General features: G+C 44.4%; 54 protein-coding genes, 4 tRNA genes, 1 pseudogene and 1 riboswitch (1 of these 60 cut by a window edge). Of the genes and pseudogenes, 32 read left to right on the plus strand and 27 right to left on the minus strand.

Annotation, left to right across the window (positions count from 1 at the left end; all coding sequences use genetic code 11):
• Window positions 1-231 precede the first annotated feature (231 nt).
• The 3 genes from L5L97_RS04195 to L5L97_RS04205 are packed head-to-tail and all read left to right on the plus strand — an operon-like array spanning window position 232 to window position 3,556.
• Window positions 232-876 carry a 4Fe-4S dicluster domain-containing protein gene (locus L5L97_RS04195; protein WP_105251824.1) on the plus strand — a complete coding sequence of 215 codons (645 nt, stop codon included), beginning with the start codon at window positions 232-234 and terminating at the stop codon, window positions 874-876.
• 16 nt (window positions 877-892) lie between these two features.
• The gene (locus tag L5L97_RS04200) at window positions 893-3,016 is read left to right on the plus strand and encodes an aldehyde ferredoxin oxidoreductase (RefSeq protein ID WP_105251825.1); all 2,124 of its coding nucleotides are present in this window, start codon (window positions 893-895) and stop codon (window positions 3,014-3,016) included.
• Between the two features lie 18 nt (window positions 3,017-3,034).
• Window positions 3,035-3,556 carry a hypothetical protein gene (locus L5L97_RS04205; RefSeq protein WP_028761343.1) on the plus strand — a complete coding sequence of 174 codons (522 nt, stop codon included), beginning with the start codon at window positions 3,035-3,037 and terminating at the stop codon, window positions 3,554-3,556.
• 80 nt (window positions 3,557-3,636) lie between these two features.
• Here L5L97_RS04205 and L5L97_RS04210 read toward each other — a convergent pair whose 3' ends face one another.
• The 3 genes from L5L97_RS04210 to L5L97_RS04220 form a co-directional block, all read right to left on the minus strand.
• The gene (locus tag L5L97_RS04210; RefSeq protein ID WP_263181237.1) at window positions 3,637-4,389 is read right to left on the minus strand and encodes a substrate-binding periplasmic protein; all 753 of its coding nucleotides are present in this window, start codon (window positions 4,387-4,389) and stop codon (window positions 3,637-3,639) included.
• 145 nt (window positions 4,390-4,534) lie between these two features.
• On the minus strand, window positions 4,535-5,170 hold the full coding sequence (locus L5L97_RS04215; protein WP_263178127.1) for a DUF2913 family protein: 636 nt from the start codon (window positions 5,168-5,170) through the stop codon (window positions 4,535-4,537).
• A gap of 99 nt (window positions 5,171-5,269) precedes the next feature.
• Window positions 5,270-5,908, minus strand: a complete 639-nt coding sequence (locus tag L5L97_RS04220; protein WP_263181310.1) for a peroxiredoxin-like family protein — start codon at window positions 5,906-5,908, stop codon at window positions 5,270-5,272.
• Between the two features lie 322 nt (window positions 5,909-6,230).
• On the opposite strand from L5L97_RS04220, the gene L5L97_RS04225 reads away from it, so the two are divergent.
• Together L5L97_RS04225 and L5L97_RS04230 are read left to right on the plus strand one after the other, a co-directional pair.
• Entirely contained in the window at window positions 6,231-6,554 is a 324-nt protein-coding gene (locus tag L5L97_RS04225) for an ankyrin repeat domain-containing protein (RefSeq protein WP_263181238.1), read from the plus strand.
• A gap of 54 nt (window positions 6,555-6,608) precedes the next feature.
• Window positions 6,609-7,499, plus strand: a complete 891-nt coding sequence (locus L5L97_RS04230) for a hypothetical protein (protein ID WP_263181239.1) — start codon at window positions 6,609-6,611, stop codon at window positions 7,497-7,499.
• A 117-nt stretch (window positions 7,500-7,616) separates the two neighbouring features.
• Here L5L97_RS04230 and L5L97_RS04235 read toward each other — a convergent pair whose 3' ends face one another.
• Window positions 7,617-8,918, minus strand: coding sequence for a DEAD/DEAH box helicase (locus tag L5L97_RS04235; RefSeq protein WP_028761337.1), 1,302 nt, complete (start codon window positions 8,916-8,918; stop codon window positions 7,617-7,619).
• A gap of 361 nt (window positions 8,919-9,279) precedes the next feature.
• Window positions 9,280-10,848, minus strand: a complete 1,569-nt coding sequence (locus tag L5L97_RS04240) for a methyl-accepting chemotaxis protein (RefSeq protein ID WP_173497556.1) — start codon at window positions 10,846-10,848, stop codon at window positions 9,280-9,282.
• Window positions 10,849-11,379: 531 nt separating this feature from the next.
• Between L5L97_RS04240 and L5L97_RS04245 the strand changes: the two genes are divergently transcribed.
• On the plus strand, window positions 11,380-12,645 hold the full coding sequence (locus tag L5L97_RS04245) for an HD-GYP domain-containing protein (protein ID WP_263181240.1): 1,266 nt from the start codon (window positions 11,380-11,382) through the stop codon (window positions 12,643-12,645).
• Window positions 12,646-12,818: 173 nt separating this feature from the next.
• Here the strand turns inward: L5L97_RS04245 and L5L97_RS04250 are convergent, their stop codons facing one another.
• The gene (locus L5L97_RS04250; RefSeq protein WP_263181241.1) at window positions 12,819-14,606 is read right to left on the minus strand and encodes an aminopeptidase P family protein; all 1,788 of its coding nucleotides are present in this window, start codon (window positions 14,604-14,606) and stop codon (window positions 12,819-12,821) included.
• A 704-nt stretch (window positions 14,607-15,310) separates the two neighbouring features.
• Between L5L97_RS04250 and L5L97_RS04255 the strand changes: the two genes are divergently transcribed.
• Window positions 15,311-16,096: an ROK family protein gene (locus L5L97_RS04255; RefSeq protein ID WP_212600785.1), complete on the plus strand. Its 786-nt coding sequence runs from the start codon at window positions 15,311-15,313 to the stop codon at window positions 16,094-16,096.
• A gap of 374 nt (window positions 16,097-16,470) precedes the next feature.
• A riboswitch (cyclic di-GMP riboswitch) is annotated at window positions 16,471-16,559 on the plus strand.
• Window positions 16,560-16,672: 113 nt separating this feature from the next.
• Window positions 16,673-19,279, plus strand: a complete 2,607-nt coding sequence (locus L5L97_RS04260) for a glycosyl hydrolase family 18 protein (RefSeq protein ID WP_263181242.1) — start codon at window positions 16,673-16,675, stop codon at window positions 19,277-19,279.
• A 132-nt stretch (window positions 19,280-19,411) separates the two neighbouring features.
• Here L5L97_RS04260 and L5L97_RS04265 read toward each other — a convergent pair whose 3' ends face one another.
• From L5L97_RS04265 to L5L97_RS04275, 3 genes are all read right to left on the minus strand, one after another.
• Window positions 19,412-19,651, minus strand: coding sequence for an FKBP-type peptidyl-prolyl cis-trans isomerase (locus tag L5L97_RS04265; RefSeq protein ID WP_372832297.1), 240 nt, complete (start codon window positions 19,649-19,651; stop codon window positions 19,412-19,414).
• Between the two features lie 48 nt (window positions 19,652-19,699).
• Complete coding sequence (locus L5L97_RS04270) at window positions 19,700-20,731, minus strand: DUF4062 domain-containing protein (protein WP_263181243.1); 1,032 nt, start codon at window positions 20,729-20,731, stop codon at window positions 19,700-19,702.
• A gap of 216 nt (window positions 20,732-20,947) precedes the next feature.
• A complete protein-coding gene (locus L5L97_RS04275; protein WP_263181244.1) occupies window positions 20,948-21,418 on the minus strand; it encodes an FKBP-type peptidyl-prolyl cis-trans isomerase in 471 nt (156 codons plus the stop codon).
• Between the two features lie 250 nt (window positions 21,419-21,668).
• Between L5L97_RS04275 and L5L97_RS04280 the strand changes: the two are divergent.
• Window positions 21,669-23,023 (plus strand): annotated as a pseudogene (locus tag L5L97_RS04280) (short-chain fatty acid transporter).
• Window positions 23,024-23,104: 81 nt separating this feature from the next.
• Here the strand turns inward: L5L97_RS04280 and L5L97_RS04285 are convergent.
• Window positions 23,105-23,584 carry an HPP family protein gene (locus L5L97_RS04285; protein ID WP_263181245.1) on the minus strand — a complete coding sequence of 160 codons (480 nt, stop codon included), beginning with the start codon at window positions 23,582-23,584 and terminating at the stop codon, window positions 23,105-23,107.
• Between the two features lie 277 nt (window positions 23,585-23,861).
• Between L5L97_RS04285 and L5L97_RS04290 the strand changes: the two genes are divergently transcribed.
• Window positions 23,862-24,476 (plus strand): TetR/AcrR family transcriptional regulator, encoded by a 615-nt coding sequence (locus L5L97_RS04290; RefSeq protein ID WP_173497561.1) that lies wholly within the window; start codon window positions 23,862-23,864, stop codon window positions 24,474-24,476.
• Window positions 24,477-24,569: 93 nt separating this feature from the next.
• Here L5L97_RS04290 and L5L97_RS04295 read toward each other — a convergent pair whose 3' ends face one another.
• The 4 genes from L5L97_RS04295 to L5L97_RS04310 form a co-directional block, all read right to left on the minus strand.
• Complete coding sequence (locus L5L97_RS04295) at window positions 24,570-25,076, minus strand: DUF1294 domain-containing protein (RefSeq protein ID WP_263181247.1); 507 nt, start codon at window positions 25,074-25,076, stop codon at window positions 24,570-24,572.
• A 29-nt stretch (window positions 25,077-25,105) separates the two neighbouring features.
• Window positions 25,106-26,311 carry a DUF418 domain-containing protein gene (locus L5L97_RS04300; protein ID WP_263181249.1) on the minus strand — a complete coding sequence of 402 codons (1,206 nt, stop codon included), beginning with the start codon at window positions 26,309-26,311 and terminating at the stop codon, window positions 25,106-25,108.
• A gap of 199 nt (window positions 26,312-26,510) precedes the next feature.
• Window positions 26,511-26,948 (minus strand): nucleoside deaminase, encoded by a 438-nt coding sequence (locus tag L5L97_RS04305; protein WP_028761325.1) that lies wholly within the window; start codon window positions 26,946-26,948, stop codon window positions 26,511-26,513.
• 65 nt (window positions 26,949-27,013) lie between these two features.
• On the minus strand, window positions 27,014-27,931 hold the full coding sequence (locus L5L97_RS04310; protein ID WP_173497563.1) for a LysR family transcriptional regulator: 918 nt from the start codon (window positions 27,929-27,931) through the stop codon (window positions 27,014-27,016).
• A 135-nt stretch (window positions 27,932-28,066) separates the two neighbouring features.
• Here L5L97_RS04310 and xapA point away from each other — a divergent pair, with 135 nt between their 5' ends.
• A complete protein-coding gene (gene xapA / locus L5L97_RS04315) occupies window positions 28,067-28,894 on the plus strand; it encodes a xanthosine phosphorylase (RefSeq protein ID WP_173497564.1) in 828 nt (275 codons plus the stop codon).
• Window positions 28,895-29,105: 211 nt separating this feature from the next.
• Here the strand turns inward: xapA and L5L97_RS04320 are convergent, their stop codons facing one another.
• Window positions 29,106-29,606: a hotdog fold domain-containing protein gene (locus L5L97_RS04320; protein WP_173497565.1), complete on the minus strand. Its 501-nt coding sequence runs from the start codon at window positions 29,604-29,606 to the stop codon at window positions 29,106-29,108.
• 224 nt (window positions 29,607-29,830) lie between these two features.
• Between L5L97_RS04320 and L5L97_RS04325 the strand changes: the two genes are divergently transcribed.
• Both L5L97_RS04325 and L5L97_RS04330 read left to right on the plus strand, forming a co-directional pair.
• Complete coding sequence (locus L5L97_RS04325; protein WP_168823005.1) at window positions 29,831-30,745, plus strand: DUF368 domain-containing protein; 915 nt, start codon at window positions 29,831-29,833, stop codon at window positions 30,743-30,745.
• Between the two features lie 227 nt (window positions 30,746-30,972).
• Window positions 30,973-32,547, plus strand: coding sequence for a hypothetical protein (locus L5L97_RS04330; RefSeq protein WP_263181250.1), 1,575 nt, complete (start codon window positions 30,973-30,975; stop codon window positions 32,545-32,547).
• A 92-nt stretch (window positions 32,548-32,639) separates the two neighbouring features.
• Here the strand turns inward: L5L97_RS04330 and L5L97_RS04335 are convergent, their stop codons facing one another.
• From L5L97_RS04335 to L5L97_RS04345, 3 genes are read right to left on the minus strand one after another with little or no spacing between them, the layout of a single operon-like run.
• A complete protein-coding gene (locus tag L5L97_RS04335; protein WP_113939392.1) occupies window positions 32,640-33,299 on the minus strand; it encodes a transcriptional regulator in 660 nt (219 codons plus the stop codon).
• A 50-nt stretch (window positions 33,300-33,349) separates the two neighbouring features.
• The gene (locus tag L5L97_RS04340) at window positions 33,350-34,624 is read right to left on the minus strand and encodes a serine dehydratase subunit alpha family protein (RefSeq protein ID WP_263181251.1); all 1,275 of its coding nucleotides are present in this window, start codon (window positions 34,622-34,624) and stop codon (window positions 33,350-33,352) included.
• Between the two features lie 24 nt (window positions 34,625-34,648).
• Window positions 34,649-35,032, minus strand: coding sequence for a RidA family protein (locus tag L5L97_RS04345; protein WP_168823011.1), 384 nt, complete (start codon window positions 35,030-35,032; stop codon window positions 34,649-34,651).
• A gap of 256 nt (window positions 35,033-35,288) precedes the next feature.
• Here L5L97_RS04345 and L5L97_RS04350 point away from each other — a divergent pair, with 256 nt between their 5' ends.
• On the plus strand, window positions 35,289-36,560 hold the full coding sequence (locus L5L97_RS04350; RefSeq protein ID WP_028761316.1) for an amino acid permease: 1,272 nt from the start codon (window positions 35,289-35,291) through the stop codon (window positions 36,558-36,560).
• A 113-nt stretch (window positions 36,561-36,673) separates the two neighbouring features.
• Here the strand turns inward: L5L97_RS04350 and L5L97_RS04355 are convergent, their stop codons facing one another.
• The 3 genes from L5L97_RS04355 to L5L97_RS04365 are packed head-to-tail and all read right to left on the minus strand — an operon-like array spanning window position 36,674 to window position 39,834.
• A complete protein-coding gene (locus tag L5L97_RS04355; protein WP_263181253.1) occupies window positions 36,674-38,293 on the minus strand; it encodes a methyl-accepting chemotaxis protein in 1,620 nt (539 codons plus the stop codon).
• A 44-nt stretch (window positions 38,294-38,337) separates the two neighbouring features.
• Window positions 38,338-38,748 carry a phosphate ABC transporter substrate-binding protein gene (locus tag L5L97_RS04360; protein WP_105251847.1) on the minus strand — a complete coding sequence of 137 codons (411 nt, stop codon included), beginning with the start codon at window positions 38,746-38,748 and terminating at the stop codon, window positions 38,338-38,340.
• 9 nt (window positions 38,749-38,757) lie between these two features.
• Window positions 38,758-39,834, minus strand: a complete 1,077-nt coding sequence (locus L5L97_RS04365; RefSeq protein ID WP_263181254.1) for a porin — start codon at window positions 39,832-39,834, stop codon at window positions 38,758-38,760.
• A gap of 692 nt (window positions 39,835-40,526) precedes the next feature.
• Here L5L97_RS04365 and L5L97_RS04370 point away from each other — a divergent pair.
• The 3 genes from L5L97_RS04370 to L5L97_RS04380 are packed head-to-tail and all read left to right on the plus strand — an operon-like array spanning window position 40,527 to window position 42,284.
• On the plus strand, window positions 40,527-41,669 hold the full coding sequence (locus L5L97_RS04370) for a transglutaminase-like domain-containing protein (protein WP_263181255.1): 1,143 nt from the start codon (window positions 40,527-40,529) through the stop codon (window positions 41,667-41,669).
• Between the two features lie 16 nt (window positions 41,670-41,685).
• Window positions 41,686-42,003 (plus strand): hypothetical protein, encoded by a 318-nt coding sequence (locus tag L5L97_RS04375; RefSeq protein WP_317629524.1) that lies wholly within the window; start codon window positions 41,686-41,688, stop codon window positions 42,001-42,003.
• A complete protein-coding gene (locus L5L97_RS04380) occupies window positions 42,000-42,284 on the plus strand; it encodes a heavy-metal-associated domain-containing protein (protein WP_028761311.1) in 285 nt (94 codons plus the stop codon). The genes L5L97_RS04375 and L5L97_RS04380 overlap by 4 nt, the downstream gene beginning before the upstream one ends.
• 153 nt (window positions 42,285-42,437) lie before the next feature.
• On the opposite strand, the gene L5L97_RS04385 is transcribed toward L5L97_RS04380, so the two are convergent.
• Complete coding sequence (locus L5L97_RS04385) at window positions 42,438-42,962, minus strand: hypothetical protein (protein ID WP_263181259.1); 525 nt, start codon at window positions 42,960-42,962, stop codon at window positions 42,438-42,440.
• A 273-nt stretch (window positions 42,963-43,235) separates the two neighbouring features.
• On the opposite strand from L5L97_RS04385, the gene L5L97_RS04390 reads away from it, so the two are divergent.
• The 12 genes from L5L97_RS04390 (at window position 43,236) to L5L97_RS04445 (ending at window position 53,754) form a co-directional block, all read left to right on the plus strand.
• Window positions 43,236-44,189 (plus strand): YbgA family protein, encoded by a 954-nt coding sequence (locus L5L97_RS04390; protein WP_263181261.1) that lies wholly within the window; start codon window positions 43,236-43,238, stop codon window positions 44,187-44,189.
• Window positions 44,190-44,249: 60 nt separating this feature from the next.
• Complete coding sequence (locus L5L97_RS04395) at window positions 44,250-45,281, plus strand: MerR family transcriptional regulator (protein WP_263181262.1); 1,032 nt, start codon at window positions 44,250-44,252, stop codon at window positions 45,279-45,281.
• On the plus strand, window positions 45,268-46,770 hold the full coding sequence (gene phrB, locus L5L97_RS04400; RefSeq protein WP_263181263.1) for a deoxyribodipyrimidine photo-lyase: 1,503 nt from the start codon (window positions 45,268-45,270) through the stop codon (window positions 46,768-46,770). The genes L5L97_RS04395 and phrB overlap by 14 nt, the downstream gene beginning before the upstream one ends.
• 23 nt (window positions 46,771-46,793) lie before the next feature.
• Complete coding sequence (locus L5L97_RS04405; RefSeq protein WP_263181266.1) at window positions 46,794-47,240, plus strand: nuclear transport factor 2 family protein; 447 nt, start codon at window positions 46,794-46,796, stop codon at window positions 47,238-47,240.
• Complete coding sequence (locus L5L97_RS04410; protein ID WP_263181267.1) at window positions 47,240-48,040, plus strand: SDR family NAD(P)-dependent oxidoreductase; 801 nt, start codon at window positions 47,240-47,242, stop codon at window positions 48,038-48,040. The genes L5L97_RS04405 and L5L97_RS04410 overlap by 1 nt, the downstream gene beginning before the upstream one ends.
• Window positions 48,037-49,287, plus strand: a complete 1,251-nt coding sequence (locus L5L97_RS04415; protein ID WP_113939406.1) for an NAD(P)/FAD-dependent oxidoreductase — start codon at window positions 48,037-48,039, stop codon at window positions 49,285-49,287. The genes L5L97_RS04410 and L5L97_RS04415 overlap by 4 nt, the downstream gene beginning before the upstream one ends.
• Complete coding sequence (locus tag L5L97_RS04420) at window positions 49,284-50,078, plus strand: DUF1365 domain-containing protein (RefSeq protein ID WP_173243610.1); 795 nt, start codon at window positions 49,284-49,286, stop codon at window positions 50,076-50,078. The genes L5L97_RS04415 and L5L97_RS04420 overlap by 4 nt, the downstream gene beginning before the upstream one ends.
• A 1-nt stretch (window position 50,079) precedes the next feature.
• A complete protein-coding gene (locus L5L97_RS04425) occupies window positions 50,080-51,354 on the plus strand; it encodes an SAM-dependent methyltransferase (protein ID WP_263181268.1) in 1,275 nt (424 codons plus the stop codon).
• A gap of 91 nt (window positions 51,355-51,445) precedes the next feature.
• Entirely contained in the window at window positions 51,446-52,027 is a 582-nt protein-coding gene (locus L5L97_RS04430) for a DUF2878 domain-containing protein (RefSeq protein ID WP_263181269.1), read from the plus strand.
• Between the two features lie 94 nt (window positions 52,028-52,121).
• A complete protein-coding gene (locus tag L5L97_RS04435; protein ID WP_263181271.1) occupies window positions 52,122-52,736 on the plus strand; it encodes a chalcone isomerase family protein in 615 nt (204 codons plus the stop codon).
• Window positions 52,724-53,269, plus strand: a complete 546-nt coding sequence (locus tag L5L97_RS04440; protein WP_105251860.1) for a DUF3833 domain-containing protein — start codon at window positions 52,724-52,726, stop codon at window positions 53,267-53,269. Before L5L97_RS04435 ends, L5L97_RS04440 begins: the two co-directional genes overlap by 13 nt.
• A 257-nt stretch (window positions 53,270-53,526) precedes the next feature.
• Window positions 53,527-53,754 carry a hypothetical protein gene (locus L5L97_RS04445; protein ID WP_105251861.1) on the plus strand — a complete coding sequence of 76 codons (228 nt, stop codon included), beginning with the start codon at window positions 53,527-53,529 and terminating at the stop codon, window positions 53,752-53,754.
• Window positions 53,755-53,837: 83 nt separating this feature from the next.
• Here L5L97_RS04445 and L5L97_RS04450 read toward each other — a convergent pair whose 3' ends face one another.
• On the minus strand, window positions 53,838-54,182 hold the full coding sequence (locus tag L5L97_RS04450; protein ID WP_105251862.1) for a DUF3634 family protein: 345 nt from the start codon (window positions 54,180-54,182) through the stop codon (window positions 53,838-53,840).
• Between the two features lie 153 nt (window positions 54,183-54,335).
• On the opposite strand from L5L97_RS04450, the gene L5L97_RS04455 reads away from it, so the two are divergent.
• Window positions 54,336-54,521, plus strand: coding sequence for a hypothetical protein (locus tag L5L97_RS04455; RefSeq protein ID WP_105251863.1), 186 nt, complete (start codon window positions 54,336-54,338; stop codon window positions 54,519-54,521).
• 437 nt (window positions 54,522-54,958) lie between these two features.
• Here L5L97_RS04455 and L5L97_RS04460 read toward each other — a convergent pair.
• The 4 genes from L5L97_RS04460 to L5L97_RS04475 all read right to left on the minus strand — a co-directional run bounded on the left by L5L97_RS04460 (window position 54,959) and on the right by L5L97_RS04475 (window position 55,898).
• A tRNA-Thr gene (locus L5L97_RS04460) sits at window positions 54,959-55,034 on the minus strand.
• Window positions 55,035-55,078: 44 nt separating this feature from the next.
• A tRNA-Phe gene (locus L5L97_RS04465) sits at window positions 55,079-55,154 on the minus strand.
• Between the two features lie 558 nt (window positions 55,155-55,712).
• A tRNA-Thr gene (locus L5L97_RS04470) sits at window positions 55,713-55,788 on the minus strand.
• A 34-nt stretch (window positions 55,789-55,822) separates the two neighbouring features.
• Window positions 55,823-55,898: transfer RNA gene (locus L5L97_RS04475), tRNA-Phe, on the minus strand.
• 389 nt (window positions 55,899-56,287) lie between these two features.
• On the opposite strand from L5L97_RS04475, the gene L5L97_RS04480 reads away from it, so the two are divergent.
• Both L5L97_RS04480 and L5L97_RS04485 read left to right on the plus strand, forming a co-directional pair.
• Entirely contained in the window at window positions 56,288-56,839 is a 552-nt protein-coding gene (locus L5L97_RS04480; RefSeq protein WP_263181272.1) for a cytochrome b, read from the plus strand.
• Between the two features lie 4 nt (window positions 56,840-56,843).
• On the plus strand, window positions 56,844-56,918 hold the beginning of the coding sequence (locus L5L97_RS04485; protein ID WP_263181274.1) for a YceI family protein. 501 nt of this gene lie beyond the right edge of the window; 75 of the gene's 576 nt are visible here — the first part of the coding sequence; its start codon is at window positions 56,844-56,846; the stop codon falls past the right edge of the window.

Below are 56,918 nucleotides of genomic sequence, written 5' to 3' on the forward strand. Positions count from 1 at the left end.
TATTAAGGTAATTTGAAGTGAGGCATTATTTAAATTTGCTAGATGTTTAATTGTTAATTCTTGAAAGCGTTACTCTGATGCATGTCGTGTAACTTGATCTAATAATGCCCCAATATGGGTAATTGTGACGCAGGTTAAAAATCAAAGACATAATTACTTTAGCATAAATTGTCGGGAATCAAAGTGTATGCATATTTTAATTATATTGCTTTGACTAATAAAGGATCAAATATGATTACCAGAAGAGGAATGCTTAAAGGCGGTATGGGCGTTGCTGTCGGTACAGTTTATAGCGGAACATTAATAAGTTTTCTGACCGGTTGTGGCAGTGACAGTAATAGCCAAGAGATAGTAGAAGTCATGCCTGGTGGACTCATGGTGGTGAACCCTACGGTTTGTGTTAGCTGCAGACGCTGTGAAATTGCCTGTGGTTGGAACCATGAAGGGGATAGCAGTCCGACACTTGCCCGCGTCAAAGTAGAAAGAAATATGAACTATGGCCCACATGGTGTGCAATTTGACTATGAAATACAACGAGGAGAATGCGGCGATAAAACCGTTGTTCCTTCCACTTGTCGCCACTGCGAAGTTTGCACTGAAGTTTGTCCACAGCAAGCTATTTCAACGAACGAACAAACTGGCGCCAAAGTGATTGATGAAGAACGTTGTGTCGGATGTGGTTATTGTGCAGATAAGTGTCCTCAGCAAGTCATTAAAGTTGTTCGCAGTAAAATGAAAGCCGTCAAATGTGATTTATGTAACGGTAAACCTGCCTGCGCGCAAGTTTGTCCTACAGGTGCAATTAAATTTTATAACTGGGAAGAGGCTGAAGCTGCATTAGAACAATACGAAAAATATACCGGCTTAGTTTCTTAAATTCAGGAGAAATAATATGAGTGATAAAATAGGTGGTTGGGCGGGTAAAGTCCTCAGAGTTAATTTAACAACTAATCATATATGGTATGAGCCAATCAATAAATATTATGACTATATCGGTGGTATGGGGATTGGTTATAAAATATTGTGGGATGATCATAAGGATAATATTACTGCAATCGACCCAGATAATATTATTGTCTTTTCTGCGGGGCCATTAACGGGTTCAGGCGTTATTTGTACTGGACGAACAACCATTACTTCCCGTAGTCCCGTCATTGAAAAACATCTGATTGCCGATGGTCACTTTGGTGGGCATTTTTCACCCGCAATGAAATTTGCGGGTTTCGATGCTATTGCGATAGAAGGCAAAGCAAGCAGCCCTGTGTGGCTTAAAATTGTGGATGATAAGGTCACGATTGAACCTGCTGACGCCCTATGGGGTAAAGGTATATTTGATACCCACGCTATGATCGCGCAAATGATGGGACCCAATGCACAAGTCGCTGCGATTGGCCAAGCGGGTGAAAACCAAGTGCCTCTTTCTGTCATTATGACTCAGGGCGGGCACTCAGCAGGTGGTCATGGCTCGGTAATGGGGTCAAAAAATTGTAAAGGGATCGGCATTATCGGCACTGGCGCCGTTAAAATCGCCGCCAATAATGAAAAGATGCGTGCCTTAGATGACCATATTTTAGGTATTATCGGTGCCAACAATAATGGTGTCGTTCCTTCAACGCCGCAATCTTGGGCTGAGTACTCAGCACCCATCAGCCGCTGGAAATCTCGGCCCGGTTTGAAGTGGGGCGCTGCCGATCAAGAAATTGATTTAGGCGAAGTGCCATGGAATGAACGCAATCGTATTGGGTTTCGAACTTCAATGGCAGAAAGCTACATAGGTGTGGAATACGCCAATAAGTGGATGAAGCGTACGGGAGGCTGTCATTCATGCCCAATACGTTGCTTCTGCGAGCTAAAAGTCCCTGAATTGAAAAGCAAATACGGTCGTAAAACCGAACATATATCTAACGTCTGTATGGGATTCCTCGTACCACAGTATTTAATGGGCACCAAAAATGGTACAGAAGCACATGCGATGGCGGGCGCTTTAGGGGCTCATATTCTCGATGACTATGGTATTTGGTGTAACTATGGCTCCATTTCTCATCTATTTAAATTCCTAAAAACAAAGGATATGTTTAAGCATTTATTACCTGAAGATGAATTTAACAGTATTCCTTGGGCGCTCTGGGATAACCAAGATCCCGCTTTCTTACTTGATTTTTATCGCCGAGTGGCGTTTAAAGAAGGTGAAATCTCCCATATGGCCGACGGTTTATATGATTTGATCAAGCGCTGGGGTTTAGATGGAACCAATCCCAAGTTAGGTAATTGGGATATTCATAAAGAAAGTGCCACTAAGGTATTCAACAAGAAAACCAATGCTGCCGTGCACCATGCTAGTGAAACCGCGGGTCAGGTGGGTACGTTAATCAACGTCGTCTTTAACCGTGATGCTCAGTGCCATTCCCACATCAACATAGTTAACAGTGGTTTGCCACACGATATGACAGTGGCGATTGCCGAGAAAAAATGGGGTGAAGGCGCATTCGATAAGGTGAATTGGTATACCCCAATCAATGCGGCTAAGATCCGTTTTGCAAAATGGTCGCTGGTGAAAAACGTATTACATGACTCTCTGACACTGTGTAATTGGATGTTCCCACTGCTGGCATCACCGGATAAAAATCGCAACTATGAAGGCGATAGCACCATTGAATCGCAGATGTTCAGTTTAGTGACTGGGATTGAAACCACAGAAACGGAATTGGACTTTAAGGCGGAAAGAGTGCTGCATTTACACCGTGCCTTAACCGTATTGCAAATGAATGAAAGCAATATGCGCGAAGAGCATGATGTGCTCAGTGACTGGGTTTATGATTTGAATCCAGATAAAAACTTCGGTCAAGAGGGCACCATCAAGATGGACCGCGCTGACATGCAAACGGCGCTGGACATGTTCTATGAAGCCTTTGGTTGGGATATTCAAACCGGTGCGCCAACTCGGGCCACGCTCGACAAGTTTAGCCTAGGTTTTGTTGCCGATAGATTGGCGGCGCGAGGCCTGTTACCCAGTTGAACACTATAGTTGGACACTATGATTGAACTTGTCGGTTATATCAGGGTATTTAGCCAACACGGACGCTTAGTCACGGCGGAGCAAATCGCCGCCGTGGCAGGGCTCGAGTGGGATAGTGAGCAAACGGTTAACAGTTATATTCGCCTGATCCTCAATGAGGCTTACAAGGATGTGCAGATGCGTTTGTCGGATAAGCGGTATTTCTTCTATTCCGACAGAAGCATAGTTGAACGTTACGCTGAGCAATGGTTAGCATTGGAGCGGGGTGAAGCGTTTGAGGCGATTATTGCCCAGATCCGTCGCAATAGTTGCCGCCATACTGAGGTCTATCTGGAGAGTGTACTGACGTTTGCCCCCTATCTTTATGATGAGCCTACATTAGCCAATGTGCGTGAGCAATTACCACAACAGCTAGGGGCCGAGGATATCCATTATGCAGTGGACAATCAGGGGAAAGGTTATTACTACTCTACTCTGGGGTTGAGTCACAGCTATGCGGCCGTCCTCGCTAATTATGATCCTTGTGAATGGTCAAACTGAGATTCTGCTACCTTATTGATATTGATTAAGCGCCTTCGGGCGCTTTTTTATCGCAAATATCTCATATAGCTAGCGTGAAATTAGCTTGCCAGCGTTTGAGTGTACTTTTTGATGATTTCGTCAATTTTACCATTGGCCTTCAGTGTCGCTATGGCTTGATTGATGGCAGGAAGCAAATCGGCATGTTCTTTTCGTAACCTAAACACTAAGTCACCATCAGAATGCACTGCCGCCAGTGCGACAGGGATCCGCAACTGAGTCGACCAATACAAGGCTGGGTAATTACCAGCAATAACGGCATTGACTCTGTGTTTATCTAAGGCTTTGATCAGCTCCTGCTCTGAGGTAAAGTCTGCGCGGATAAAATCTTTATCGTCGTGATATAAATAACCGCGCACTGTACCTATTTCTTGGCCTTTTATCTGGCTGATATCTTTATATTTACTGACATTCTCTGGTAATGTGACCACATATTCAGTGATTTGCATTATGGGGGCCGATTTGACAAACAGCGGCCCTAAATCCTGCTTTTCAAACCAACTCGGGCTGACGATATCAAAGTCGAGTTGACCGGTTTCTAGTGCATTATTGGTGCGCTTTGGCGGCAGGGCGAGGATTTCACCTTGGATTGCAGCCATAGATAAAATCATCGGAATAAGCTCAGTGATCATCCCCGGCGCCTCAGCTTGATCACCGATAAAATACGGATACCAAGAATAGGAGCCAGTGATATTGTATTTGAGCTGTTCCGCAAAGGCGTGCTGTTGAGTCAAGCAAAGGGTGAACAAGGCAAATCGAACTAAGTGTTTATACTGCAAACATCGCTTAACCATATTGCTTTTATCCTTGTTATCTCTGCTTTAGCCAAGACCTATCCGATGGTCATTCTATCTAAACTGTGTGAATGAATTGTTTATTGGATCACAATCAGTCACATCCACCATATTTAAGCTATTTTCAACTTTTCGCTATTACACCTTAAGCCAATAGCTGACACAAAGCTGGTTGCTGATTATTAGGGAAAATTTGATAGGTTTTATGGTGCTTAATCAAGCTAGTTTTCTTGTTGCCTTGGCTGAGCAATAACCCATGGGACAGGGCGATACGCGTTAGTGTCTGTTCATCGGCGCGGACATATAAGTTGATTGGCTTGATCAGCTGATTGTCTTTAATATGTTGATTAAATTCTTTGGCATCAATCACTAAGCTAGATTGACCATCACCATCGAGTTTCAGCTTGGCACTGATTTCAGTGTCAGTAAAGACTAACCATTCGGCTTGCTTTAAGGTTGCTATCATGGCATTTAATGCCGTGCCTAAAGCGGGCTCTGATGTCTCAACTGATTGATATTGATACACTATCCTTTCTAGCAAACGCTTGAGTTCGGCGCCCGCACCTTGGCTGCGAGCCAAACGTATCCAAGCCGTCAGATCGTCGGCTACCAGTTTAGAAAAGCGTTTTTCCTTTAAGGACTCGACCATCCAATTACACAAAAAATGACTTTCCTGCGCAGAAGTGCGCTGGGCTTTCTTGGTCTGTGCTGAAGCGGTTAAATCGGCAAGACCCGCAAGGGCGAGTTCGAGCACAGCTTGGTTATAGGTTTGAGAATTCATTATGACTCCGCCGCGGGCTGAAGTGATGTTATCTATTTGAACTTGGACGATATTGATTGCGGCGGAGCTAGTTTAGCAAAGCGGTCGTTAAACCGATATTTATTCTTGCGATCCCACCAAACTCGCGGCGGTTAAAATCAGCTTTGGCGCGGGCCTTACTTTGTAGTTTGGGTTGATATATTGAAAATGAATCAATCCCTTGTCGTCGCTGATATAAATGGCGGGTACAGGTAAGACTAAACGTTTGGCACCTTCAGGGGTGATCCATAAAGGATTCTCGAGCTTAAGGCGTGCGGTATAGGTTTCAGTCACTTTTTCGCTAGTGTAAAAAGCTAAACCAAAGGCTTGGGATGCCAGCATTTTTTCATCGGAAAGCAGCAGATATTTAAGTTCATTTTTTGCCGCCGAAGCCTTAAGTTGAGCTGGCGTATCGGGTGAAATCCCCACTAACTGAAAGCCCATTTTTAATAACTCAGGCTCAATCGCTTTTAGTTGCCCCATTTGATTGTTACAAAATGGGCACCAGCCACCACGGTAAAAGAAGAAAATGGTTGGTTTTTTCTGGGTTAATTCTGCTAAATCGACCGTTTTGTCATTGATATCTTGCAAGTTTACCTTAGGGATTTGCTGACCATTAAGTAGCGGACTGATGGAAAACTCATCCTTAGCAATGGGTTGCGCCATAGCCGTTAGACTTGTTAGTAGTAAGATGGTTGTGCAGTAAAACCTGTTTAACATCGAAGCGGTTTGCATATAAAGTCCTTAATTTGGTTTTGTTTTCTTCGTTTTTTAAGTCGTTGTTGTTAATATTTCCCTCGTTTTAGACAAAGAGATATTGCGTAAATCTGTATTTTTTATGTCTTACTCGCTTAAGAGTGGTTCGAGTTAGCACTAAACGGGTATGAGCATTAAAAGAGCGGCAATTGCCGAACATTCTTACAAGCCAATGCAGATGATTGCACCAATGTGATACCGATGGGGTTGGTTGGTGAGATATTTATAACGGTAACCATTTGGATTTTATCGCGATTACAGCGTAGTGTTGGAGTGGTTAAAACGAGTGAACGACAAGCTGATGGGGCAAGCCTTAATTGATGCAGTGGTAAAACACGATATCATTACCGTAAAACAGTTGATCAAACTGGGTGTTGATGTCGAATATATCGACTCACAAAATATGACGGCTTTATTGCATTGCTGCCAACTGCAATTACTCGATATTCTCATGTTACTGGTTGAAGCTGGGGCCGATGTCCATCATGCCAATAACTTAGGTCACCTTCCTGTTGAGCTGGCCCATTGGCATGGCGAGTTTCATATAGGGAGTTATACCGCCACGAGTCAAAAAATGGTGAAGTATTTGGAGCGCTATGGTGGCGTTTAACGTGGTCATCGATAAATTGTATTGTACTTCAATATTCAATCACGGGAGCTGTAAATGGATAAGGGATTATTTAAAATATTAAAGAAAATCTATTTTAAAAAGTCTTATATCAAAGACGAAAATGGATATATGCAAAGAATAGATAATGGGGACCAGTTTGATTGTGAGTCTGGGACTACACACTATTCTAATGACGGTTTATCTAATGCAGAAATACTAACACTTGAACAAAGTGGTTATCCTGTCAATCAGATAATCAAATATAGTCATGATGAATGTATTAATGCTTATAAAATGTTGCTTGAGCATCCTCACTTATCGATTGAGAATTTGATTTCGGCATATATATGTGGCTTTTCAAGTTTTCCAAGAGGAAGACAACCCATATTAAGTTATTTGTTCGCTCAAGCGGTTCCCGAACATAAAATGGTCAGCGAAGGAGATGTTTGTCCCGTTTGCTCTATAAGAAGAAATGTTTGGATAGAAAAAGGACATAAAATATTCAGTTGCTATGCCGGGAGTGTATGGAATGAAAGGTGGTGTGGTAATCTTGTTGAATTAGAAGAATTTACTGCCATTGCACCTTGTACTCCTACACCAGAGGATATCAGTATATTGATATCGTTAATCAATATGATCCGTCAAGCTCCTCAAGATGAAACACCCGGAAAATTAGAACAGCGCATCAAGAAAGCTAAAATTATTCCTAACTATGAGAAATATAGTTTTCGCGGACAATTAATGGTATTGGCTGAATTGGGGATTATGCCAAATCCTTATGTAAAACCTTTATATGATGGATTCACCCATTTTACCGATATCTGTAGTGTGAAGTACCCAGGAAGTACTCGATCGGATATTATACTTCCTCTCGCGGGGTGGCGAGGCGAAAATAGTATAAATGAAACAAGGCTTCAAGCGTTATTGGGTAACATAATACGGTGAGATAAAGGTTACCAAGGTTATTATTGAGTGAGTATAAAAAAGCGTCCGGTTATGGACGCTTTAAAATCGCTTTTTTATCAATATTGGCAAACACTGATAATATCAATTAACGGATAATTACTTAAGTTTTTTTGCCTTGCTCGGTGCTTGACCAACTTTCATTTTTACGCGGCGGCCCTGCATGTTTTTCTCAGCAGCAACTTGAGCGCCGACGTTGTCGGTTCTTTGTTGCTTTTTGGCAAAACTGCGGCGGGTTTGCAATTGCTTTAATAGCAATTCGCGGCTGCCAACTTCATAACCTGGCACAGTGACGCGGCGAATCTGTTGGCCAATCAATTTTTCGATATCGGCTAACGTGCGCTCTTCTTCGCGGCTCACAAATGAAATGGCTACGCCTGTTTTTCCTGCACGGCCTGTACGACCGATACGGTGTACATAATCTTCTGCGAGGAAAGGTAAGTCATAGTTGACTACGTATTCAAGGCTTGGGATATCCAGACCTCGGGCGGCGACTTCGGTGGCAACCAGCACCCGAACATCACCCGCCACAAACTCACGCAGTGCGCGGCGACGACTGCCTTGGCCTTTTTCACCGTGGACCACTTCAGATGGGATACCATCTAAGTTTAATTCTTTGACTAGCGTATCGGCGGCTTCACGGGTCGCAGTAAATACCAATACCTGTTGCCAGTTTTTCTTGCCGATAAGCTCAGAAAGCAGTTCGCGTTTACGGCGTTGTTCAACCGGATAAACTACTTGGCTAACGGTGTCGGCTGTAGTGTTTTGTTTATCAACGCTGATCACTTGCGGTTTAACCATCATGTCGTTGGCAAGTTTTTTCACCGCACTTGAGAAAGTGGCCGAGAATAACAAGTTTTGACGTTTCTTATTTACCGCTTGAAGGATTTTTTGGATATCGGCGCTAAAGCCCATGTCGAGCATGCGATCGGCTTCGTCTAGCACTAAAAAGTCGACGTTCGACAGGCTTAAGTTACAGGCGGTAAGGTGCTCAAGTAAGCGACCTGGGGTGGCAACAATCACATCGGCGCCGCGTTTCAGCTTTTGCGCTTGAGTCTCAATCTTTACGCCGCCGTAAATGGTTAAGACGCTGAAGTTTAAGTATTTGCAGTAAGCCGTAACGTTGTCAGCCACTTGAGCTGCAAGCTCACGGGTCGGCGTAAGGATCAATACGCGGGCATTTGACTTTAGCGTTTCGCTTGGCTTTTCAACCATCTTTTGCAGGATCGGCAGCGCGAAAGCGGCGGTTTTACCCGTACCGGTTTGGGCGCTGGCTAAGACATCTTGGCCGCGGCGGATAGCAGGTATCGCTTGCTGCTGAATAGGCGTCATTTGTTGATAACCGCAATCTGAGATAGCGCGCAAAATCTCGGGGGAAAAACTAAAAGATTCAAATCTCATTTTGGATTCCTATCGTTCACTTATTCAAACATTCAAGCGCCGCTAGCCTCTTTATCACTTGTCTAAAGGAGAGAGGTGTATCGGCTGGCTCATTCTTCCACACAGATTTTATAAGAAAAATGGCGGGCGCGGAGTATAGCAAAAATTTCGGTTAAAACCTGTACTTTTTAGTGTTTTGGCATTTTATCTGCATCATTTCATCAGGAGGGGATAAAAGGCTTAGTACTGGTTCAGGTGGGCAAGGTCTTATTGATCTATACAAGGGTTGAGTAAAATATGGACTCAACAATACGGATTAAAGCTCGCTATATTAGAAAATACCGCAACCTAGGCTGCGGTATTTTGGATCTTGTATTTATGTTTAACCGAAGGTGCGCCTCAGGCCAAGGGCTTTTTCGGCATTGTGTTTAAGAAGATGGGCTGCATCACCAATCAGATGGGTTGCGGCTAAGTTCTCGGCGCTGGCATGGGTGATGGAGTGAATATTACTGGCGATCTCATTGACCACTTGACGCTGTTGATCGGCTGCCACTGCATTTTGTTGGGCAAAGGTGTGGATATCACTCACTTCTTGGTAAATGGTGTTTACATTGTCGGCGGACAGTTGAATATCGCTGGCACAACGCTCCGCATGTTGACGGCTTTGTTCCATTTCTTTGGCCCATGCGTTGAGCATAGTGAACATCTTATCGACACTCTTAGAAATACTGTTAGTCGATAGCTGGGTTCTGCTCGATAGAGCGCGTACTTCATCGGCGACCACGGCAAACCCACGGCCTTGTTCACCCGCACGGGCAGCTTCAATCGCGGCATTGAGGGCGAGGAGATTAGTTTGCTCGGCAATAGAGTCAATTTCGCCCATCGCATTAGCGACTTGCTCGGCTTCTTTATTTAATTGATGGGCATTGTTGGTTGCATCGGCAACAGACTTTGCCAGTTGCTCCATTTTTTGAGTGTTGGCCTTCATGTTGGCACTGCTTTTAAGGCAGAGATCATAGGCGGTATTGATGCTGGTAGAGGTGAGATGGGTATTCTGCGCCACTTCTGTGATGGTTGAACTCATTTCTTCCATCGCGCCAGAGAGCTGTTCTAGCTGACTTTTCTCTTGATCTAGGCTGACATAGGTTTGCTCGGTCGCGACCACTAATTGATCGGCAATGGCATGTAATTGATTGGCTTGATCTTGGGTACGCCCAAGTACGCCATTCATTTTGGCCTGTAGCATGATGAGCTGGAAATCGAGGATAGAAGAGGTATCTGCACCCGAGTAAATGTAACGACTGATAGAGTCATATTTGGTTTGCATTTCAATCAGTTTAGCGGGAATACGAAAAGCCTCATCGTAGAAAATGGCGAGGTTTAAACTCATCAGAATCGCCCCTGCGATAATTACGCCCCAGCCCCAAAAGTAGCCAGCGATCAGTAAACCTGTGGAGGCTACAACCGCAGATACGATACGTTTTTGCATTAAACTTAAGGGTTTAGGAATGGATTTGTCTAATTTGAGTCTTTGGTAAATCTCATTAGCTTTCGTGACGTAGGCGGCTTGAGGCTGAATGCGCACCGATTGGTAACCGATAATAGTGCCGTTTTCAAACAAGGGCGAAACAAAGGCATCAACCCAATAGAAGCCACCATTTTTACAGCGGTTCTTGACTATGCCGCGCCAAGATTGGCCCGACTTAAGTTTTCCCCACATTTCTTTAAAGGCGGCGCTCGGCATATCCGGATGGCGCACCATATTGTGTGCACTGCCAATCAATTCTTGATCGCTATAGCCTGAGACTTCGGCAAAACGGGCGTTAACGTAAGTGATGATACCGCGAGTATCAGTGGTGGAAATGAGTTCATCTTGTGGTGTTAAGCGGATTTCTTGATCTGATCTCTGTGTATTAACTATTTTATTCGCTGAGGCGTTACTCTGGCTCATTTAGTGTGTCCATTCAGGGCCGATGTGGTTCATTAGGGTTCAGGACGCGGTGTTAGGCGCGAATTTTATTGTGCTGACTCTCATCGGAGTAAGCTTGTTATGTGATAAGAGTATCATTTTTGTGTGGGTATAGGAGAGCGGTTTCTCATGGTTGACTGGTGAAAATCAATCGTTCGTCGTATTTATAAGCTATTGCAATATATAAAGTTTTTAAGTAGCGAGAATGTGGAGTTAAACGAGCGTTTATCCTGTTAAATCGTTAATTCTAGTATTTTGTATAGGGTTATTCTTTTATGTCTTGAGTGGGTATTTGTCATTCATCTTAAATATAAATTATGTTCGATGATATTGGGCTAATGTCGTTGATTCGGCTTGATATCGCAGTATTCATGGAGCGCTTTATTGGCCTTAGTCTATTCTTTAATGGGCAACAAAAGATGGCTTATTTTTCCTTGCTTCAGCGGTGTATCTTGATTTTGCTCTTCTACTTCATTAGCTCACAGCGGGAATGCTACATAAGAGGAACTTCCCATGGCGATATCACTTAGGCGTGGTGTAACTAAATTAGCCACAGCGTCCTTGGGAACAGCGGCGGCACTGCCACATTGGCGACGTTTGAACTTTGAACGTTTATTTGGCTTTCTAGCGATTCTCTGCGTGCCTGTATATATCACTAGTGTGTATTTATGCGTCATCGCCGATCTCTGGTTTATGGTGGTATTTGATACGCTGGCTTATCTGTTTTTACTGCTTTTACTGTATTTTCCTAAGCTTGCTGATAGTACGCGTTTTGGCTGTGGCTGCTTGCTGGGTTTTGCTATCGGCATCGGTTTTTTAATTGCGATTGGCCCTTCGGGAGCTGGTTTTTTCTGGTTATTTATTTTCCCGCCGTTAGTCGGTATTTTTTTAGGAAATCGAGCCAGCTTATATGCCCAGTGTTTGAATGGGCTAAGTTTGGTATTGATTGGTTTTGCCTATCATTTTAATTGGCTCAATTGGCCTGAAACCCAAGGTTATAGCGTCGGTATTTGGGCCGTTGTGGTGGTCAATTTTATCGTGACCAATGCCATGTTGACGTTAACCATCACTTATTTATTAGGTAAGTTGGCTGACGCACTCGATTCAACCTTAGCATCACGCCAAGCTACCGTATTAGGCTTAGCTAAACTCGCCGAATACAGAGATAACGAAACGGGCGCGCATTTGCTACGTATGCGGCAGTATTCGAAAATGCTTGCGTCGCAGCGACTACTGGCCGCCAATCCTCCTGCAGAATTGAACGAAGATTATATTCAAGACATTAGTTTGTCGGCCATTTTGCACGATATAGGTAAAGTCGGTATTGCCGATGCGATTTTGCTTAAACCGGGTAAATTAACGCCGCAGGAGTTTGAGCAAATTAAAGCTCATCCTGTGATCGGGGGACAAGTGCTACGCAGTTTGTTGGAATATGCGCCCCAATGTACTTTTATTCAGATGGGTCGCGATATTGCCTCGGGTCACCATGAAAAGTGGGATGGTAGTGGTTATCCCCTTGGTTTGAAAGGTGAAGATATTCCGCTTTCGGCAAGGATAGTGGCCCTAGTTGATGTTTATGATGCGCTGACTTCTCCCCGATGTTATAAGCGGCCCTTTAGCCATCAAGAGGCTATTGACTTAATTATTGAAGGCAAAGGTCAGCATTTCGACCCTGAATTAGTCGATTGTTTTATGGCAATTCATCAGGACTTTGAAGTGTTGTCTAAAGCATCGCTGGATGATGCTTATCAGCCGATGGCACAACCTACTATGGTTTAGCGACTCATGTTTTTAAGTCGTGTTTTGAAATCATGGTTTTGAAATAAGACGTGGGTTTTAAAACACACTGATAGCGCTAAAAAAACGCCCAATGCTAATTGCCTTGGGCGTTCTATTTTATAGCGCGTAAGTGACTAAAATAACGACTTAAATTGCTACTTATCAACGGAGTGCTAAATTGCTTTAGTCACTTGAGTTAACCAAGCCAATTCATCCCCTGACATCAACGGAGAAAGTGTATTGAATACTTGCTGATGATAAGCATTAAACCAGTCTATTTCCCCTTGCGTTAACAGGCTCTTATCAATAAGGCGCGCATCCATAGGGATCATAGTCAACGCATCGAACTCATACATCTCACGCTCAGCCCCTTTAAGTGCTTCACAGTGTTGCACTACGACGAGGTTTTCTAAGCGAATGCCAAAACTCTCAGCGCGGTAGTAACCCGGCTCGTTGGAAAGCACCATGCCGGGCATCAATGCGATACCGTTGACATTTTTACCTATGCGCTGTGGACCTTCGTGCACACTTAAAAAATGACCCACACCATGGCCTGTACCGTGATCGTAATCAAAACCATATTGCCATAAATATTGGCGGGCGAAAGCGTCGAGCTGCTGGCCTGAGGTGCCTTTCGGGAATCGTGCTTGGTCGAGGGCAATATGACCTTTTAGCACCAGCGTAACCATTTTTTTATGCTCATCGGTCACTTCACCTATCGCAATGGTACGGGTCACATCTGTGGTGCCGTCAATATACTGAGCGCCAGAATCCACTAAGTAGATGCTGTCCATTGTCATCATGGCTGGTGTGCCATTGTTGTGATTGTAATGGCACATAGCGGCATTAGGACCGGCAGCTGAAATCGTGTCGAAACTTGGCTCGCGGTAACGCTCATCTTCTAGGCGAAAGCTTTCCAATTTATCCGCAAGGGTGGCTTCATCGTGCATGCGATTGGCCGCCACTTCGGCATCGAGCCATGCAAGGAATCGACTCACTGCGACGCCATCGCGGACATGACAGGCACGCATGCCGGCCAGTTCTGCGGCGTTTTTCTGCGCTTTAGGTAAAGCGACAGGATCGATTCCAGCTATCAATTTTGCTCCTGCCTCACGGGCAATGTTTTGTGCCCAAGCGTTTGCAGAATTCGGATCGGCCAGTAGTTTTACATCCTGCATGCTGGCGAGTGTATCGGCAAGAGATGCCTCGCCCTTAAAGCTTACGCCAGCGCCAACATGCTCCTCAATGCCCTCTGGGAGTTTGCTTAAATCGGTGAAAAGCTGCATATCACCATTGGCGTGGAGCAGGGCACTGCCGAGTACAACGGGCAGGCGCGGTACATCATTGCCGCGAATATTGAGTAGCCAGCAGAAAGAATCTAAGGCGGCGATTAAGGCGACATCACCACCGGCTTTTTTTACTAATGCACCAATTTCAATGCGTTTTTGCAGGCTGGTTTTACCAGCACTCTCGTTGCTAAACAAAGTGATAGGCGCGTTCGACTGTGCTGGCCGATTCTGCCAATGCAAATCGATAGGGTTTTGTTCAACTGCAACTAATTCGATTTGGGATTTATTTAAGGTTGCTTTGGCATTTTCATACCAAGCTAAGGTGTGTAAGCGCGCATCGAAACCAACGCGAGACCCTGCTGGTAGCGTGTCACATAACCACTCAATTTGTGGTGTATCGGTTAGGCTTTCATAACTGAAAAGTGTGGCATCGACTTGCAAACGAACTTGAACCGTATAGCGGCCATCGGTAAATATTGCGGCTTTATCTTTCAATACGATAGCCATACCCGCCGAACCGGTAAAGTTGGTTGCCCAGTACAAACGTTCGTTATGTGCTGGCACATATTCGCCCAGATATTCGTCGGCACGGGGAATAATAAAAGCATCGAGATTAGCAGATGTTAATTCGTTACGAATAGCACCGAGACGGTTAGCGATTGATTGTGACATAAGGGCTCCAATTGAGACTGGCATGCTATGCGAGTCGGTAGGCGAAGATCGACTAAGGATGAATGGTTTATACCCAAACAACCTGAAGATGCAGGATTCAGCGGTAATTTAACGCACTTTAGGCAAGGCCATTAATTGCTCCTGCATTAATGGCATTCACGCCATTCATGGCGATTGCGGTTATTTGCAGACCTAGTGGGCTAAGTTAAAAATAACCAACGCAGTATAAAGTGCGTTAAAAACCGCCGGGACGGAGCGTCTAGGGCACTTCACTTCCGTGTTGCATCAATTCAAAAGGTAGCCGACATTCTGTCATTGATACGCCTTGAATTGAAGCACCCTAGGCGCTCTGAAACTCGTATCTTCAGGTAGCTTGGGTTTATGTTGATTTGAGTTTTAACCGGCTCGGATTATCGCAAGTCTAGCGTGCTAGATGCAAGGGTCGCGAATAAAGGATTTTGTATACAATCGTGAATTTGTGCAGGTAAGACGCTTGAGGTTATGGGGTTTGTTGTTAATTTATTTATGTGATTTTGAGCATGAAAAGTGAATTAAATAAAAGGTTGGTCATGTTTTAATTAGGACTTGTTCCTTAAAAATTAGCAACTTAAGTTTTATTCAATCGCTAACATTTGGACCCTATGCTAACATTTGCCATCTCTACTCGGGGTCAGAGTGGGGCACATGTATCAGTGGAGTAAGCGATGCAAATACTAACAATAGATGTGGGCGGTACCAAAGCCCTGTTCGAACTTCATCTCGCGGGACATACAGAACAATATAAAATCCCCACAGGTGAAGGTTTTAAAATTGAAGAGTTAAATAATCAAATCGCGGCGTTTGAACGTGATTATGATTTACAGCATTACCAATTAGCGATTGCCGTACCTGGACTGGTACAAAATAATCGTTTGGTTTCTTGTAAATCTTTACCTGGACTCAATGGATTGAGCTTCGATACAGTCAAAACCCAGGGTGAGCTTAAGTTTATCTGCAACGATATCGATGCGGGTATGCAAGCGACTTGTGATGCCAAATATGCCTGTGAGTTATTGGTCATGTGCGGCACTGGGATCGGTATGTCTATTGCCTTTAATGGACAAGTCTTTACGGGAGCGACTGGCGTGGCGGGGGAGTTGGGGCCTTGTCGCGTGATGACAGAATCTGGCGAGTTTAGTTTAGAGCAACTGGCCAGTGGCGATTCAGTGCGCAGCCGCAAAATCTCCACTCAGGATGATTTATATCGCGCGGGCAGTTATCTCGGCATGGGATTAGCGTGGGCGGTTAATTTATTTAATCCTAATCGAATTTGGCTTGCTGGCGGTATGATGAATAGCGCTCCTTACTACAAAGGCTGCCTCGAAAGCTTAAAGCAAATGGCATTGAGCGCGCCCTTAGCTGAGATGAAAATCAATCGTGTCGATGATATGGAAACCTTGGTTTGCCGCGGTTTATCAGTGATGCTCGCAAGGGACTATCCTCGTGCATAAGGATCATAAATAACCCCGTGCATAAGGATCATAAATGCCCTGCGCATAAGGATCATCATGTTGTTCGACAATGGTTTGCGCCATGAATGTTTAGTGATTGAGTTTTAGCTGCATAAGCGACGTAAATTGTGAAATATAAAGCAGGACTTATGATGCCTTTGGCATATCGAGTCCTGTTTTTTTATTCTTAAAGTATTCAGATGATCCTCATTACCCAAAGTAAATATTAGCGATAGTTTAATTTGCATAATTCCTTTATTATCAGATGCCTAGTTCTATTTGCGATTTTAGCCAATAACACAGTTGATAATATTTTGTTGCAATTTTATTGCGCTTACGCTTATGCTGATATTTGCAATGACAACGTTGTCATTGTGTGTAAAAGGCAAACCAGTTGAAAAACTGGGACGCAAAGCCTCCGGTCTAAGGGTTCGTCTGTACCTATGATAGCGGGGATACCACAGGTTTTTCTTCGTGCAGTTGTCAGTCGTTTTGCATGGTTTTAAGAGAGTGCTGTTTCCTGTCTACGCTTTGTTTGCCTTATTGATTCATATAAAAATTCAATAGGGATATCTCATGTTCAAGACTCAAATTTCAACATCAGCCTTGCTAGTGGCATCAGCGCTGGCATCTACCATCAGTGCCAGCGTTTTTGCAGCGGCGCCCGGTAAACCGACTTTAGGTTGGGGCGAAACTAAGTTCGCTATTATTGAAGTGAATCAAGCGGCTACCGCTTACAATCAATTAGTTACGGTGAAAGATGCCGCCGATGTCTCCGTCAGTTGGAACCTTTGGAGTGGCGATGTGGGCAATAAAGCCCAAGTGTTGCTCAACGGCAATGTGGTTTGGGAAGGCCCATCTGGCGCGTCGGGAACCGCTAACTTTAAGGTGAACAAGGGCGGCCGTTATCAGATGCAAGTACAACTGTGTAACAGTGATGGCTGTACGGCGAGCGATGCTAAACAAATCCTGGTGGCTGATACCGACGGCAGCCATTTAGTGCCACTCAATGCTCCCCTAAAAGAAAACAACCGTCCCTATGCTAATAAATCAGGCAAAGTGGTGGGAGGTTACTTTGTCGAATGGGGCGTATACGGCCGTAAATTCCCGGTCGATAAGATACCTGCGCAAAACTTAACCCATATTTTATATGGCTTTACCCCAATTTGTGGTGGTGATGGCATCAATGATAGCTTGAAAGAAATCGAAGGCAGTTTCGAAGCGTTGCAACGTGCCTGTAGTGGTCGTGGTGATTTTAAAGTTGCGATTCACGATCCTTGGGCAGCGATTCAAATACCGCAGGCGGGAGTGAGTGAGCATTCAGATCCTTACAAAGGTAACTTTGGTCAATTGATGGCACTTAAGCAAGCACATCCAGATTTGAAGATTTTACCTTCGGTCGGTGGTTGGACCCTCTCGGATCCCTTCTTTTTCTTCGGTGATAAAACCAAGCGCGATATCTTTGTCGCTTCGGTGAAAGAGTTTCTACAGACATGGAAATTCTTCGATGGCGTTGATATCGACTGGGAATTTCCAGGGGGGAATGGCGCTAACCCAAATTTAGGTAATGCCAATGACGGTGAAACCTATGTGACTCTGATGCGTGAACTGCGGGCGATGCTTGATGAACTAAGCGCCGAAACGGGTCGTACCTATGAGCTGACCTCAGCCATTAGTGCTGGTGACGATAAAATTCAAAAAGTCGATTATCAGGCTGCTCAGCAGTACATGGATTACATCTTCTTGATGAGTTACGACTTTAATGGTGGTTGGACTAATACTGAACTCGGCCATCAAACCAATCTGTATGAAGCGAGTTGGGATCCCAATACCCGTTACACCACAGCTAATGGCGTTAATGCGCTGTTAGGCCAAGGTGTGACCCCAGGGAAAATTGTGGTCGGTGCCGCTATGTATGGCCGCGGCTGGACAGGTGTGAATGGCTACAGTGGTAATAATCCTTTTACAGGGACGGCAACGGGCAAAGTAAAAGGTACTTGGGAAGCTGGTGTGGTGGATTATCGTCAGATAGCGAACGATTACATGGGAAGTGGTTGGACTTACAGCTATGACGAAACGGCCGAGGCGCCATCTTTGTTCAAGGCATCTACTGGCGATTTAATCACTTTCGATGATGCTCGTTCAGTTAAAGCCAAGGGGCAATATGTGCTTTCTAATCAACTTGGTGGGCTTTTTGCGTGGGAACTTGATGCCGATAATGGTGACATTCTGAATGCCATGCACGAAGGTTTAGGCCATGGTGAAGGCACCACTCCGCCAGTGAATAAAGCGCCCATTGCCAATGCTGGCGTGGATGTGAATGTCACAGGTCCCGCCGATGTGACGCTCAATGGTAGCGGTTCGCGCGATCCTGAAAACGCTGCCTTAAGCTATCTCTGGACTCAAGTCTCTGGGCCAAGTGTTGCCATCGCGAATGCAGATATGGCGAATGCGACTATTCAACTGGGAGCAACCCAAACCGATGTCGCCTATGGTTTTAGCCTTAAAGTCACCGATCCTGAAGGGCTATTTGCCAGCGATACTGTGCTGGTGACGAACAAGGCTGATACGCCTAATCAAGCACCTGTAGTGACTCTGGCTCCGACTGCGACAGTTGAAGCGGGTAAAACCGTCAGTATAGTGGCGAATGCCTCCGATGCAGATGGTGATGCCTTAACCTACGCTTGGACTGTGCCCGCAGGCGTGTCGGCAACCGGGCAAAATAGTGCCACGTTAGTGGTTACTGGCCCCAATGTTACCGAAGCGACCCGCTATGGTTTGAGCGTGCTGGTTTCCGATGGTGCCTTAGATGCGAGCGCATCGACTAATCTGACCGTGACGCCAAAAGTGGTCGGCGGTGGATGCGATGCAACCGATCCCAATGCCGGTAACTATACTGCTTGGCAAACCAGTGTGGTATACAACACGGGTAATACTGTGAGTCATAGTCAGTTGGTATGGAAAGCAAAGTATTGGACTCAGGGCAATACGCCATCTCGCACCGCAGACCAATGGCAGCTACTCAGCCAAGTTGATCTCGGTTGGGATGCGGGTGTGGTGTATAACGGCGGTCAAACTACTCGCTATAACGGTCGTGTTTGGAAGGCGAGTTACTGGACTAAAGGTGATGTACCGAGTGTTGCAGCAGTATGGGTTGATATTGGCGCGGCAACCTGCCAGTAATCATCCAAAATTTTGATATTATTGGTTAAAAAATAAAGCCCTGCGAAGATTCAGGGCTTTTTTCTTTATTAAGCGTTAGGTTTTTTTATGAATACAGCCGAATGCGTTAAGACAGACTCATTGAAGACTGATTTAATCAATCTTAAGCAGTTCCACATCAAAAATTAACACAGAACCACCACCAATCTTGCCCGTGCTACGGTTACCGTAGGCGAGTTCACTGGGAATAAAAAACCGCATTTTATCGCCAACAACCATAAGTTGTACGCCCTCGGTCCAACCCTTAATCACCCGATTAAGCGGAAATGCGATGGGTTCGCCGCGATCAACCGAACTGTCAAACACAGTACCGTCAATCAAAGTGCTGCTTATATTGCAACTACAGTTTAATTTTGAATTTCAATCTAGTGGTTAACATCATCACTTAAAGAATGTAAAAATGTTCTTCAAGATATTTTCCCTTGTAAAGTCATCAACTTGTTTTAGTGCCTCGAATGCTTCTTGTATACCTTGATGATTATCAAGGTGCGTATTACCTTCCACTGTTTCCCATATTTCTACCGTTTGACAGGTGATTCGATGAGTTATGAATGCACTTTCACCTTCTTCGTGCCTAAGAAGGTCAATGCAAAATGCTTCAGTTGCAGCTAAATAATCAAACCATCTATCGTACTCTCGAATATCTGGAATGTTATCGATTTCAACTGCCATTTGAGCAATCCCGAAGTAATCATACAGCCACCCTATAAAACTTTCTGCTTTGGCTTTTAAGTCAATTTTACTAATTTTATCTTCGATGTGGTCAATATTAGTTGAGCGTACTAGTACCTTTATTAGTTCCTCAGTTTTCTTTGCTGCAATACTAAGGTCATCAATTAATCTGTTTGTTATTCTTGCATTATCAACTCTTACTCTTTCCGTTAGTAAGTCATACATCAACCCAGCCCATTGCTTCTTTAAATATGCTTCCATGTCAGCAAAGTTATTAAACGGAACTAAGGCATTGTTCGTGCTGCTTTTTCTAACTTCGTCGATAAAACTGAAAATCTTGATGTTATCGATACTTGTATATGCAATTTTTTCGTAAAAGTCAGGATTACTTTTTTTGTTTGAAAGATACGTGTGGTGGTCTGAGTAAACAGCATTCTCGACTAAAGCGAAAATAGGTATCTTATTTTTGACTGCTTCTCGATATTCATTGTTGGTAATCGAACCTTCTTTGTCTTTATGTTCACCACCGTAGCGGCCTCCAATGATTAAGATAAACAATTGGCAAGTGGCTACTTCACTTATGCAAGCATCATGTGTATGCGCATCGACACTGTAGTAAACATCACCATCGTCAGATAATACGGGCATATAACCTACAGTTTTAACGAAGTATTTCAGATTTTCTCTGATGTGTTTTAAGTCGTAACAGGTGGAGCTGATGAATACTCTGGGAATGGCCAATGTGCAATCCTTTACAGCTGAAGTCTAAAAATATCGAGGTGATTAGGGTTATGTTTAAACTATTGGCGAGAGGTGTCAACAATTGTTTGAAGTGAATAAGAGCTAAGTGACTTATAGCACAGGGTAAATTGATAAATTATCCGTTCGGATTAACTTATTAAGTCAAATGGAAAAACCTCCGTGGAGATTGGAGGCTTTCATCTATAGAACAAACATTTAGTTTATCTTAAGCAGTTCCACATCAAATATTAACAATGACCCGCCACTAATTTTACCTGCGCTGCGGTTCCCGTAGGCAAGCTCACTCGGAATATAAAAACGGAATTTGTCACCTACTGTCATTAGCTGTAAGCCTTCAGTCCACCCCTTAATTACGCGATCAAGCGGAAACACTATGGGTTCGCCGCGATCAACCGAACTATCGAACACAATTCCGTCAATTTTCGTGCCATGGTAATGGACTGTCACTGTATCGCTGGCTTTAGGATGAACTGTGCCATCGCCCTGAGTTAATACTTGATATTGCAAACCTGAAGCTGTGGTGATCACACCTTCTTTGGTTTTGTTTTGTGTTAAAAACTCATTGCCTAAACGGATATTTTCTTGGGCGGCTTTTTGGCCGTTCATCGAGGTAAAGAAGTAAAAAATCACCCCAGCAATCACCACAACGGCAAGTAACATTTTCATATAAAGAGCACCTTAGTTAATTTTTGCCATATTATCAGTTTTTTAGCTTGAGATGCTATCGGCACTCGCGTGTGCGTTGAGCGGGATATCTGGTGCTACCAGTTCAAACCGTTAAAAACTCCCTCAAGACTTTATCCTGCTTTAGAGATCGCTTAATCTGTGGGCTTAAGACTCAATAAAAATTCAATAAAAACAAATAAGAACTAGGGCGTGTTGACGTTTTAGTTCAGATAATAAACAAGGAAAGTCTATGTTAAACAAAGCGGCAAAACCTTTGGTCAAACTCGTCGACCGATATCTACCCGATCCCTATATTTTCGTGCTTTTACTTACCTTAGTCGTATTAATTGCTGCTGTGGTCGCCGAACATAAAACCCCGCTGGAAGTCATCAATTATTGGGGCGATGGCTTTTGGACGCTGTTAAGTTTTTCGATGCAGATGCTGTTAGTGCTGGTGGCAGGATTTATGTTGGCAAGCTCGCCGCCGATTAAAAAGCTGCTTGATGCGATTGCGGGGTTCGCTAAATCGGCACCGCAAGCCATTATTTTAGTGACTTTGGTGTCACTGGCCGCCAGTTGGATTAACTGGGGTTTTGGGCTAGTGGTGGGCGCGTTATTTGCCAAAGCCTTAGCTCGCAAAGTGAAAGTGGATTATCGACTGCTGGTCGCCAGCGCCTATTCCGGCTTTGTGGTTTGGCATGGTGGGCTTGCGGGTTCGATCCCATTAACCATAGCGACGGTGGGGCATTTCTCTGAATCGCAAATCGGTATCATCCCCACCAGTTACACCATTTTCGCGAGTTATAATTTATTGTTAGTGGCAATTCTGTTTGTGGTCATGCCCTTAGTAAATCGCTTTATGTTGCCAGAAGAAAAAGACAGTGTTTATGTCGACCCAAGCGCCCTTGATGACAAAGGCGCTGAACTTGATGCTTCGGCGTTAGAGCTTAACTCTGCAAATGTGAGCGAGCGTCAGCCTGAAAGCCGTCCTGCGGATAAGTTAGAAAATAGTCGTTTACTCGGCTGGAGCGTCGGTGGCGCTGGGCTTGTATATTTAGGTTATTACTTTTGGGTGCAGGGCGGCAGCTTAAATCTCAATTTAGTGAATTTCTTATTTCTGTTCCTCGCCATACTGTTACATCAAACACCACGCAGTTTATTAACCAGCTTGAATGAGGCCATTAAGGGCGGCGCAGGGATTGTTATCCAATTTCCCTTTTATGCGGGCATTATGGCAGTGATGGTGCAATCGGGTTTAGCCCAAAGTATTTCGGAAGGTTTTGTGGCCATCGCTAGCGCCGAGAGCCTGCCATTTTGGAGCTTTATCAGTGCAGGAATTGTGAATATTTTTGTACCATCGGGAGGTGGCCAATGGGCCGTGCAGGCGCCGATTATGTTACCCGCCGCACAGGCTTTAGGTGCTGATGTCGCTCGGGTCGCAATGGCCGTTGCTTGGGGAGATGCGTGGACTAACTTGATTCAACCTTTCTGGGCACTGCCTGTGCTGGCGATTGCAGGCTTAAAAGCGCGGGATATTATGGGCTTTGTTTAATGCAATTGATGATCACTGGCGTGATTATCAGTATCGCGTTGAGCTGGTTCTAAAGGCAAAGTGACAGCCAATTTTGCATTTTAGAGAAAGTGTAGGGCAATTTTAAATTGCCCTTTTTTATTGGCGATGAATGATTAAAACCACTTTTGTGGGTATTGCCGGCGGCAAAGTAAGTTGTGATACAGCCAACCAAAAGCCAGAATGAGTGCAACACCACTGGCGACGGGCATATACAGAAAATCCCAGTGCTGCGCCGTGAGCATAACGACCAGAGGATTAGCTCCCGCGGGTGGATGCACAGTATGAGTTAACATCATAACCGCTATACCTAATCCAACCGCGAGCCCTAAGGTGAGCGGAGAGACTCCCAAAGTATTTAAAATTATTAGTCCGACCAGACTCGTGACTAAGTGACCGCAGAGTATGTTTCTCGGTTGAGCGAGCGGACTTTCTGGTAAGGCAAACAACAACACCATAGTGGCGCCAAAGGGAGCCATTAACCAAATAGTTTGCGGTGTTAACTGTTCAAGCGCCGCTAAACTACTGATACACAACATGGCCCCGCCCCCTGCGAGCAAGGCCATCTTTAGATTCTGCTGACTGATTCTTTGCATCTTTTTCTCCCATTAATGACTGGTGTTAAGCCCTTATTTTGAAACTAAATTGTGGACGTGAATGTTCAGCAAACCATCGCTGCTAACATGCTGTGGTGTTCCGTGTTCACTCTTGATTTCACTATTAACTTAATTTAGTTACCGAAGTAGACAAATTTGTCTACCTGTGCGAATGTTCTCACGGGTAGGCTGACTTGTCTACTCGTGAGAAGATAGGACTCATATTTGTTAGCTAAAATTTGCTAACGAATGTTTACTAAAGAAGAGGAATGAGTTGATGCAGGGCACTGAGATTCAGACTGGTACGCCATCGGATAAACGGCAGCAATTGGTCACTACCGCATTTAAACTGTTTTATTTTCAAAGTGTGCATGGGGTGGGGATTAATCAGATTTTGCAGGAATCGGCGATCGCCAAAAAAACTCTGTACCACCACTTTGCCAGTAAAGATGAGTTAGTTGAAGCCGTGGTTCGCTATCGTGATGAGGTATTTTATCAATGGCTTAGCGAGCGAGTGAACGCATTGCCAGCGGGACGGGAGGGCATTGGTGGGTTATTTATCGCGCTCGATGATTGGTTTAATCAAAGAGTGCCGCAACTGTGTGAGTTTCGCGGCTGTTTTTTTATCAATGTCAGCGCCGAATTTACTGAGCCGAGCCATCCAGTGCACCAACTCTGCGCCCTGCATAAACTGCGAGTGGCGAGTTTAATTGAACAGCAAGTATCGGCATTGGGCTTGCCAGAAGCTAAGACCCAATTTCTCGTTGCGGCAATAGGTTTACTCAAAGAGGGTGCGATAGTGTCGGCGCAACTAAAAGGTGACACTCAGTCTGCACTGTTGGCGTTGTCTGTGGTAGATCAGTTGATCGATGCCGCGACTCATGCTGCTTAGACTGCCACCCTCAGATGGCGATTCTTAGATAAGGCGCCTTATATAAAAGCCTTTGTATAAAAGCTCTTACATAAAAGCCCTTAAATAAGAGCATTAGATAAACATATCTACGGCGCCAGTTTTTATGCCATAACCCAGTACGGCTAAGTTGGCGACGACGGTGAGCCAAAAGACGTTTCTAAATGAGGCTTTAATGGACTTGTGTCTTAACAGGTTTTGGGCAAATAGAGCGCCGGGCCAACCGCCCATGAGGGCGAGCAGATGTAATGAGCTTTCTTTAGTTCGCCATTTGTTACGTTTAGCGGCGGATTTATCGATGGCATAGGCGATAAAGGTGAGCAGGCTTAGTGTGATGTACATGCCCGCAATCCCGACTGGCAGCATATGTTGCTGTGCTGCGCCGATTAAGCCTGCAAGAAAAATCACCACCAATAACAGCGGCATAAGGCTTGAGCCTGAAGCGGCTGTATTGGATTTTTGAGCGCGACTACTTTGGGTGCGATTGTTCTGTGTGCGACCGCTTTGTGCTCGACTCTTTTGAGAACGATTGGTTTGAGGTGAAGCGCTGTTGCCCGTTTTGGCAGTTTTTTTGTTCGTCATTATCTGGTATCAATCTCGTGTCAGTGTTTTTAAGTTTGCTTGTGTTCTTGTGATGCCGTGTATTTTTTAAACGCGAGGTGGCGCCAAAGTTTCTCTAGCGGCCCTTGCTTGAAATAGCGTAAGTACAGGCTGGCTAACAATAATTGCACTACTGAATAAACGAGCGCCATGGCCATGTATCCCCATCTATCTAAGCTCAATAGCAATTCGGGAGCTAAGTGTCTAAACACTAACACGCCAACGATGGATTGCAGAATATAGAGACTAAACGCGAGTTTGCCAATATTTTGCAGCGGAGTCAGTATATTAGGATTATTCTGGCAAACCTTAACTATAATGTGGATGTAAATCAGCGCCATAGGAATAGCACTTAGCATGATTAACACATCTGAAAACGCAACGAGAATGGTATTTTTCGTTAAACCTAAGATGGTATCAAGCAGTGATAGCGTTACGCTTGCTAGCACTAACTTTACCAGTACCGATTTGCTAAAACCCCGCTCAAAAGTCCCCTGTTGATACAAGGCCATGCCGAGCAACATCAAGCCAGCTGTAAACCACATTATGGTAAAAGGGATCACCAGTGCCATATAGCCAACTTGCATCAATTGCAGTAATAGTTGGTCGGCATAGCCAGAGGTCCATGCACTGTATTGCTCTGCAAATAGACTCGATTCTCGAGTGAAAGGTTCATCGCTGCCCGTAAGGCTAACCAGCGTAATGATAACTAAGGCGCTTAAAATAAAAATATTCGCTTTGCGCTTAAGGGCTTCAACACTTAAATCTTTGTAACACAAAGCTAAAAATCCGCTGATGCCATAGGTGAATAAAATATCACCTGACCAAATAAAAATGCCGTGGAGTAGGCCAAATACAATTAACCATTTTAAACGTGATCGCAGTAGTGGGTAAGCTTCTAGGCCTTTGGCGCTAAATCGCTGATATTGAATAAAAAGCCCGACGCCAAACAAGATGGAAAATAGACTGATAAAGCGTGCCTCGATGAAAAAGTTACTGAACACTTTGATAATGTGATCCGACAGCGGCTGTGTTTCATGGGGCGCATAGCCAAAAAAAGTAATGCCCATAAAATAGATATTCATAAAAAATATCCCCAACACGGCTAAGCCGCGAATAGCATCGAGGTTGGCATTACGCTGTGCGGGTATTGTCATTACAACAGGCTGCGTGGAGTCTGATCTTGACCAAGGGTCTTTAGGTAAGTTTGCTGACACGTTAGCTGAGTTCCTTTCGCTAGTAGACATGTTCCACTTTTCACTGGAATTTGGGAGGGCTAGCCTAGCAGGCGCTAGCCCCCAATGAAATACAGCCAACACAAAAAGTAAAATACAGGAAAGGTAGAAAGTGAACTAGCACCAACGTAAAAAGTGAAATACAAAAATGCAGAAACGGATTGAGAAGACTGTCGAACCATTACTCGCCGATATCTTCGTTCCAGAGTGTGGGATTACTAGCGATAAAGTCCTGCATCAATTGTTTGCACTCGGCATTATCGACCACAGTGACATCCACACCGCGGGATTTTACATAGGCTTCAGGCCCTTGGAAGGTAGCGTTTTCACCGACGATGACTTTTGGTATGCCATAAAGTAATACTGCACCGCTGCACATATCGCAGGGCGATAGGGTGGAATACAAGGTCGCCCTTTGGTACTCGGCGGCGCTAAATCGGCCGGCATTTTCGAGACAATCCATTTCTGCATGCAGTACTGAACTGCCTTTTTGTACCCGTTTATTGTGGCCGCGTCCGACGATTTTGCCATCGATCACTAATACCGAACCAATGGGGATACCGCCCTCGGCGAGTCCTTGTTTGGCTTCTTCAATGGCTGCCGCTAAAAATTCATCCATCTTGATATCCTTAAAATATGAACCCTGAGTATTGCACTCAGCATAGCATTCGTTTGGGAGACAATCTAAATGGTTTTGATTTGTTGCTTCAATAAGTCCCTCAGGCTATCGATAATCGGCAGCGAAGCTATTTCTGGCCGATAAATCAGGCAGATATCGGCGGGGATGGTTTGTTTTAACTTAATAAATTTTACCCTAGGCCAAGGTTGTGAAGCATAACTTTGCGGCACTATGGATACCCTGTTATCGCCAGTGATGATGGCCATCAAGCTATTGGGCTCGACCATTTCCTGTACTAATTGCGGCATAAATCCTGCGGCCTGACAGCTGGCGATAATTAAATCGCTAGAGGCGGAATTGGCACGGCTGAGTAAGGTAAAGGGCTCATCTTTGAGTTCACTCAAGTCGATGCTTTTGCGTCTGGCTAAGGGATGCTTACTTGCCAGTGCTAACACCATAGGTTCGCTGGTGATGGTTTCGGCGAGAAGGTGCGGCAAATTTAAGGTATCGGCGTAGCGCACTAGGCCAAAATCGATTTCTTGATGTGCTAAGGCGACTTTTTGAGTTTCGGGTGATAACTCTTGAAATATCAGCTCATTATTAGGGCATTGCTTACGAAAGCTTTTCAGTATGTCACCAAATCCCATCCAAAACAGCGAGCTCATGATGCCAATTCGAATATGGTTTCTATCGAGTCGCCCAAGCTGAGCCACTTGTTCCAATGAGATATTCACCAGTTCGAATATTTGCTCGCACTTCTCTCTTAACAATTGGCCATAGGGCGTGAGTTCGACCTGACGAGTGCTGCGGGTGAATAGCTCAACGCCAAGGAGCGATTCTAGCTCTTTGATTTGTGCACTCAGCGGAGATTTCGATAAATGCAGTTGCTCGGCGGCAGCGGTGAAGTTTTTCACTTCAGCCACTCGATGGAAATACCGCAGCATCTTCAAGGTGACGAGTTCAGGTGCGTTTATCTTGCTCATCTTAGGCTCATTATTTTCAGTTATTGTCATTTTTATCAGCACAATAGTGCGATTAATCGCGATTATTTACAACCCTAAGCCCGCTTATACTGAGGGTCGTTTACTCTTTCATTCCTTTGCTATGAGGTACCTTGTATGAGCCATGATCCCGTTATTAATGCCCTTGCGACGATTCGAGCCCGTAAACCGAATTTCTCTCCCCGTGCTGCTATGATTTTGGGCTCAGGGCTTGGCGCGTTTGCCGATAATTTAGATAACAAAGTAGTGATCCCCTATGAAGAGTTAGACGGCTTTCCTGTGAGTACCGTCGTCGGTCATTCGGGAGAGCTCGTGCTCGGCAGCTTACATGGCATCGATATAGTGTGCATGAAAGGCCGCGGGCATTTTTACGAGCACCAAAGCATGAAGGTGATGACGACGCCTGTGCGTACTTTCAAACGTTTAGGGTGTGAATTGTTACTCGTGACTAACGCTGCGGGATCATTACGGCCAGAGCGGATCGGCGTGGGATCATTAGTGATTTTCAGCGATCACATTAATACTATGCCGGGTACGCCCATGACGGGCGCAAATGATGATAACTACGGTCCACGCTTTTTTAGCCTAGCCAATGCTTATGATAAAAACCTGAGATCAGAAGCCTTAAGTGTCGCAAAAACCGCAGGCATTGAAGTGAATCAAGGGGTCTTTGTGTCTTACTCTGGCCCGTGTTTTGAAACCGCGGCTGAAATCCGCATGATGCAAATCATCGGTGGCGATGTAGTGGGGATGTCCGTAGTGCCAGAAGTGATTTCGGCGGCGCATTGTGGTTTGCCCGTGTTGGCTGTGTGTGCCATTACCAATATGGCAGAAGGATTGGGGGACGTGCAGTTGTCCCATGAACAAACCTTAAAATGTGCCAAGCTTGCTGAAGCCGACTTTATCCGTTTAATTGAGCGTTTTACCGCAAGCCATTTCGCTTAATATTTTGCATAACTGGGCTGCTCTATTGCGATAGGGCTGCGATTTTAAAAGCTCGTATCTAACAGTTCGTACTTAAACGTGAGCGAGCAAGGCGCCGCGCAATTCAGTTAACTGAATGTTTTTGCGAAATACGGCTGAAGGTTAAAAAGTAAAGGGAGCAAAGCTCCCTTTTTACATGCTGACATTAAGTGTAAGTCTTGATTCAAAGCGTTTATTTTTGCGGTTTTTCTGAAATCCACAATTTGATATGTCCTTTCACCACAACCACTCCTTGGGTGTCGTAGGCGGTAACGGGGACCAGCATATCGCCAGGAGTCCATTGCTCTGGTGTCACTTCGGCGATACATAAAATATCGCTGCCTGCTTTAGCTGTATAATCCAAACTCATGCCCTTAGGTATCCAACGTAAATGTTTTGGAATTGAAGCTTCGGCCATCACGCCCATGGCCATTTCTAGACCATTACAAATCGCAATCACATGTACAGTTTTTATATGATTATGAACGGCATGGCGTTTTTTAATTAAACAGGCGCAATGATTAAGGCGTAATTCAGTGATCAGTGGTTTGATGGTGCCGAAATAGGGCGCCATGCGTGAAACCATGATTGAAAACAGTTGTTGGCCGAAGGGATAACGGCGAGTTTTGTGGTAGAGCGCGAGCACTTTATTAGGTTTTTGTTCTGCAGTGCTAGAAGAGTCTGTCTGGCTCATGGTTATCCTTAATAAAGGTGCAAAGGGGTGTTGTTATTTTGAGCCTGTTCCAAGTTGAGCTTGGGTTGCTCTGGTCGGATGAGTGTAACATTAGGATAACAACAAATACCAGTCGGCTTAATTAAGTAAACTTCATTTCGCGGTTTTAAGTGTAACACCGTATAATTGCGGCCAATTTGTCGTGTAGCGGCAATGGCATGTTGATTTAACTACAAGGACTCACAGTGAAATATTTGCTGACGTATTTTAAGGGAATGGCCATGGGCGCTGCTGATGTTGTGCCTGGCGTTTCGGGCGGCACCATAGCGTTTATTACGGGTATTCTCGATACTTTGCTCGATAGTGTAAAACGCATTAATCCTTCCCTTTGGGGCGTAATCAAGTCGCAGGGCATAAAAGGGGCATTTGCCCATATTAATGGTGGCTTTTTAGTGAGTCTGCTGGCGGGGATCCTGACCAGTATTTTTACCTTTGCGAAGCTGATTTCTTGGTTGTTGGCGGTACATCCCATCCCGATCTGGTCGTTCTTTTTTGGGCTTATTCTTATCTCTGTCGTGCATATGCTTAAACAAGTGAGTGGTTTCACTGTGGCACGTTTAGGGTTATTTGCGCTTGGTGTGCTGGCTGCATGGGCGATTACGGTGCTGAATCCGGTCGCGGTAGAAGCCAGTTACATGAATATCTTTTTCGGCGGCGCGATTGCGATTTGCGCTATGGTATTGCCAGGAATTTCAGGCAGTTTCATCTTATTATTGTTAGGGTTATATCCTGTGGTCCTCGCTGCCGCTAAAAATATTCAGCTGGATATTTTGGCCTGTTTTGCTGCTGGTGCCGTGATGGGATTACTGACGTTCAGCCATTTATTGTCGGCGCTGCTGCGTAAATACCATGATGCCACTATCGTGTTTCTAACCGGATTAATGTTAGGTACCTTAGGTAAAATTTGGCCATGGAAAGAAATCTTAACTTGGCGGACCAACTCCCACGGCGAACAAGTACCTTTGCTGGAGCAAAATATTTCCCCGCTTAATTTTGAGCAAGTAACGGGTCAGCCTTCACAACTGCTGTTCGCCATTGTGTGTATGTTAGCGGCGATTGCACTGGTTTGGGGGTTAGAGAAAGTGGGCAAAAGAGATTAGCCCTTTGTTACCTCAACATCATATCCAATAAAAGCAGCGAGATACGCTGCTTTTATTTTTTTACTCATATGCTCATCTTACTTGAATCAGGCCAGCTTTCGACTTTAGGGCAATGTCATTTTAGCCCTGTTTTGGTTACAATCACAGTTCACATTTAGCGTACTCAGTCGACGTTATGTTCTAGTTTAAACTCAGTGAGAGTTTGCAGTTACGATAAGGATATACTTGTGGATAAAAAACAGGTCTCGTGGGGCGGTGTAGCGCTGGCGATTTTTGCTTTGGGTCATGTGGTTAACTTACTCATAGATAAACAGGATTCTGATATATCGCCCGAATTAAAACAGCAAATTTCTGACACGATCTTGGCTCACAGATCACCATCCACCGCGAATAATTCATTAACGTCCATCCCGAGCAATCTTGAGGTGGCCGACGATTCTACCAAAATCCCTATGCCTGCCCAGTTAGTCCAAGTGAGTCAAATCTACAGTAATCTCAGTGCATTTGCGGTACTCAAGCAAGACGGTACTGTGGTGGCATGGGGCGATGCTGAATGTGGTGGCGATATCAATAATGCCGCAGAGCCTCTGGTCAATGTAAAAGAGTTATACGCGGCGGAGAATACCTGTGGTTTTGCGGCCTTAACCCGTGATGACAAACTTATCCCTTGGGGGATGGGGATGAAGCAAGTGCTGACAGGCGTTCGTTCTTTTGTGTTGGCAGAAGGGCTTTATGCGGCCATCAAACAAGATGGTAGTGTAGTCAGTTGGTCTAATCTGGATTCAACACCAGCCGAACTGCTCTCGGGTCAATATGCTGCGCCTGCGATGACCAATATTGATTTTGTGTTGATTAATAAAGGTGCCTTTGCTGCCTTAAAGCTGGGGGGAGCAGTAGTGACTTGGGGCGATGCCGCTTATGGTGGTGATAGTCGCCACGTGGCCTCTGAGCTTAACCATGTCGATCTGCTCTATGCCAACAATAATGCTTTTACCGCGAGGACTGCGACGGGGAAATTAGTGTCTTGGGGCGGGGTCAGCGATGATCAAAAAGGCCGCGAACAACTGGCAAAACTCAGCCAATTAGCGCCTGCCGTGAAAGTTGTCAACACGGATCATGGGTTTGCGGCGCTGCTGGCGGATGGCAGCGTATATACCTGGGGTGAGGGCGAATTGACTGAGTATCATGTCGCGTTTCCAGCGCGTTTATCTACTACAAAACGCGCCAATAAAGTGATTGATATTTATGCAAATCGTGGCGCGTTTGCCGCCTTAACCATCAGTCGTCAACTGCACGTATGGGGCAGTAAATTCAATGGTGCCGATACATCAGTCCTACAGGATAAGTTGCAAAAAGTGCACAAGGTTTATCCCTTTGAGGAGGGTTTTGTCGCGCTACGCAAGGATAATACGGCCATTGCTTGGGAAGGTTGGGACTTGGTAGACAAGCAGCCACGTTATCAAGAAGTCACTCAGGTGAGCAAAGTGGTGACCTATGAGCGGGAGTTTGCCTTTTTAAAACAGGATGGCACTGTGGTTGATGGCCACTCTGGACCCAAAACTGAAATTACCCAAGCAACGGATATTTTCCCGACAGGTTTAGGGTTTACGGTTAAACGACAAGATGGTTCGATTGCGGTGTGGATGGGAGGCGAGGCTGCGTTAACATTAGACAAAAAAGCCGTTGATTTGAGCCAAATGCGCGACATTCGCAGCAATTTGCTCGATGCCATTGCCTTAATGGCCGATGGCACAGTGCAGGCATGGAATATGATGGGCTTTAGCGGACAAGCTGCGCAATAACAAGCGCAATCACAAGTGCAAAAATAATAAAACGAAAGGGCTAAGGTTATTTACACCTTAGCCCTTTCTATTTAGGCGAGTTTTTTCTCGCTTTAAGCTTGATTGGCTTTGATTTCCCGCAGATAGCGATAAATCGAATGCACTGAAATCCCCAATCGAGTGGCCGCGACTTGGGCACTGTCCTTGAGTTCGAAAATCCCTAACTCATGCAATTGATTGACGATTTCGCGACTCTTTTGTGAAGGTGAAATCGCGGGATTCGCGCGAACCTCATGGTTCACACTGTCGATAGTGCTATGGAGCGCTTCATCGATATTGCGGGCAAACACCTCGGGCGAGCTGGTCAGTTCGCTGCCAAGGAGTTGCTCTGGCATCATAGTGCGCAGTACTGATTGCAGTGGTGCATCCATGTCGCTGTTAATACACAGCAACCCTATGGGTTGATTTTTACTGTTACGGATCACCGTCGTAATTGATCTTAGCGTCTTACCATTGGCACATTTAGTCAGGTAAGAGTTGGAAATATCCTGACCGGTTTTGAGCTTGAGCAAGGCAAGGTTGGTTATTGGAGCACCCACTTCACGGCCTGTGACATGGCCATTGGCAATTTTGACCACAGACGGATGTTTCGCATCTAGGCTGTGCAATACCACTTCTGTGTGTTGACCATACATGGCAGCGATGCCATCGACGATATTTTCGATGGATTTCAGAATATCCAGATCACTTTGCGTTAAATCTTGCAGTTTCACAATTTCAACCTTTAGTTATTAACCCGCCAATATTCAGCGGGTTAAAATCATCATGCCGACATAATATCGATAATAGTGACATCTGTGGATGACATGCCATTGAGGATCATTTTGCCAATGTTTTTAATGGTTTTCTCTACATCGGTAGCAATAATACCTTGGCCTGAGACATTGTGACTACTGAGCGCCATCAAAAATGAGCGCACGGCCGCACTGGATGAAGTGCTAACCTTCATGGCGCAGGATGCTTTAGCGCCGTCACACACCATGCCAGAGCTGTCGCTGATCACGTTTTGAATCGCGAAACAGGATTGTTCGAACGAGCCATCAGCTAAATACACCATGGCCATAGAAGCGGCTGCGCTGGTGACTGTATTGCCACAAAATGCCGACAGTGGTGGATAATGGGACTTGATATAAATCGCTCCTAGATGGCTCATAATCAAGGCGCGGGCGAGTTTTTCTTCCGAAACCTTATAACATTGTGCCGTCAATACCACAGGAATAGTTGCCGCTATGCCTTGATTACCACTGCCAAGATTGCTCATGGCGGGCAAGTTTGCCCCGCCCATGCGCGCATCGGATGCTGCAGCAGTTAACATGACGATTTTGTTCAGTAAGTCTTCACCGATAATGCCTGCGGCTATGCCGCTTTTCATGGTGCGGCCGACTTCCAGCCCATAGGGATTCGCCATGCCTTCATCGGATAATTTGCCATTTAGCTCAGAGGCTTCGAGAATGAATTTGATCTCTTCAAAGGGGACGTCTTCGGCGAAGCGATAAATGGACTCGATAGTGATATCTACCCCTTCACAAATAGAACCTGTTGCGGTGGCTTTCGCACTATCGACACTAAAGACGGATTCGCCGTTGAGGCGCTTCTCGGCGATCAGTGTATGGCCGCCGCAGATTTTCACTAGGGCTTCGCGGTCGCCTTTTTTCGCGATGACACAACAATAGATAAATTCTGCTGTTTCGGTGCGCTCGACCGTCACCTTGCCCGCATCGATAAGGGCCTGTGCTCTGGCGACTTGTTCTGGCTTGATCACAGCCAATACTTCTAAGCCCGCATCCGGATTACCCGCAATGGCGCCTGCTGCAGCGGCAATTGCCAGACCGATTTTGCCTGTGCCAGGCACAAACACGCCCATAGAGTTTTTATAAAGATTGTCAGACACTTGTACTGCAATTGAATCGGGTTCAACACCCAGCAAGGCGCGGGCGACGGCGGCGGCGTAAGCGGCGGCGATGGGCTCTGTGCAGCCTAATGCGGGCTTAACCACTTGTTTAATGATTTGAATATACTGCTGCCATTGGGGTTTCATGAGCTTACAACCTTATGTTAATGCTTAAATTTTAACGTGTGCTATCGCTTCAACTTCTACTTTAACGCCCAGTGGAAGGTCCTTCACCGCAAAACAGCTACGAGCTGGGCAGTCGGTTTTAAAATAGGTTTTATACACTTCGTTAAAGGCGGCAAAGTCACTGATCTCTGCAAGATAACAAGTGGTTTTAAGAATCGTGTCTAAGCTGCCACCACCTGCTTCGAGCACGTATTTGAGATTCTCTAATGATTGAATCGATTGCTCAGTAATCCCACCGTCAACTACGCTGCCTTTCTTTTTACAAACAGGGAGTTGGCCAGAGGTAAAAATGAGGTTGCCATAGGCTGTGCCATGGGAATAAGGGCCAATGGCCGCGGGAGCACGTTCTGCGTGAATAATAGTTTTCATTGTCTCTCCAACTTGCAAATAAAATTGAATGCCTAGGTCGGCGTATGTGCAACATTATTTGTATTTTTATGTTTTATTGCAATTATTTTTTAATGAATTTCATTTTACACTGCGGTTTGTGCGCTATTTATCTCGTTTTCAGTCAAGTTGTGAGCTTTAACTCTTTGTTCAACAAAAGTTGAGTATTTTGATTGCTGAGTTTGTTTTGTTCAAATATATTTGCACAAAATAATACCAACTAGGTAAAGGTGAAATGATGGATGCAACAATTACTGCTGCACAGTGGAAAGCAGATACCCGCTTCGATAGTACGGATTGGGGCTGGATTATCATGAGTATCGGAATGGCGATTGGCGCGGGGATCGTATTCTTGCCTGTGCAGGTCGGTTTGATGGGGTTATGGGTTTTCTTACTGTCTGGCATTATTGGCTATCCTGCCATGTATATGTTCCAACGGTTGTTTATCAATACCTTAGCAGAATCTCCAGAATGTAAGGATTACCCGAGTGTGATTTCGGGTTACTTAGGTAAAAACTGGGGTATGTTGTTGGGTGGTTTGTATTTCATCATGCTGGTCATTTGGGTGTTCGTTTATTCAACGGCCATTACAAACGACAGTGCTTCATTTTTGCAAAGTTTTGGGGTCACTAAAGCGTTATTGTCAGAAAATCCTTTCTATGGTTTAGCCTTGATCTGCGGTCTTGTTGCTTTAGCCTCCCGCGGTGAGAATCTTTTGTTTAAGATCTCTACTTTTATGGTACTGACTAAGTTGGGCGTTGTCGCCGTGCTAGGGTTATTGATGGTGGATAAATGGGATATCAATAATATCGGCGCTATCCCTGCAACGGGAGATTGGTTAAAAGATGCGGTCGTTATGCTGCCCTTTACGCTAACATCGATTCTGTTTATTCAAAGTTTAAGCCCTATGGTGATTTCATACCGTTCGCGGGAAAAATCCCTTGCGGTAGCACGCTTTAAAGCGATGCGCGCCATGAACATTGCCTTTGGTGTCTTGTTTGTCGTGGTGTTCTTTTATGCCGTGTCATTCACTCTAGCAATGGGACATGATCAGGCCGTGCGTGCATCGGAAGAAAATATCTCGGCTCTTGCTATGGTTGCCCAAGGTATGCAGGGACAAACACTGAAATTGCTGAGTTTGACCTTGAATATTTTTGCGGTGATGACGGCTTACTTTGGCGTATATCTCGGTTTTAGGGAAGCTTGCCAAGGATTGACCATGAACATGCTGCGCCGTTATATGCCTGAAGATCGTATCAACAAAAAGCTTGTTGGTTACGGCATTATGATTTTTACCATTCTATTATCTTGGGGCGCGATTGTGTTGAATGCGCCAGTGCTGAGCTTTACGTCGATTTGTAGTCCAATTTTTGGTTTAGTGGGTTGTTTGATACCCGCTTATTTAGTGTACCAAGTACCTGCATTACATAAGTACAAGGGTGTGTCGCTGTATATCATTATTATCACAGGCTTATTGCTGTGCGTATCCCCCTTCTTAGCGTTTAGTTAACACGGATAAAGTGGTACAAAAAGATAAGCTTTAAGGAATTAAAAAACCGGTGTTAAGTGTAAACTTAATACCGGTTTTCTGTGTTAAGTCATCATTTCGATAATGCTCTATGGTCAAAGTTTGAATTGAGATGTGGCGTTTTTTAGTTCATCAGCAAAATCGACTAATCCCTCAGAAACATTGCGAACCTGCGACAGAATTTGCAATGTCTGTTCAAATGAAGTGTTCATATTGACGACGTTATCGACCACTTGAGAAGCAACCGAGGCTTGCTCCTCCGTTGCCGAGGCGATGTGAGTATTCATACTATTGATACTGACAATCTGCTGTTGAATTGATTTCAGTGCACGCCCTGTATTTTGAGCATTGGTTTCATTTTCCGATGACTTCGACATCGCCACATTCATGGTATTGACCGAGGAAATGGCCGCCGTTTTAAGGTTTTGTAACACATGGCGAATTTCAGTGGTTGCATCGGCTGTTTTAGAGGCGAGAGCGCGAACCTCATCAGCGACTACGGCAAAGCCTCGTCCTTGCTCACCTGCGCGGGCGGCTTCGATGGCGGCATTAAGTGCCAACAGGTTGGTTTGCTCGGCAATAGAGGTAATCACATTTAAGATAGAGGTGACATTTTCAGTATCTCTGGCGAGCTCGTTGATTGAGTTAGAAGCCGCCTGAATTCCTGTATTTAATTGCTGTGAAATATCGATTGTGCGCTGAACGACTGTCATACCTTGCATCGCTTCTTTCTCCGCGACCTGTGCTGCACTGGCGGCTTGGCGGGCATTTTGCGAGATTTCGATGACAGAGTGACGCATGTCTTCCATTGAGACTTGTACTGCGCTGGCATCATGGCTTTGCCGCTGGGTGGCATGCGTCGCATCTTCCATGCGCTGTTTGAGTGAGCGCGAGCTATCAAGTAAGGGATCGGTAACATTCACCACCCTTCGAATAGAATCTCCGAGCAAGCGAAGAAATCGATTGAAGTTACTTGATACTTGGCCGAGTTCATCGCTACCAGATACTTTGAGCTGATGACTAAGATCGCCTTTTCCATCGGCCAGCTCACTCAGTGACTGGGCGACATTACGCGCAGATGAGCTGATAGCACGTGCAATGGCAATAGTGACAATCAACATCACGATCAGCAAAGCGATGCCGATGGAGAGGGTGAGCCACAAACTTTGCGCAGATCTGTCGCCAGCTTCTTTTATCGATTGTTTAAATTCGAGTACTTTGCTTTGTTTGTAATCTTGTATTTCATTAAGTACAGCTTCATAGGCTTGGGATTTTTCTTGGCTGATCTGGCCAATGTTTGCCATATCAATCGTACCCGCCAACATGCCTTTAGCCAGCTTAATCGTCATGTCGTTATAGCGGGTTAATTTAGCAGATAGATTACTGAGTTTATTGGCTTGTGAGGGATCGACACTATCTAATTGTTGCAGGTTTTTACGTAGAGATTCATACATAGTACCTGCATTCGTTAACAGGTCTTCGTCGGCAAAAGAAACCGATTGAGTGTAAAGTTCATCGAGTCGTTGGATAAAAAACACGTTTTGATTGGCGAGTTCAACTCTTTGGTAAACTTGCTGCTCCATATAATTAAGTGTGGTGCGATTTTTATTTATGGAGATGACACTAATGCTTAAGTTTAAAGCGAAAATGATGACAGCTAAAATAAATATCGCGATAACTTTTTTAAAAATAGAAATATCATTAAAGAAATTCATCCCTTGCCCCCAAGTTGTGCCGAGCTTGAGCTCGGCACTCCAATCTAAAACTCGGCAATAACTTTTACCGAATCATTGGCCTCACTACTATCAATATAGCCAATAATATTGGGGTTCGATGCAACTAATTTTATCATCTCCGCCCCACTAGTGACTTCCTTGGGTGGCGTTCCTTTGCCTGTAAATACTTTTTGTGACCAATATGACTTAAGTTGGCTGGATGACTTGCCCAGCACTTTAGTATCAAAGGTTTCCCTTAAGGGCATAGCACTGTCAAGATTGACCGGCACGGCCTGCGCTCCACCAGGAAAGGTCTTTGTTTTCCCTAGAAAAATATTTTCAATAACCTTTTGGTCGACAGTGTCTGCATTACTGGGATGAACGATGACAACCACACCAGCAAATAGTGGCATTGAGACTAAGCTGAGTAGGATTAAGCAAAGTAACTTATTCATTCCTCTCTCCTAAAATACTAAGTCAATGCCAAGACTGATGGATTTCGAATCCCCTGCGACTTTCATGCCTGTGCCACCGTCATCTTTAACGTCATCATACTGAATTTTAAAGGCCGCCGAAGGATGGAAATCCCAACGTATACCTGCAGAACTTGTATGGTGAACTTCACCGCCTTCACCATCATTGAAGTCCGAATAGGAAATGTAAGGCATTACTGAATCGATACGATAGCCGAACGAGAGAAGATAAGTATCTAGATTACTCCCATCGAGATCTAAGCGGTTAAGCTCAGATAAAAAAAGGAAATTCTCATAATCTATATTAACGGATAGGCCATAAAACTTACCCGTACGTTGGTTGCTACCATTCCATTCCTGCTGAATACCACCAATATAACGTTCGTTAGTATATTGCATATGCGTGAGGCGAATATCTAACCAATCTTTGTTGAATTGAACAACAATACCGCCTATATCCTTCCATACTTCTCGGGTATTTTCGAGGAAGAAAAAATCAGATAAAAGCTTATTAGGTTCGCTATCTTCGCTACCGTAATAAACTTGTCCAGACATAGTCCAGTCGCCAATTAAATAGTTATATAAGGCGCTGACACCTGTGTAGTTAAATATTTGCCATGTGTAGTTATCTGCGGGTGGACGTATCCAAGGATAAGCATATCCAACATCAAAAAAGTCACTGTAATAGTAGAGCGGTAAGCGTTTTTTACCTCCTTGTACTGTCCAATGATCATTGATCTCATAGGACAGATAAGCCCATTCAAAACTTGCCGAAAAGTCATCAGCCCCGCGGGAAACAACCTGTGCAGTGGCAGATAAACCTTCGAGTAAATCCGCTGAGAATTGAATACCAAATAAGGTATCGGGTTTGAAACTAATATCTTCATCATAGGCGCCAACGAGTGGATAGTCGGCGAGAAAGGTGGGGCCTAAATCAAACTCTGCAACGCCCGAACCTTCGAGAACTTGACCAGTAACAACTGAGGCAAAACCTGAAATGTTGACTTCTGCATAAACGGTGGAGCTGAGCAAAAGTGAGCAAAGACCTAATGAAAGCTTATGTTTCATAAAAAAGCCCTTTAAGTGAGTATATTCGTTTTTAAGCCTAGAACAGGCACAAACATACGCAAACTTTTATTAAACATTTTTGCAACATAGTGGTCTGACTCCCATTTTGAAAGATAAGTTTGATATCTTATGAGTATAAAGCGTTAGGTAATTCGAGCTAACTTAAGTCAAAACTGCAAGTTCAATATTCTAAATTTGGAATGATTACTCAGCCATACCCATTAAGCTGTTCAGGTGAGACTGTGATCTCCCTGAAAACTGTTTCGAAAATTTGCCAAAGAATATTATTGATTTTGCTAAATGAGAGACTCAAAGCTTGAGTGAAAAGTGGTGAGATAATTATCTTTATTAACAATATTAGCTAAGGCTAAAGGTGGTTATTATTTAGCCTTTAGATTATAAAAATAACGTAATTGATACTTTTTTATTAAACTAAAATTGGGCTTTTTACATAAAAATGCTCTAAATCTATCATTGATTATGCTTGTTAAGTCAACGTCGATATTTATTCCATTTTCATGAGTATGCCAGCGCTGTAGCATATTTTACTGAGTCTTTTTCTCCGATGTAGTGGTTTTATACTGTATGGTTAGCGGCTTGATTGCTGCACAGTGCTATAGCACCTATAATCTTGCTCTCTTATGTTGAGTTTCTCTTCTTTCTAAACATGATCCAATAAAAGGAATGTCCTAATGCAAAGACGCAATTTTTTAAAAAGTGCGGCTATTTTGTCGACTGCGGGTTTTATCACGCCAGTACTGGCATCTTCCTCTAAATCGAGTGTCGTTGAACATAGCTCATGCGATGGACGCCGCCGTTTTACCTTAATCAATACTTACCATCTTATTGCCCCAGAAGGGTCAGAGGGTGTGGTTAAGTTGTGGATCCCTTTGCCCGAAGACACGCAATTCCAATTGGTGAGTCAGCTGAATTTTACGGGCAGTTTTAAAGACGCCTATATCAGTTCAAACAACAGTTATGGCGCCAAAACCCTGTTTGCGACTTGGCCCGATGCCAAAGCGAGCATGACAATAACGGTTGAGCTTGATATTGAAACGATAGATTGGGAACCCGTTAAAAGCGGCGCCTTAACCCATTACCGCACCCCAGAGCAGATACATTATCCTGCAGATGTTGAACGTTATTTGCTGCCGACTAAACACATGCCGATTAATGGTATTGTGAAGCAAACAGCAGATAAGATAGTTGGCAGCGAGACTGAACCACTGAAGCAAGCACGACTGATTTATCTTTGGGTTAGCGCTAATATGTTTCGCGATAATAGCGTGATTGGCTGTGGTACGGGTGATGTAGCAAGTATCCTCGAAAGTGGCAAGTTAGGCGGTAAGTGTACCGATATTAACTCAGTATTTGTGGCGCTAATGCGCGCAGTGGGGATCCCTGCCCGTGAGATGTTTGGGATTCGCTTAGGTCAGGCGATCAAGATGGGCGAATACTCTAAAAAGGCCTTGGGTAGTGCCGATGACAAAGGGGTTGCCGATGTCAGTGGTGGTCAACATTGTCGCGCAATGTTCTATTTAGCGGGTTATGGTTGGTTGCCAGCCGATCCTGCCGATGTGACAAAAATGCGTTTGACGGAGAAAAAGGAACACAGCGATCCCGCAGTTCAGGCCGTGAATGATTACCTCTTTGGCAATTGGGAAATGAACTGGGTTGGCTTTAACTATGGCCGCGACTTTGATTTATACCCTACAGCCGAACAGACACCCCTGAATAACTTTGGCTACCCTTATGCCGAAGTTGATGGCGATCCCGTGAACTATTATGAGCCTAAAGTGTTTGCCTATGACTATCAGTCAACCGAACAACGCTAAGGGCCTCTTAGCGACTATGGCCGCCGCAGTGGTTGCTGCGGTTGCTTCAAGCCTATGCTGTATTGCACCGTTTATTTATTTGGTGTTCGGGGTGTCGGCCGCAAGTCTGTCGGGGATTGAGCAACTGAGCTGGCTGCAAGTGCCCATGTTGATACTGTCGACTGGGCTGATTCTGATGGGATTTTGGCGGCTCTATTTTGCTAAAAAGCCACTGTGTACAGCGACGTTGAGTCGTACTCAGATGCTGTGGCTGTACTGGTTAACTGTACCTGTTGTGCTGGCATTTCAGTCATATCCTTTTGTATTACCTTGGTTATTAGAGGTGCTTGAATGAAGTTAGTGTTATTTCTCGCCTTAAGTCTGTGTTCAGCGTCGAGCTGGGCGGCAAACGTGTTGGTCACCTTAGATGTTAAGGGCATGACTTGTCCGCTATGTGTCACTGTCGTGAATAAAGCGCTGCGTAAAACCGATGGGGTGATTAAGGCCAAGGCTTCGTTAAAAACAGAGCAAGCCTTAGTGACAGTGCCAGAGGATTTTAATCTAGATAGTTTGCTTAAGGCCGTCGACGAAACTGGGTATAAGGGCAGTATTAATAAGGTAGAAAAACAATCCTAAGCGTTGGTGTCTTTAGTAACGGATTGAGCGACATTATAAAATATCAGTCTAGTTTTAAATGATTAGACTGATATTTCACCGAGAAAATACACTCAGTATCCCACCTGTTACTTCCTTCACTGCCTATTTTTTCCTTTGCGGGTCATTTCTTCGTTAGCTGTAATACACCTCGGACTCGATACGACGTTGCCGCTCTTCATTTTTCTCCGATGATTCTTTAATCAGATCCAATTTTTGCGCTTGCAGTAATTCTAGTTGCTTGGCTTTTTGTTCTTCAGATAGATTTTCATCGGCTGCAACCTTCGCCATTTCTTCATCTATCTTATTAATTTTATCCCTATCGACTCCTGTACGGTTATCTAGAATAGCCTGCATGGCTTTGTCCAACCTGTTGATGCTTTTGTCTGGTTCAGGCGTGCCTGCAATGGCTTGCACATTACCCGTGTAGCCTTGTTTAGCGTTAGGGGCCAGATGGCTATAGGTATCGGCAGTCGTTACCGATGCTGCAGAGGAGAGCGTTACAGTATCTTGGCTTATTGATGAAGTTAGATTCTCCGCCGTCATTGAATTTGCACGAGTTCCTAGGCCATTTGTGCTCGGCTCGACTTGCTTGAGTGGCACATTGGCATAACTTTTCGCAAAGGTATTGGTATAACTATTGGGGTTAATTGTGCTCATATTCGACTCCTTTATATATGAATCTGTCCCTTGGCCACCTGCGGTTTAAAATGTTGAGCGGTTAACTAATGGGTGTTGCTGGACGTTTCAATATTATCTGATGACAACTTTGCAGTTTGAATTAGCAAGTTATAGGCCAAGTTAGGTTTATTTGTGGTTGACTTATCAGGAGTCACTGTTAAACGATACTTTTAAAAAATATTTATACAAAAACTTGATCCTTGTACAACTATGGTCCGTAATTAGAAGCATAGTGATACAAGGAGTCGACTTATGTACAAGTTTAACCCGCAGCGAATTCAGATTGGGATCAGCGCTTGTCTATTGGGGGAGAAAGTTCGTTTTGATGGCGGACATAAAAATTCGACCTATTGTAATCAAGAGATTAAGCAATTTTTCGATTATGTGCCCATCTGTCCTGAAATGGCGATTGGCTTAGGTGCACCCCGGAAAAGTATCCGACTAGTCCGTGCTGGGGAAACCATCTTAGTTCAGAGTGGTGACGGTAGCTTAGATGTGACCGATAAGCTCAATGAATACAGCGAAAACAAGGTTGAAGAGCTCGATTTCCTCGGAGGATACTTATTTTGCGCTAAGTCGCCAACCTGCGGCATGGAGCGGGTAACAGAGTATAAAATTGGCACTAACAATGGTTCTAAGTCTGGCATTGGTGTATTTGCTCGCAAGTTGATGGAACGATATCCACTATTGCCCGTGGAGGAAGAAGGCCGCTTGCATGACATGGTGCTGCGGGAGAACTTTTTCACCCGCGTTTATGCCTATCACGATTGGCACCTGATGAAACATGAAGGGCTGACTAAGCATAAGTTAGTGAAGTTTCATTCCCGCTATAAATACCTATTAATGGCACACAGCCCGACATGGTATCGCGAGCTTGGTCCGATAGTGGCCAATATTGAGGATCTTGAGCAAAGCGTGACCCGCTACTTTGAAGGTTTTATGACGGCGCTGAAAATTAATGCGACCCGTAAAAATCATACCAGTACGCTGCAGCATATTCAGGGTTACTTTAAAAAGCATTTGAGCAAAGAGCAAAAGACAGAACTGTCTGAAGCGATTATGAAATATCGCCAAGGTCTATTGCCGTTATTAGTACCTATCACGCTCATTAACCATTATCTACGCGAATTTCCAACACCTTATATTGAAGAGCAAGTGTACTTAAACCCTCATCCTGAGGCGTTAAAGCTGCGCTATGCCTATTAACATTTATCTAATCGCATTCAGTTGATTTTAGCTTTTGATTTAGTGAGTTATTACTGAAATATGAAACAAACTATAGAGAACCCGGCCCACACAGAACCCAATGGTGAGATATTACTCCCCATTGGTGAAGTGTCGGCCTTAACGGGCGTGAATGCCGTGACCTTAAGGGCATGGCAGCGCCGTTTTGGCTTAGTGATCCCTGCACGTACACCCAAGGGACACAGATTATATACGAGCGAAAATATCCAAGAAATCCATGAGATTAATGCATGGCTAGCTAAAGGTGTTGCGATCAGTAAGGTTAAACCTTTGCTGATGAGTGCTGCTAAATCTTCATTTACAGAAATAGTTCAAACCCAAGCCATTGATTTATGGTGCGAGCAAGTCACTGCGCTCAATACGGCATTATTCGATTTCAATCAGCACAAATTACAGCAGATATTAGATGATGCATTTGGCTTATATCCTTTCCAATTGGTGAAAGAAAAGTTGCTACAACCTTGGCTTAATCAACTCGAGGACTTAGTGAATGAGCGACTTGATGCCGAGTTGATTATTGCTTGGTTAAAGAGCGAGTTACTTAACCGAGTGGGTGGACGTCATGCCTTTACTGGGCAGGCCGTGACGGCGAGAATCGCTGTGGTGAGTCTATCCCGTGGGGTACATACCTCGCTTAATTCCACCCGCACTAACATTTTGTTTTCTCTACTTCTATCGCTCGAGTTAGCGTCGTTGCGGGTATCGGTTATTGATCTTGGCGAGCAAGCCATGGGCAGTTTACCTTTGCTGCGAGGCAGGCTTAACGTCGATGCACTTTTGCTTATTCCCGACTCAAATCATTCTGGTTCTGAACAGGCTGAAATGCTGACTGTATTGGAACAAATGGCTTTCCCATGCTGGTTTATGGGGCCTTTTGCGCCAACGTTAAGCTTTTTATCTGCTTTTTTGGCGTCTTCGACGACGGACTTGATTGGAAAAATGCCATCTCGTTTAGCGGGGAAGGTGAATAGAAGTCGTAAGCGCAGTGGAAAGATGAATACCGTGAATCAAAGCGAGCAGATAAATAGCGAGAAAAACAATGACATTAGCTAACGATTCAATGCAAATAGATTCAATTCCAATAAAAGTGCAGGGCAATAATGCACTGATGTGGTTTCGCCAAGATTTACGCCTTGCCGATAATCAGGCATTAACCGCCGCTTGCGATTGGGCGCGGGAGAATGGCGTGGCACTTAAGGCGATTTACATTGCTACGCCAACCCAGTGGCAGCGCCATGACGTTGCGCCTATTCAGTTGGAGTTTATCGAACGTCATATCAATTTACTTGCCCAAGGGCTGGCGAGTCTTGGTATTGGATTCGAGTTAATTCAGCTAGATACCTTTGCTGATGTACCTGAGTTTATCGGTCACTATTGCCAGCAACAGGGGATTGGTCGAGTGTTTGCTGGTCGCGAGCCTGAGATTAACGAGCAACAGCGCGACCAAGCCTGTATTCAATCGGGGATTCCTCTGGTGTTAACCGATGAGCATTGTTTGCTTAAGCCGGGCACTGTGATGAATTTGTCCGGCGACATGTACAAGGTTTTCACTCCTTTTAGCCGTAAGTGGCGAGAAATTGCCGCCCGCCATGCCATTTTGCCGCTTCCTGTTCCGGCGCCACTTGGGCCTGTGTTGGCCGAGCCAAAGCCGCTTTTGTTTAACAATGTCACTAAAGTGTCGAGTGAACTTTGGGCTGCGGGAGAAGGGCAGGCGAAGCGTTTGCTCTCGGCATTTATTCAGCAGAAAGTGCAGGATTATAAGCAAGATAGGGATTTCCCCGCCATTGATGGTACTAGCTCAATTTCACCCTATCTGGCCATTGGTGTGGTTAGCCCAAGACAATGCGTTGCCGCGCTGTTGCATCACTTCCCTGAGGTGATTGTCGACGACACTAGCCCTGCTCGTACTTGGTTAAATGAGCTTACTTGGCGTGAGTTTTACCGTCATTTGCTGGTGGCATTTCCCGATTTATCTAAGAATCACAATTTCAATCGTCAAGCCGACCATGTGCAGTGGCGCAATAACCCGCAGGAGTTTGCTGCTTGGTGTGAAGGTCGTACTGGCTATCCGATTGTGGATGCGGCTATGCGCCAACTCAATCAAACGGGTTGGATGCACAATCGGCTGCGTATGGTGGTGGCGAGTTTCCTGACTAAACATCTGCTGATTGACTGGCGCTGGGGTGAGCGCTATTTCCGCCAAAAACTGATTGATGGTGACTTAGCCGCGAATAATGGCGGCTGGCAGTGGTCTGCGGGTTGTGGCTGCGATGCTCAGCCTTATTTCCGTATTTTTAATCCTATAAGCCAGAGTGAAAAGTTTGATCCAGATGGCAGCTTTATCCGTAAGTATTTACCAGAGCTCGCATCTTGGGGAATTAAGCAATTACATCAACCCAGTACAGCGCAGACACCGTCCTTGTTTGAACAGCCGTTATTCAACACTAAAACGGCTTATCCAAGTGCGATTGTCGAGCACAGTGCAGCAAGAGCAAGGGCATTAACCGTATTAGGCGTATTGAAAAAGGCCACGGCCCAATAAATAGGATCAGGAGCAATAGCAAGATGACAAACCAAGCGACGACTGAGACTAATACGCTTGTTGATGATTTTATTCAGCTTTATCAAGCTTTAAATAAAGATAACTTGCATCTGTTAGCTCATGTTTATGACGACAATATTTGCTTTACCGATCCTATGCATCAAATCACAGGGCTAGCGGCGTTAACTCAGTACTTCGCGAAGTTATATAAGAATGTTAAGCATATTCAGTTTGAGATCAAAGAAGTGCAGCAGGATGCGAATCAAGCCGCGCTGTTTTGGCTGATGGAATATAGCCACCCTAAGTTGAATAAAGGTGGACTTATCCGTGTTGATGGCATGAGCCAACTTAAATTTAACGACAAGATTTATTTTCACAGGGATTACTTCGACTTAGGGCAAATGTTGTATGAGCATTTGCCTTGCATGGGCGGCCTTATCCGCTTGCTCAAAGACAGGGCGGCAAAGTAATGGACGCTGTTAAGCCGATGAAAGTAAATACAGTGCTGATCACAGGCGCAAGCTCAGGCATTGGGTTGCAACTGGCGCAGGATTATTTGTCCTTAGGTTGGCATGTCATTGCCTGTGGCCGCTCCCAAGAAAGGTTAGAGGCGTTAGCCTTAAATGAACTCTTAGGTGCTACGTTGTTTATCTTCGATATATCCCAGCGCGACCAAGTTCAACAAGCTGGCCAAAATGTAGCTGAGCTATTGGTGAAAACCGATTCTCAGCTCGATTTGGTCATTTTGAATGCGGGCAGTTGTGAATATATTGATGATGCTAAGGCTTTCGATGATGTGTTGTTCGAGCGCGTTATCCATACCAATCTAATTGCAATGGGATATTGTCTCAGCGCATTTTTACCTTTAATGCCAAGGGGTTCACGTATTGGCTTTATGAGTTCTAGCGCTATTTATTTACCTTTCCCTCGCGCTGAAGCCTACGGCGCCTCTAAAGCTGGCGTGCAGTATCTCGCTTCGAGTCTCTCGCTTGATCTAGCCAAGAATGACATAGGTGTGAGCTTGATTTGCCCTGGTTTTGTGGCGACGCCACTGACCGCAAAAAATGATTTTTCTATGCCAATGCAAGTGAGTGTGCAAACCGCTTCTAAGGCAATCCGCAATGGGCTGAATGGTGGCAAGCGCGAGATCCATTTTCCGCGACGCTTTACTTATCTATTGAAGTTGATGTCGTTTTTACCTGCCTTTGTGTGGCAAAAAATGATTGCAAACGATACTCAAGCCAAGCCGCTAAAGGACAAGATTTTATGAAAAATATCGCCATCGTCGGCACCGGCATTTCTGGATTAACCTGCGGCCATCTATTAAGTGAGTCGCACAGGGTTACAGTGTTTGAGGCCAATGACTATATCGGCGGCCACACGGCGACAGTCGATGTGGAGCATCAAGGGCAAACCTACGCTATAGACACAGGTTTTATCGTGTTTAATGACAGAACGTATCCACGATTTGAACGTTTATTGGCTCGCCTTAATGTCACCATATTACCGACTGAGATGAGTTTTAGCGTGCACAATGCTCTGACTGGGCTTGAATACAACGGCCACAATTTAGGCAGTTTGTTTGCCCAAAAGCGTAACCTCCTGAATCCACGCTTTTGGGCCTTTTTAAAAGAAATTTTGCGCTTCAATAAAGGCTGTAAAGCACTCTATCAACAGGATATTTATCCAGAAGGTAACTTAGGTGATTATTTAGATAGTGAACACTTCTCACCATTTTTCGCTGAGCATTACATTTTGCCCATGGGCGCGGCGATTTGGTCTTCGAGCATAGAAGATATGCGCGCGTTTTCGTTGAAGTTTTTTATTCGTTTCTTCCAGCACCATGGCTTATTAAATGTCAGTGATAGACCTCAGTGGTATGTGCTAAAGGGGGGCTCGCGTAGCTATATTCCTGATCTTATTGCGCCCTTTAAAGACAATATCCGCCTTAACTCACCCGTGACAGGTATTGAACGCCATGGCAATGGGGTGAAGTTACAAGTTCACGGTGAATGGTTGGAATTCGATGAGGTGATTTTAGCCTGTCATAGCGACCAAGCACTGCGTATGTTAAACGATCCTACGCCAACAGAACGCGCCATTTTAGGCGACCTCAGCTACCAGAATAACGATGTGGTGCTGCATATGGATACGCGTATTTTACCGAAGCGAAAAGCCGCTTGGGCGAGTTGGAACTATCGATTAGATGGTAACCTAAAACGTCCAGCGTCAGTGACTTACAACATGAACATACTGCAACAGTTGCCAGCCAATGCGCCGACCTTTTGTGTCACCTTGAATCAGTCAGAGTTGATTGATGAGTCGAAAGTGATACGCCGCTTCAATTATGCCCACCCAGTGTTTAACGAAGCCAGTCTTAAGGCTCAGGGCCGCCGTGAGGAAATATCCGGGCAAAATCATACCCATTTTGCTGGCGCCTATTGGCACAATGGTTTCCATGAAGATGGCGTTCGCAGTGCACTTGATGTGTGTGCCCATTTTGGTGTCAGCCTATGACAGAGCTCAATAGCGGTATTTATTACGGCACTGTATCCCACAGCCGTTTTACGCCGATTAAACATAGCTTTAGTTATGCCATGGCGCTGTTGGCGATTGATTTAGATGAAGTCGATAAGATCAGTGCCATGGGGCGAGTTTTTGCCAGCCAGCGCCGCGCTTTACTGAGATTCAATCCTAAAGACTATTTAACTTCTTTTACGACTACATCCAATGACAGTAGTGAAGTGGCTGTTGTCGATCCGAGCGCCGCTGCACTTAAGAGTCGCGTATTGACTCAAGTGGCAGCGTTAGGCGCAGATAAACTGTGCGATCGAGTTTTGTTTGTGGGTCAGATCCGCCATTTTGGCGTGTATTTTAGCCCAGTAAATTTCTACTTTTGTTATCAAGATCAAACGCCTTTATACATGTTGGCCGAGGTGAGTAACACGCCTTGGGATCAGCGCCATTGCTATTTAGTCGATTTAGCCGCGCCAAAACCTTCTGACAAAGTGTTTCACGTGTCTCCCTTTATGACTCTCGATATGCGTTATCTCTGGCATGTGTCTGCGCCGAGTGAAGACTTAAACATCGGTATTGAAAACAAGTCGATGCAAGAGAATGGCAAAAAACTGTTTAATGCCAATTTAGTGATGAAACGCCAACCGATCACGGCGGCCAATTTACGGACGCTTTTGTTTCGCTTCCCTTTTATGACTCTCAAGATCTTCTTCGGGATTTATTGGCAAGCGCTAAAACTCTTTTTTAAACGTGTGCCCTTTGTGCCGCATCCAGCTCAGATGGAGAAATAACATGGAAAATACGGCTTCGCAAACCTCAGTCACCACAGGGAAACTGCCCGACAGTATTGCGCGTAAAGTCTTGCTTAAGGCGCTGGAAAGTCTCCCACATGGCTGCTTGACCTTGGTTGAGGGCGACAAGAGTTATCGTTTTGGTGAGAGTCATACCGACTTGCACGCTACGCTTGTGGTTAAACACCCGAGTTTTTATCGTCAAATAATGCTTTCAGGCTCCATTGGTGCGGGTGAAGGTTATATTCAAGGCCATTGGACGAGCCCTGATCTCACCAAAGTCGTACAACTGTTTGCCCGTAATTTAGCCTTACTCGATAAGATTGAAGCCAAATTCTCTTGGTTAACTGGCACGATAAACCGTGTGAAGCATCTGCTGAATCGCAATTCTCAAGAGGGCTCAAAGCGGAATATTCTCGCCCACTATGATTTGGGTAATGCTATGTATGAGCAATTCCTCGACCGTGAAATGTTGTATTCCAGCGCGCTTTATCCACATGAGGAAGCCAGTTTGCAGGAAGCGCAGTTGTTTAAGCTGATGACTATTTGTGAGCGGCTTGATTTACAGACTGGTCAAACCTTGCTTGAGATTGGTACAGGCTGGGGCGCACTGGCTATTTATGCGGCTAAGCATTATGGCGTACACGTGACAACAACAACGATTTCAGATGCGCAATACGCCTATACCAAAGCCCGTGTCGAACGCGAAGGGCTAAGCGATAAAGTGACGCTGCTGACTGAGGACTATCGCAATCTCACTGGGGAATACGACAGGGTTGTTTCTATCGAGATGATTGAAGCTGTGGGGCATGAGTATTTACCAGGCTTCTTTAAAAAGCTGGAAACATTGTTAAAACCCAATGGGCGCATGCTGCTACAGGCGATAACGATTGCCGATCAACGTTACGACAGTTATCGCAAAAGTGTGGATTTTATTCAGCGTTATATTTTCCCCGGTGGCTGCTTACCCTCAGTGAGCCAAATGGTCGGTCACATTGCCAAACAGACGGACATGGTGGTCTGGTCGCTCAATGATATGGGGCTCGATTACGCTAAAACCTTAAAACATTGGCATGAGAATTTTGATCATGCGATAGGCGAAATCCAAGCTTTAGGTTATGGCGATGATTTTATTCGGATGTGGAAATTTTACCTAAGTTATTGTGAAGGTGGATTTTTAGAACGTACCACAAGCACAGTGCATTTAGTGGCTGTGCGTCCGGACTATCGCATTGCTAGCCATCATCTCCCAAGCCATAGCCCTAATGCGACGTAATTTGTTTTGATTAAGCAGTCACTTTAGTGGAAATAACAATTTTCGTTGGAATGAGCCGCTTTGTTTGCAGCAAGATAAAAGTGAGGCAAAGATGAAGTCCATGTTAGCTAACTCTCGGGTTCCTTTTAAGCATCAGGGCTTTATTCTCTATAACGCCTTGAGTTTTCAGGCTGTGTGGTGGTCTAGCGTACTTTGGCTTAACACCTCTCTGTTGTTAACTATCCCTTTATTATTATTTCACTTTATCCTGCTAGCTTCCTTAAGTAAGCCCGAGTATCGCAAAGTTGATTTGCTATTGATGCTAAAGGTTGCAGCCTTAGGAATAGGCGTAGATACAGTACTCTCTGTTTTAGGGGTGTTTGAGTTTGCTCTTTTCCCTTGGTGGCTTGGTTGCCTGTGGCTGCATTTTGCTTTGACTCTGAATCATAGTTTGGCCTTTATACGACCTTTACCGCTGATATTTCAGGCGTTACTCGGGGGCATTTTTGGTGGGTTAAGCTATTTGGCTGGCGCACAATTTAATGCTGTGAGTTTGCCCTATGGCAATGTTATTTCTGCTGTGGTGTTATTTTTGGTTTGGCTAGTCTTACTGCCATTTTTAATCCAACTTGCTAATCCCTATGGATTTAATCGAAGTACTAAAGCGCGTTCTTTTACTGTATTTGGGCGTTAATTATTGAGTTGTAGGAATTGATCGCGCTTAAGTAATTATGCCGTTTTTAGTTAAGTACCTGTTGTAAGACATCATGCAGTAAAAGGGGGATCCCATGTCGTCAGTTCGTAATCGTAGCCCAAATCTTGGTTTTTCATTTTTGAATTCAAGCTGCTTAAGTCTATTGGCCCTCAGTTTATTGGCCGCCCCTTTAAAAGCGTTAGAGGCGAAAACGCCTGATTTTGAAAACATTACTATCGAACTGAATGATGCCGCCGATGTGATGCAGACTTTTCAGGAAGTGGGCCGCGGAGAAATGGATTGGCTGTGGTTTAGTTTGTATAAGGCGAGACTGATGACGGTAAATGGCCGTTATCAACAGGGGCAATATCCTCTGCTGTTAGATATTGAATATTATCGAGATATTGAGTCAGAGGATTTGCTCGAAGCGACAAAAGATCAATGGAAGCATCTAGCGTTTGCCGAAAATGATATCCAACGTTGGTTGGGTTTATTAAATGCGACTTGGCCCGATGTGAAGCAGGGCGATCATTTAAGTTTTAAGGTGATAGATGGACAAACGAGTCAGTTTTTCTTTAATCATCAACCACTCGACATTATCCATGATGCTAATTTTGCTGAGGCATTTTTAGCGATTTGGTTATCGAAAGCCACTAGTCGTCCTAGTTTGCGGGCGCAATTACTCGGAGAAAAACCATGCGATTGTTGAAACGGCTTGTCGGCCGAAAGTTATTTTTAGGTTTAATAATGATAGGGCTGTTGTCGAGTTGTTCATCGGTGGAAGTGACTGATTATAAAGACACTCATCCGACATTGGTTTTGGAGTCATTTTTTAATGGACCATTAAAAGCCTCTGGGGTCGTACAAGATTTTAGTGGCAAAGTAATCCGCAAATTCAATGTCATTATGGAAGCCAGTTGGCAGGGAAGTGAGGGGGTCATTAATGAATGGTTTGTGTATGATGATGGTGAAACTCAAACGCGTGTATGGCGCATTAAGGCACTAGGGGAAGGGCGATACTCAGGAACTGCAGGTGACATTATCGGGACTGCCGATGGCCAATCTAGCGGCAGTGCGCTACGTTGGAAATACGATATGTTATTGCCTGTGGATGGTGAGGAATATCAAGTTCATTTCGACGATTGGATGTTCTTAGTGAATGATAATACCATTATAAATCAGAGCGATATTATTAAGTTTGGCATCACAGTTGCTAAAGTCACTTTAGTTATTCAAAAATAGTCTCAGCAATTTTTAGTTAAGTTGGCTTACCCCAGTTTGTCTTGGATTCACTCTGTTGATTAAGACTTAAGTTGGCTTAAACAGTATAGCTTGGCTAATAATCCCCTTTTTTCTGCATTAAAGTGTTGAAGTCAAACCAAAGTTGCTGCTAGGCATTTTTGCTAGTGGCATAAGTGATATATGGGGGTAAGGTTATTGCAACCCATTGTTTAAATTTAATTAATCTGAACTTAAGTCTAAATGGATAGGGGTAGTCGATGAAAAAACTCGTTGTTTTATGGGGAATATTTTTTAGTCTGTCGTTAACTGCTTGTTCATCTTTTGATTTTAAGTTTGAGGATCATTCTGAGAAACAAGTCGATCCTCATCAACCCGCAAGCGATCCTATGGTGCAAGATAATGAACGTCGTATTCGAGATGCGAGAAAAGACGGTCAGTTAGAATCCGATTTTCTAAAACCTAGGTATCCAGTTAAGTTTAAATAAGAAAATGCCTTAGGAACTCACTGCAACCTCAATATTTAACTATTAATAGCAAGTATTAAGGTTGCTAGGGGAGAGGCGAAGAACTAACCCGCTTGACGACTGTTATCTATCGATTTTTTGTCATAATATTCAAACGGAAACAGATTACGAATCCTTTGCTTTACATTGTCACTCACGTTGGCAGAAATGTGTAAGCGTACATCTCCTGATTTTTCAGCCCTAACAGTACAAGTCAGTTTTTCGGTTTTAGCGATTTGGCGGCATTCCCGTTCGAATCGTTCGGGGATCTTGCCCTTATGCTGAGTCATACGGCCATCTTTAAAATGCATTTCAAAAATAGTCAGACCTTTCTTGCCACCAAATATCAGTTTGTAAACGAGAAATATACCAATAGCGACAAAAATGAGTTTGAAAATATCGGCTGTCATAACGCCTCCTATCTTATGTTTATAGAACCAAGATACTCCCGAGTTAGTTGTTTTAACAGTGCGCTAACGCGCAATTTTGAATTGGCAATAAAATGATTCCAGCCTAGACTTAACTGGCTAAGGAAAAGTAACCCCTCAGTTAAGGAAAACGCCATGTACTTATCAAATGCAGATCGTTGGTCATTATTGTGTAAGAAGCAAATTGATGTTATCGAAAAACTTGCTACACATTTCCCCGAGAGAAAAGCACATCTAAGTGAGCTCACTCAAGGGTGGCGCCATGTTCAACATCAAGTTCAAGCAGGTGATAGGCCTATGCCACTCGAGCTCATCAAATAAGCACGATTGAGTCATTTGGAACTAGATAGTTTGTATAAGAACGCAAAGCCACTCAATAATGAGTGGCTTTTTTATGTAGCGAATATAAAACTATCATTTATAGGGGTAAAGGATTAAGTGATTGTCTGTTGCGTGATGTCAATAAATTATCTTATACGCTCAATTTGAGCGTTTATTGTGCCAGTATTGAGGGCGCTATCGTTATTATTGAGGAAAGTCAGTTGTGTTTTGCTTTGAAACACTTCAAATTTCAGATACAAAAAAGCCACTCATTGAGTGGCTTCATTGTTTATATGGTGCCGGCACCAAGAGTCGAACTCGGGACCTGCTGAAATTATCGAGAGTAAGTCAGTTGCGCTTTGTACTGAACACTTCAAATTTCAGATACAAAAAACAGATACAAAAAAGCCACTCATTGAGTGGCTTCGTTGTTTATATGGTGCCGGCACCAAGAGTCGAACTCGGGACCTACTGATTACAAGTCAGTTGCTCTACCAACTGAGCTATGCCGGCGTAAAGCACAGTAATAAACCCAATCGAATTCATTACCTTAAAATTGGTGCCCGAACCCGGAATCGAACCAGGGACACGAGGATTTTCAATCCTCTGCTCTACCGACTGAGCTATTCGGGCAACTAAACTAAGCGTTAGTTAACTACTTTGAACTAAGTCGTGAAGACCTTGTTCGTTCGAAGTGCGCGTATAATATAGTGCTCGCTTTAGCTGTGCAAGCCCTTTTTAAGTGACTGATTAACTATTAAACAAAATGCGCTTATTTATTTGATTCTTTCGTTTTACCCTTATTTTACCGCTGAAAGTTTCAGCACTTTAACGCCAGTAGGTGTTCCTTTTGGCTGTTTATCCTAACTTCCTCATTTATTTATCTTCTATTTTGGAGAGAAAAATTAAGGTTTAAGCTCACCTGTTGCAAGCAAGTGGCAGTGGGGCGCAGTGGGTATTGTTGAGCTTTGATGGCTGGCTGATATTTATGGGGTGTAACTAAGCGGAGCAACTAAGAGTAAGCGAGTGGCTTCATTGTTTTATATAGTGCCAGCGGCACCAAGAGTCTAACTCGGGACCTACTGATATTATCAAGAGTAAGTCAGTTGCGATTGGCCACAGACTTTGTGAGTTTTTATTCAAATTTCAGATACAAAAAAGCCACTCATTGAGTGGCTTCATTGTTTTATATGGTGCCGGCACCAAGAGTCGAACTCGGGACCTACTGATTACAAGTCAGTTGCTCTACCAACTGAGCTATGCCGGCTTAAATCTTTACTGCAATTTTTACTACATAATAATGGTGCCCGAACCCGGAATCGAACCAGGGACACGAGGATTTTCAATCCTCTGCTCTACCGACTGAGCTATTCGGGCAACTAAACTAAGTGTTAGTTAACTACTTTGAACTCGTTGGCTAAGCCGTATCGTTCGAAGTGCGGCTATATTAGCTAGGGTGTTTGACCTCTGCAAGTGCTTTTTCCTGATAAATCACTCGTTCGGCTGTTTAATGCACATCTTGGGTGTTTTTTATCTCTTATTCTGTGAATTCAGTTCAATTTCATTCGTTGGCTGTATTTTTCAAGTCAGAGGGATACTGATGTTTACTATAGCTTTGTGCTCACAGATCATGATTTTTGGCTTACTTTCTAAAATTTAGAAAGATATAAGCGATTTTTACTGATTTTAGTTTTTAAATTTAGATTTATGATAATGAATATTATTTCATGGATAGCATGAAGAAAACGCGAGTACGGAGTCGCAGTATGTTTCGAAATAGTCAGTTTGCTTATGGAATTACCGCCATTGTGACCCATTGGTTGAGTGCGTTCGTCGTGATTGGGTTATTTGCAGTCGGTGTGTGGATGGTGGAGTTAACCTACTACAGTACTTGGTACAAGACTGCGCCGCATCTACATAAAAGTATTGGGATTCTGTTATTGGCTGCGACAATATTTCGTTTGGTATGGCGCTTAGTTAATCCCAAGCCAGTACCTGAGGCGAGTCATAAACCGTGGGAAAAGACGGCCGCACATTTTGCGCATTTTATTATTTATATCTTGCTCTTTGTCATCATGACTGCTGGCATTTTAATCTCAACCGCAGATGGCCGTGGTATCTGGGTGTTTGATTGGTTTGAACTACCAGGATTGGGACTTTTGTTTGAAAACCAAGCTGATATCGCGGGTGATATTCACCAATATGCGGCTTACAGCTTGATCGCGCTGGTCGTTATTCACGCCGCGGGCGCATTAAAACATCACTTTATAGATAAAGACACCACCCTACTTAGAATGATTAAATTTAAACGAGGATAATACAATGAAAAAGCAACTGTTAAGCGCACTGATTGGTGTATCTCTATTGGCTCCTGTGGCGGCTTCAGCGGCTGACTAT

The organism is Shewanella sp. SM71, assembly GCF_025653905.1.
Taxonomy (GTDB): domain Bacteria; phylum Pseudomonadota; class Gammaproteobacteria; order Enterobacterales; family Shewanellaceae; genus Shewanella; species Shewanella oncorhynchi.

Excerpts from the sequence above, each read along its gene's own strand:
- L5L97_RS04195 (WP_105251824.1), top strand. The coding sequence starts at position 232 with ATGATTACCAGAAGAGGAATGCTTAAAGGCGGTATGGGCGTTGCTGTC.
- L5L97_RS04200 (WP_105251825.1), top strand. The coding sequence starts at position 893 with ATGAGTGATAAAATAGGTGGTTGGGCGGGTAAAGTCCTCAGAGTTAAT.
- L5L97_RS04205 (WP_028761343.1), top strand. The coding sequence starts at position 3,035 with ATGATTGAACTTGTCGGTTATATCAGGGTATTTAGCCAACACGGACGC.
- L5L97_RS04210 (WP_263181237.1), bottom strand. The coding sequence starts at position 4,389 with ATGGTTAAGCGATGTTTGCAGTATAAACACTTAGTTCGATTTGCCTTG.
- L5L97_RS04215 (WP_263178127.1), bottom strand. The coding sequence starts at position 5,170 with ATGAATTCTCAAACCTATAACCAAGCTGTGCTCGAACTCGCCCTTGCG.
- L5L97_RS04220 (WP_263181310.1), bottom strand. The coding sequence starts at position 5,908 with ATGTTAAACAGGTTTTACTGCACAACCATCTTACTACTAACAAGTCTA.
- L5L97_RS04230 (WP_263181239.1), top strand. The coding sequence starts at position 6,609 with ATGGATAAGGGATTATTTAAAATATTAAAGAAAATCTATTTTAAAAAG.
- L5L97_RS04235 (WP_028761337.1), bottom strand. The coding sequence starts at position 8,918 with ATGAGATTTGAATCTTTTAGTTTTTCCCCCGAGATTTTGCGCGCTATC.
- L5L97_RS04240 (WP_173497556.1), bottom strand. The coding sequence starts at position 10,848 with ATGAGCCAGAGTAACGCCTCAGCGAATAAAATAGTTAATACACAGAGA.
- L5L97_RS04245 (WP_263181240.1), top strand. The coding sequence starts at position 11,380 with ATGGCGATATCACTTAGGCGTGGTGTAACTAAATTAGCCACAGCGTCC.
- L5L97_RS04250 (WP_263181241.1), bottom strand. The coding sequence starts at position 14,606 with ATGTCACAATCAATCGCTAACCGTCTCGGTGCTATTCGTAACGAATTA.
- L5L97_RS04255 (WP_212600785.1), top strand. The coding sequence starts at position 15,311 with ATGCAAATACTAACAATAGATGTGGGCGGTACCAAAGCCCTGTTCGAA.
- L5L97_RS04260 (WP_263181242.1), top strand. The coding sequence starts at position 16,673 with ATGTTCAAGACTCAAATTTCAACATCAGCCTTGCTAGTGGCATCAGCG.
- L5L97_RS04275 (WP_263181244.1), bottom strand. The coding sequence starts at position 21,418 with ATGAAAATGTTACTTGCCGTTGTGGTGATTGCTGGGGTGATTTTTTAC.
- L5L97_RS04285 (WP_263181245.1), bottom strand. The coding sequence starts at position 23,584 with ATGCAAAGAATCAGTCAGCAGAATCTAAAGATGGCCTTGCTCGCAGGG.
- L5L97_RS04290 (WP_173497561.1), top strand. The coding sequence starts at position 23,862 with ATGCAGGGCACTGAGATTCAGACTGGTACGCCATCGGATAAACGGCAG.
- L5L97_RS04295 (WP_263181247.1), bottom strand. The coding sequence starts at position 25,076 with ATGACGAACAAAAAAACTGCCAAAACGGGCAACAGCGCTTCACCTCAA.
- L5L97_RS04305 (WP_028761325.1), bottom strand. The coding sequence starts at position 26,948 with ATGGATGAATTTTTAGCGGCAGCCATTGAAGAAGCCAAACAAGGACTC.
- L5L97_RS04310 (WP_173497563.1), bottom strand. The coding sequence starts at position 27,931 with ATGAGCAAGATAAACGCACCTGAACTCGTCACCTTGAAGATGCTGCGG.
- xapA (WP_173497564.1), top strand. The coding sequence starts at position 28,067 with ATGAGCCATGATCCCGTTATTAATGCCCTTGCGACGATTCGAGCCCGT.
- L5L97_RS04320 (WP_173497565.1), bottom strand. The coding sequence starts at position 29,606 with ATGAGCCAGACAGACTCTTCTAGCACTGCAGAACAAAAACCTAATAAA.
- L5L97_RS04340 (WP_263181251.1), bottom strand. The coding sequence starts at position 34,624 with ATGAAACCCCAATGGCAGCAGTATATTCAAATCATTAAACAAGTGGTT.
- L5L97_RS04345 (WP_168823011.1), bottom strand. The coding sequence starts at position 35,032 with ATGAAAACTATTATTCACGCAGAACGTGCTCCCGCGGCCATTGGCCCT.
- L5L97_RS04350 (WP_028761316.1), top strand. The coding sequence starts at position 35,289 with ATGGATGCAACAATTACTGCTGCACAGTGGAAAGCAGATACCCGCTTC.
- L5L97_RS04355 (WP_263181253.1), bottom strand. The coding sequence starts at position 38,293 with ATGAATTTCTTTAATGATATTTCTATTTTTAAAAAAGTTATCGCGATA.
- L5L97_RS04360 (WP_105251847.1), bottom strand. The coding sequence starts at position 38,748 with ATGAATAAGTTACTTTGCTTAATCCTACTCAGCTTAGTCTCAATGCCA.
- L5L97_RS04365 (WP_263181254.1), bottom strand. The coding sequence starts at position 39,834 with ATGAAACATAAGCTTTCATTAGGTCTTTGCTCACTTTTGCTCAGCTCC.
- L5L97_RS04370 (WP_263181255.1), top strand. The coding sequence starts at position 40,527 with ATGCAAAGACGCAATTTTTTAAAAAGTGCGGCTATTTTGTCGACTGCG.
- L5L97_RS04375 (WP_317629524.1), top strand. The coding sequence starts at position 41,686 with ATGGCCGCCGCAGTGGTTGCTGCGGTTGCTTCAAGCCTATGCTGTATT.
- L5L97_RS04380 (WP_028761311.1), top strand. The coding sequence starts at position 42,000 with ATGAAGTTAGTGTTATTTCTCGCCTTAAGTCTGTGTTCAGCGTCGAGC.
- L5L97_RS04385 (WP_263181259.1), bottom strand. The coding sequence starts at position 42,962 with ATGAGCACAATTAACCCCAATAGTTATACCAATACCTTTGCGAAAAGT.
- L5L97_RS04390 (WP_263181261.1), top strand. The coding sequence starts at position 43,236 with ATGTACAAGTTTAACCCGCAGCGAATTCAGATTGGGATCAGCGCTTGT.
- L5L97_RS04395 (WP_263181262.1), top strand. The coding sequence starts at position 44,250 with ATGAAACAAACTATAGAGAACCCGGCCCACACAGAACCCAATGGTGAG.
- phrB (WP_263181263.1), top strand. The coding sequence starts at position 45,268 with ATGACATTAGCTAACGATTCAATGCAAATAGATTCAATTCCAATAAAA.
- L5L97_RS04405 (WP_263181266.1), top strand. The coding sequence starts at position 46,794 with ATGACAAACCAAGCGACGACTGAGACTAATACGCTTGTTGATGATTTT.
- L5L97_RS04410 (WP_263181267.1), top strand. The coding sequence starts at position 47,240 with ATGGACGCTGTTAAGCCGATGAAAGTAAATACAGTGCTGATCACAGGC.
- L5L97_RS04415 (WP_113939406.1), top strand. The coding sequence starts at position 48,037 with ATGAAAAATATCGCCATCGTCGGCACCGGCATTTCTGGATTAACCTGC.
- L5L97_RS04420 (WP_173243610.1), top strand. The coding sequence starts at position 49,284 with ATGACAGAGCTCAATAGCGGTATTTATTACGGCACTGTATCCCACAGC.
- L5L97_RS04425 (WP_263181268.1), top strand. The coding sequence starts at position 50,080 with ATGGAAAATACGGCTTCGCAAACCTCAGTCACCACAGGGAAACTGCCC.
- L5L97_RS04430 (WP_263181269.1), top strand. The coding sequence starts at position 51,446 with ATGAAGTCCATGTTAGCTAACTCTCGGGTTCCTTTTAAGCATCAGGGC.
- L5L97_RS04435 (WP_263181271.1), top strand. The coding sequence starts at position 52,122 with ATGTCGTCAGTTCGTAATCGTAGCCCAAATCTTGGTTTTTCATTTTTG.
- L5L97_RS04440 (WP_105251860.1), top strand. The coding sequence starts at position 52,724 with ATGCGATTGTTGAAACGGCTTGTCGGCCGAAAGTTATTTTTAGGTTTA.
- L5L97_RS04445 (WP_105251861.1), top strand. The coding sequence starts at position 53,527 with ATGAAAAAACTCGTTGTTTTATGGGGAATATTTTTTAGTCTGTCGTTA.
- L5L97_RS04450 (WP_105251862.1), bottom strand. The coding sequence starts at position 54,182 with ATGACAGCCGATATTTTCAAACTCATTTTTGTCGCTATTGGTATATTT.
- L5L97_RS04455 (WP_105251863.1), top strand. The coding sequence starts at position 54,336 with ATGTACTTATCAAATGCAGATCGTTGGTCATTATTGTGTAAGAAGCAA.
- L5L97_RS04480 (WP_263181272.1), top strand. The coding sequence starts at position 56,288 with ATGTTTCGAAATAGTCAGTTTGCTTATGGAATTACCGCCATTGTGACC.